A 56,888-nucleotide genomic window follows, 5' to 3' on the forward strand; every position below is an offset into this window, starting at 1 on the left:
CGGCCCAGGCTTTCCTGGCGTCCCAGGACGTCCAAAACCTCGAATATGCCCGGCGACGTCGTCCGTCCGGTCAGCGCCGCCCGCAGCGGCTGGGCAACCGCGCCGAGCTTGAGACTATTTTCCTCGGCAAAGGCGCGCAGCGCGGCTTCCGTGGCGGCCCCGCTCCAATGCTCGACTTTCTCCAGCGCGGAATGAAGCTGGCCGATCAGCTTGCGGTTCTCAGGCGTCAGCAGCGCTGCCGCCTTCGGATCAAGCTCCAGCGGCCGATCGGCGAAGATGAAATAGGCGCTGTCGATCAGCTCGATCAGCGTCTTGGCGCGCTCCTTCAGGGCCGGCATGGCCTTCAGAAGCTGCGCGCGCGTAGTGTCGTTTAACTTGGCCTTAAGCTCGTCGCGGCTGGGCACGACGTGGTCCAGCACGTCATCGAACATCTTCACGAGTGATTGATCGTCGGCATTGCGGATGTAATGGCCGTTGAGGTTTTCCAGCTTGGCGAAGTCGAAGCGCGCTGCTGCGCGGCCGACGCTGGCGAGGTCGAACGCCGCGATCATCTCCTCGGTCGAGAAGATTTCCTGGTCGCCATGGCTCCAGCCGAGTCGGACGAGATAGTTGCGGAGCGCAGCCGGGAGGTATCCCATGGCGCGGTAGGCATCGACGCCGAGCGCGCCGTGCCTCTTGGAGAGCTTCGAACCGTCCGGGCCATGGATCAGGGGGATGTGGGACATGCTCGGCAGCGTCCAGCCCATCGCGTCGTAGATCTGCTTTTGGCGGGCCGCGTTGATCAAATGGTCGTCGCCGCGGATGACATGGGTGACGCCCATGTCGTGGTCGTCGACCACCACTGCGAGCATGTAGGTCGGGTTGCCATCGCCGCGCAGCAGGACGAGATCGTCGAGGTTCTCGTTCTGCCAGACCACGCGGCCCTGGACCTGGTCTTCGATCACGGTCTCGCCGGTTTGCGGCGCGCGCAGCCGGATGGTGGGCTTCACGTCGCTTGGCGCTGTCGCCGGGTCGCGGTCGCGCCACAGGCCGTCATAGAGGCGGGTGCGGCCTTCCGCGCGCGCCTTCTCGCGCATCGCGGTGAGCTCCTCGGCGCTGGCGTAGCAGCGATAGGCCTTGCCCTCGGCGAGCAGCTGCTCGGCGACTTCGCGGTGGCGGGCGGCGCGGCTGAACTGGTAGATGACCTCGCCATCCCAGCCGAGCTCCAGCCATTTCAGGCCGTCGAGGATGGCGCCGATCGCCGCTTCCGTGGAGCGCTCCCGGTCGGTGTCCTCGATCCGGAGCAGCATCTTGCCGCCGTGCTTCTTCGCATAGAGCCAGTTGAACAGCGCCGTGCGCGCGCCCCCGATATGGAGGAAGCCGGTCGGCGAGGGAGCGAAGCGGGTGACGACGGGAGAGGTCATTCTTGGCAAGGCCTATGCATTGGAGGCGGTGGTATATAACAGGACCGGTGCATAACTAAAGCCCGGCAGCGGACGGCTTAAGGCCTTGCTTAAGCTCTTGGCTCAGCGTCCCGAATTTGGCAGAAGGGCCGCTGATTTCCCTACAGGATTTTCGTAATGACAGAACCGGTGGCGAACGAGGTTGGGCGCGATTTCATTCGTGACATCATTCAGGCCGACCTCGATCAGGCCAAATACCAGGAGATCGTGACCCGGTTCCCGCCGGAGCCGAACGGCTATCTCCATATCGGCCACGCCAAGTCGATCGCGCTCAATTTCGGCATCGCCCAGGAGTTTCCGGGCCGCTGCCATCTGCGCTTCGACGACACCAACCCGGTCAAGGAAGAGCAGGAATATATCGATTCCATCCAGGCCGACGTGCGCTGGCTCGGCTTCGACTGGGGCAAGAACCTGTTCTTTGCCTCGGACTATTTCGACCGCCTCTACGAATGGGCGGAGCAGCTGATCCGCGACGGGCTCGCCTATGTCGACGACCAGACCCAGGAAGAGATCCGCGCCTCACGTGGCACGCTGACGGAGCCCGGCAGGAACTCGCCGTTCCGCGATCGCACCGTGGATGAAAACCTCGACCTGTTCCGTCGCATGAAGGCGGGCGAATTCCCGAACGGCGCGCGCGTGCTGCGGGCCAAGATCGACATGGGTGCGGGCAACATCAATCTGCGCGATCCCGTGCTGTACCGCATCCTGCATGCGCACCATCCGCGCACCGGGACCAAGTGGAGCATCTATCCGAGCTACGATTATGCGCACGGCCAGTCGGACGCCATCGAAGGCATCACGCACTCGATCTGCACGCTGGAGTTCGAGGATCACCGGCCGCTCTATGACTGGTTCATCGAGAAGCTGCCGGTGCCGTCGAAGCCGCACCAGTACGAATTCGCGCGGCTGAATTTGACCTACACGCTGCTGTCGAAGCGCGTGCTGACCCAGCTCGTCCGCGAGGGCCATGTCGCTGGCTGGGACGATCCGCGCATGCCGACGATGGCTGGGATGCGCCGCCGCGGCGTGCCGCCGGCCGCCCTTCGCGAGTTCGTCAAGCGCATCGGCGTGGCGAAAGCCAACAGCGTCGTCGACGTCGGCATGCTGGAATTCTGCATCCGTGAGGAATTGAACCGCACGTCGCAGCGGCGCATGGCGGTGCTGAAGCCGCTCAAGGTCGTGATCGAGAACTATCCGGAAGGGCAGACCGAGGAGCTCGAGGCGATCAACCATCCGGACGATCCCTCCGCCGGCACCCGCAAGATCACGTTCGGCCGTGAGCTCTATATCGAGCAGGACGACTTCATGGAGAACCCGCCGAAAAAGTTCTTCCGTCTGTCGCCGGGCAACGAGGTGCGGCTGCGCTACGCCTATTTCGTCAAGTGCACCGGCGTGATCAAGAACGATGCCGGCGAAGTGGTGGAGCTGCGTTGCACCTACGATCCCGCGACCAAGGGCGGCAACGCGCCCGATGGTCGCAAGGTCAAGGCCACCATGCACTGGCTGTCGGCGGCAACATCCGTGCCCGCGGAAATCCGCGTTTACAACCAGCTGTTTGCCAATCCGAGCCCGGACGCCTCGAACTTCGCCGCCGACCTCAATCCGCAGTCGCTGGAGATTCTCGCTGATGCCCGCGTCGAGGCATCGGTCGCGGAAAGCAATTCGACCGAGCCGATGCAGTTCGAGCGCCAGGGCTATTTCGTGCGCGACAAGGACTCGACGCCCGGCAGACCGGTATTTTCCAGGACCATCGGTCTGCGCGACACGTTCGCGAAGGAAGTTGCCAAAGGCTGAGGGACCGCAATGAGCGACGAAGCCGACGCCGTCGTTTCCGCCGTGATCGCGAAGTGGCGCGCCGGCTTCGCCACGCTCGACGCCGCGGCCCTCTCGTCTCTGTATTCGAAGAATGCCTTCTTCTTCGGCTCCAATCCGAAGCTCTACCGCGGCAGAGATGGCGTCGCCGACTATTTCAACGGCCTGCCGCGCTGGCGCCAGCCAGCTGCGGTGTTTTCGGAGGTGAAGGCGGCGCAGGCAGGTCCTGACCTCATCAACATGGGCGCAACCATCTCGTTCGACCTCGCCGGCGAGCGCCCCGATCTCGTGGTCAAGATGAGCTGGGTCATCATTCGCGAGCACGGCGACTGGAAGATCGTCAATCACCATGCTTCGTCGCAGGCGCCGCTGATCTGACCAGAGGGCACACAACTTCGTCATTCTCGTGAGAGAACGAACGTGCTTCCTGCGCGTTGGAGTGGGCCCAACAAGGAACCCACCATGCAGAACATCGCAGAGCATATGGAAGTCATCGGCGCCGACGGCGTCCACATCGGCACCGTCGACAAGGTCGAAGGCAATCGCATCAAGCTGACCAAGAAGGACAGCGGCGAGGGCAGCCACAAGGGTCACCACCACTTCATCGATAAGGGCCTCGTCGCCGAAGTCGAGGGCAACAAGGTTCGGCTGTCGGCCAAGGCCGATGTCGCCGTGACGATGGAAGAGGAAAAGTAGCGGTAGCGCCCTTTCGTTCCTGATCCGTACCGCTATCCGTCCGCCTGCACGTTCCGGTAGCTTCTGACTTCGTTGCGTATCATCGAGTGCAGGGAATGGCGGAGCCGGGCCGGCCGGTACGGTCGCAGGGGATCGCGGGGACGTGGCCCGCGGGCCGCGCCGCGTCCGCGGGCGGCCTCGCGCCTGCAGGCTTCGACTTCTTCTGGACATCGCTGGTTGAGACCTTGCGCGCGTGGCTACGCGCCGAGGCTGGCGCCGGGCGGCTGTTGCCGTGGGTGCCCGTCGCGTTTGGCTGCGGCATCGCGCTTTATTTCTCTGCTGATCACGAGCCGGTGCTGTGGGTCGTTGCAACGACCGCCATTGCGCTCCTGCTTGGCGCGGCTCTGTTGCGGCGGAGCCGGCTGTTCGCCCCGGCCATCATGATCGCGGCGGTCGCGACCGGCTTTGCCGTCGCGACCTGGAAGACGGCGCGCATCGCCCACCCGGTGCTGGCTAAGACGCTCTATTCGGTGTCGTTGTCGGGCTTCGTCGAAGCCCGCGACATCCGCGAGCGCACCGATCGTTTCGTGCTGCGCGTCACCGCGATGGAGGCGCAGCGGAGCGACGTGAGGCTCGAGCGCGTACGCCTGTCGGTCCGCAAGGGCACCGCGCCGGAGGTCGGCAGCTTCGTTCAGCTGAAGGCACGGCTGATGCCGCCGCTCGCGCCGGTACGGCCCGGCAGCTACGACTTTTCGCGAGACATGTTTTTCCAGGGCATTGGCGCCTCCGGCTTCGCGATGGGCGCCATCACGGTGGCGGCGCCGCCTGAGGCCGCCGGCTTGCGGCTGCGTTACGCGGCCTTCATGCAAGGCCTGCGCGATGCGATCGATGCCCGCATCCGGGCGACGCTCGACGGCGACAACCGGGCGATCGCGACCGCGCTGCTCACCGGGCGGCGCGATGCGATCACCACGCCCGTCAACGACGCGATGTTCATCTCAGGCCTCGGCCACGTGCTCTCGATCTCCGGTTATCACATGGCCGTCGTTGCCGGTGTCGTGTTCTTCGCGGTCCGGGCGCTGCTCGCTCTGATCCCGGGATTGGCGGCCGGCTTCGCCATCAAGAAATGGTCGGCCGCCGCCGCGCTGGTCGCCGCTGCGTTCTACCTGCTGCTGTCGGGCGCGGAGGTCGCCACGCAAAGATCGTTCTTCATGACCGCGGTGGTGCTGATCGCAGTGATGGTCGATCGCCGCGCCATCACCTTCCGCACGCTTGCTGTCGCCGCGCTGATCGTGCTGGCGGTCGCGCCGGAAGCGCTGGTGCATCCGAGTTTTCAGATGTCGTTTGCGGCAACGCTGGGGCTGGTGGCGCTGGTGCAGATCGGCATGCCGAATTTGTTTGCCTCGCCGGACCATTCGGCGACCGCGCGCATTGCGATGTGGGGCGGCCGCGAGATCGCGATGCTGTTCATGGCTTCGCTGATTGCGGGACTTGCGACCACGCCCTATGCCGCGTTCCACTTCCACCGTGTCACGCCGTTCGGGGTGCTCGCCAATCTCGGCGCGATGCCGGTGGTCTCGGCACTGGTGATGCCGGCAGGACTGTTGGGGCTGCTTGCGGCGCCGTTCGGGCTCGACAGCGTGTTCTGGTGGCTGATGGGAATCGGCATCGACTGGATGGTCGCGGTCTCGCGATGGGTCGCGGCATTGCCGGGCGCGGTCGGCCGCATCCCGGCGTTCGGGATCGCGCCGCTGATCGCGGCGAGCCTGGGAATCATCGTGCTGGGACTGTTGCGCACGCCGCTGCGCTGGTCGGGCGCACTGGTGCTGCTGGCTGCGATCCTCTGGGGACTGTCGTCGCGGCAGCCCGACATCCTGATTGCCGGGGATGGCGCGAGCGTCGCCGTGCGGGGCAGGGACGGATATCTACACCTGATCAGGACGAACAAGGACAGCTTTCTGCTCAAGGAATGGCTCGCTGCCGACGCCGATCCGCGCGATGCCGGCAGAGCCTCGCTGGCCGATGGCGTGTCCTGTGACGAATCCGGCTGCGTGACGCCACTGGCCGACGGGAGGCTGGTCGCACTGGCACTGCGCGTCGACGCTCTCGCGGACGATTGCAGTCGGGCCGCGCTGGTGGTGACGACACGTCCCGCGCCGCCCGATTGCGCGGCGATGGTGGTCGATCGGCAGCGGCTCGCCAGCCAGAGCGCGCTGGCGCTGACGCAGCGTGGTGACGGTTTTGTGGTTCAGGCGGTGAGGGCGAGAGGCACGAGCCGCCCCTGGTTACCGGCCGGCGCCGGCGAGGGTGATTTCGACGGCAGCCTTGCGCCTAAGACGACCGCGCCCCGCACCAAGGACGCAACGCCGGCGGAGACCGACTTGCAGGCCGACGATTGATCGGATCGGTTACAAGTACCAGGCCAGCACGGCGTCGAGCCTGGAATTGCCGATGACCGGCAGGGCCACCATCCGGCTCAGTCCGGCTGTGCAGGCTTCGAAACCGGCGACCGAGCCGTCATGCGCGAGCTCATTGTTGAGCGCGGGCATGCCGGTCGCCCAGGCCCCGCCGATGCTGCCTTCGCCTCTGGCAATGGATTTTTCCGCATAGAGCGCGGCAAGGTCGGTCTGCGCGCTGCAATCGCCGGCGCGGAACACCAGTGCCGAGTGGGTCTCGTTCGGGATCCAGATTTCGAAGCGTCGCGCAATCGGCGTGGCCTGCGCGGAGAGGAATGTCAGGACCCAGGTCTGGTCCGTGCCGGTCCGATAGGGCACGCCGACGCCGCAATTGATCCCGACCTTGGCTGCGTCCTCCCAGCGCAGAAAACTCCTGGCGTCGTGCAGGTTCTTGATGATCAGCGGCAGCCCCGCCTTCCAGGTGCGGCCAGGCAGGCCAAAGCCGCGAGGAAATTTAGTGTGGCGGGAGTTGAATTCGAACATGTCGGCGGTGCCATAATAGCCATCGACGAGCCCCATCTCGTGGGAAGCATCTGGGTCGTTGTGCCAAAGCTCGATCGCCCCGACATGCGCTTCGTCGTCGCCGCAGAACAGCACCATGACGGCTTGCAGGAATTCACCCGCAAACACCGGCACCGCGACGCCGCAGGTGAGGCCGGCCGCGAGCGCCTGATCGGTCCGTTTGAAATAGGAGTTGGCGAATTTGGTGAGGATCACGGGGTGGCCCGCGGCCCAGGCCTTGCCCGGAAGTCCCTCGTCATACCCGAAGTGCAGCTCTTCGCTGACGGCCTTGAACGCGGACAGCCCTTCGTCGTAGAGGCCGCCGCCAAACTTCAGCCGCATGCGCGTCCGATCGGGCACCCAGAGTTCAACGACGCGAAGGAAGGTTTTCATCGAGCGTGTCCGCCGTCTCAAGCCCTGACAGCATCGGTCATTTGGCTGCGAAGCGGACGTTCAAACTTCAGGCAGGGCGGCTCAAACTTCGTGCGGCGGAGAGGTGCAAGGGCTTGGTCCATCCGATTGGATTTCGCGGACGCAAGCCACACCATCTCGCCGGCCGCGGCCGGCGATGGCAATTCAATCCTGACCCCCGACCTCGTAGCCGGAGGCGGCTGTGTCAGCCGATCGGCAGGTGCGTGACGGTCGGCGGCCGGTCGGCGACGATCTGCGCCTTGTGCTCGCGCTCGGCCACCGACTGAGTTACCGGCAGTTGCAGCACGGTCGCGCGCTGGCCTTCGACGAGCTGCGTCACCAGCACATATTTGCCGTCCGGGAATTCGATCGCATCATGATGGCGGTCGGGAATGTGCGGATCGATCTTGCCGAACTTGCCCACGCGGGAATTGATGGTGCGCGTCCAGATCCAGCGATTGTCGTAACGGACGTCGTCGGCGAAGGCGAGCTCCGTCCCTGGCAGCAGGCAGACGGCAACAGACGGATCGGCTGCGGAGGCGAAGCCGCGCGTCGAGGTGCCGCGGAAGCTTGTCGTGACGATCGTCTCGCCGACTTCGGCGGGGCGCGACGCGACGGCATGCAGGCTGTAGTCACACATCGGGTGCTCCTCATGCTGGGATAGCTACCCGCGTCTCTTATCGAGGCGCAGGCCTCTATCAGAGTGGAAGCACGAACGCTCTGCTTGGTTGTGGGCAAATCTGCGGCTGGCTTCTGCAAGCCGCGATCACATTATCTTTCCCGAATTCAATAGGAACAAAGCCCGTTGCGATGCATTCGGGAGGCGCATGCGCGAACATTGCCGGCTTGTCTGCAACGGTCGAACTTGATCGCTGGCCGGTGTTTCCTCGAACACTCGAGCCGCGAAGCGGTGCTGTTTGAAGCGGTGCCGTTTCCGTGGGCGTCGCGAGGAGCCAGCGCCGGAGGAGGGGCAGGATAGTCTGTGCAGAACCAGAACGACTATCCAGCCGGAGCGGACGATGATCCGCTCCAATCTCTGACCGGCGATGCCGGTGGAAGCGCGCGAGGCGCCAAGCACTTCCGGTATGAAGCACTTCCGGTATCAGTACTTCCGGTAAAGCCCGATCAGCTTGCCCTGAATCTTCACCCGGTTGGGCGGCAGGATGCGGACCTCATAGGCCGCGTTGGCGGGCTCGAGCGCGATCGAGGCACCGCGACGGCGGAAGCGCTTCAGCGTCGCTTCCTCGTCGTCGATCAGCGCCACCACGATGTCGCCGGTATCGGCGCTCTCGTTGCGCTGGATCAGTGCCATGTCGCCGTCAAGAATGCCGGCCTCGACCATGGAATCGCCGCGCACTTCGAGCGCGTAATGCTCGCCCGAGCCGAGCATGTCAGGCGGTACGCTGATGGTATGGCTGCGGGTCTGCAACGCCTCGATCGGCGTGCCGGCCGCGATGCGGCCCATCACCGGCACCGCGACGGGACGCTCGCCCTCGTCAGCCGACAGGCTGGAGCTCGCACGCACCTTGCCGAGATTGCCCTCGATGACGCTCGGCGTGAAGCCGCGCCGGCTGCCTGCGGCTGCCTGGAGCTCCGGCAGCTTAATGACTTCAATCGCACGGGCGCGGTTGGGCAGGCGTCGGATGAAGCCACGCTCCTCGAGCGCCGTGATCAGGCGATGGATGCCTGACTTCGAGCGCAGGTCGAGCGCATCCTTCATCTCGTCGAAGGAGGGCGGCACGCCGCTTTCCTTCAGACGTTCACTGATGAACCGCAGAAGCTCGTATTGTTTGCGCGTTAACATCTCGACCAAAGTCCCCCGGTTGATGTCGTCCGATTCCGAGACGCTGAATTCGGCAATAAGCCGCTACATGCTCGAAACAAATCATGAACGGACACTATATGTTCGATACATGTTCCGCAACTGCTTAATTTACCGTGAACAGAGCAAAGTTCGCGGAACGCGCGTTGCCGAGGCGCTCAGACGGGGAGCCGCAGCACTTCGCAAGCCGTGCCAGCTTCGGCCTTCGGCGCGAACGGAGCGCGCACGAGAAGTACCTGTGCTGCAGCGAGATTCGCAAGCAGCGAAGAGTCCTGATGATTGACGGGAAGAACGACGCGTGTGCCGTCGTCACGCTCCTCCAGATGCGCGCGCAGATAGTCCTCGCGCTGGTCGTTGGCGCCGACGTCGCGGCCGAGCACGGCGCTTTCACGGCGATGGTGAATCACAGAACGGCCAGACAGGGCGCGAATCAGAGGCACCAGGAACAGGAAAGCGCACACGTAGGACGACACGGGATTGCCCGGCAGGCCGATCACACCCATTGTGCCGAGCCGACCGTGCATCATCGGCTTGCCTGGCCGCATCGCGATTTTCCAGAACGCCATCGCGATGCCTTCGTCCCTCAGTGCCTGCTGGACCAGATCGTGGTCGCCGACCGATGCGCCGCCGGTCGTGATCAGGATGTCGGCGCCGCTCTCGCGGGCGCGGCGGATGCCGGTGGTGGTGGCCTCCAGCGTGTCGGCGGCAATACCGAGGTCGATGGTCTCGGCGCCCTCGCTGCGGGCGAGCGCGTGCAGGGCGTAGCCGTTGGAATAGACGATCTGGCCGTGACCGGGCGTGGTGCCCGGCATCACCAGCTCGTCGCCGGTGGCGAGAATCGCGACCTTCGGACGCCTGAAAACGGCAAGGCGCGGATGGTTCATCCCGGCGGCGAGCGCGAGGTCGCGCTCGGTGAGACGGCTTCCCTTGCGCAGGAGCACGTCGCCCTCGCGGAAATCGACGCCGGCGGGACGGATGTGCCGTCCGGCGATCGCGGCTTCCTTGATCGTGATACGCTTGCCGGCGGCGACCGTGTCCTCCTGGATCACGACGGCGTCCGCGCCACCGGGAACGACGCCGCCGGTGAAGATCCGCACGGCCTCGCCGGCGCCGACCGTCCCCGCGAACGGTCGGCCTGCCGCGACTTCGCCGATGACGGTGAGCTCCGAATCGATCGTCGCGGCATCGGCCGCGCGCACCGCGTAGCCGTCCATCGCGGACATCGCCTGCGGCGGCTGCGTGCGTCGCGCCGCGACGTCACGCGCGAGCACGCGATGGTAGGCCTCGTCGAGGGAAATCATTTCTTCGGGCAGCGGCTCTGCACCCGCCAGCACCGCGGCAAGCGCGTCAGAAACCGGCATCAAGGCCACGGCGAAAACTCCTGCTCGGCACGTTCGGGCGAATGTTCCGCAAGTCTTCTAGCCGAGCGCGGGCGCAGAGGCAAAAACGGCTGAGCGAGCGCAGTCATCCCGCCGCTTCACATTGTTCCGGAAGGCAGGATCAAGCGCGTCGCGGCATGATCCGAAGAACCTGACAGATCGGCAGGAGAGTGGTCATGGTAAGACGAGAACGACGTGCGCCCCCCGGCCTGTACCGATCAGCTCCCTGCCTGCCCGGGAGTTACGTCGGGCGCCTTGGGTCCTTGATCCTTGTCGGGTAGCGGATCGGCTTGGGATTTCAGGTCGGCGGCCTTGCTCACAAGCTTGGCGGAAAGGTCCGAATCTGAAGTTGTCCTGGCGAATTCAAGAAGAAGAGAGGCTTGCTTGGTGAGGTAGGTTTTGCCCAGCACGATGATGCATCCGTCCGTAGAAGTCCCAACGGACTCTAAGAGTCCGGAAGGCGGTATTCCGTTCCCGGAACTCTGTACAAAAATGCACAAAGTGATCGGGTTCCTCAATTCCTTCAAAATTGGTCCCGTCGGGCCGTGCCGCCGTGGGTTTCGCGACAAGGGCTCCTCGTCAAATGCCCAATGCCTTCAATGCGTTCCCGACGTCACGCGGCGAAGTCACATGCACGGCCGTCAAGCCGCGCGCCCGCGCTCCCTCGATGTTTTCGGCAAGATCGTCGAAGAACACGATGCGCCCGGCGGGTACGCCGATCGCCGCAATGACGTGGTCGAAGGCCTCCGCATCCGGTTTGCGCAAGCCGATGCTGGACGACAAATAGAGCTCGCGGAAATGGCCGAGGAGGTCGGCATATTCCCTTGAGAAATGGTCCACGTGCGGCCGGTTGGTATTGGAGAAAGCGTAGAGCGGCATCTGCTTCGCTGCCCGCGGCAGCAGCTCGGCGATGTCAGGCATTTCGCCGGCGAAAATCGCGTTCCAGCCTTCCAGGAACTGCGCGTCCGAAATGCCGATTCCGAGCGAGGCTCGCAATGAGGCGAAATAGTCCTCATCGCTGATCTTCCCCATCTCGTGCAAACGATAGGCTTCGCTGTCCCGCACATAGCGCGCGACGAGGGATTCGGGCTTGCAGCCGGCATGTCCCGACCAGCAGGCGATGGCCTTGGAGAAATCGATATCGAGCACCACGCGGCCGAGATCGAACAGAAGCGCATCCGCGCTGCCGGGAGAGAGCGATGTCACCTGCATCCTTTCACTCAGTATCGATATGGCTCGTGATCGAACAGCGGAAACGCGCTGAACACGCTGGGCGCGTTGGTTGCGGTCGCCTGGTGCAGGCAGGATTTGTTGACCTCGGCGAACGAGGTCGCACCCAAGAGGCCGAGGCAGCGCAGCACTTCGTCCTCGAGCAGCTCCAGCATGCGCGCCACGCCGGCTTCACCGGCCGCCGCCAGCGCCCAGCATTGCAGCCGGCCGATGCCGACGAGGTCGGCGCCCGCCGCGATCGCCTTGACGATGTCGGTGCCGCGACAGACACCGCCATCGACCATGATCTTGGCGCGGCCGTTCACGGCGGCGACGATCTCGGGCAGAACATGCATGGCGCCGCGACCGTGATCGAGCTGACGGCCGCCATGGTTGGAGACGTAAATCCATTCGACGCCGTGATCGATCGCGATCAGCGCGTCCTCCGGCGTCGCGATGCCCTTGAGGATCAGCGGGATCTTGAACTTGTCCTTGATCATCTTCACCGTCCGCCACTCCAGACCCTTCTGGTAATCGCCGCCGGTGGCGCGCAGGCGGCTCTCGCGAACGTAGCGCTTGGCGATGTCACGTTCGCGACGGCTGTAATGAGCGGTGTCGACGGTCAGGCAGAAGGCGGCATAGGCATTCTTCTCGGCTCGGCTGACGACGTCGGCGACGAACGCGTCGTCGCCGCGCACGTAGAGCTGGTAGAGGCGCAGCGCGTCGGGCGCAGCTTCGGCGGTCTTTTCGAGGCCGGGCTCGGACACCGAACTGAGCATGTGCGCTGCACCGAAAGTGCCGCAGGCGCGCGCTACGCTCGCCGCACCATCCGGGTCGAAGATCTCAAGCGCGCCGACGGGGGCGAGCACGACCGGCAGGCGCATCTTGCGGCCGAACTGCTCGACCGAACCTGTGACCTTGCGGACATCGCGCAGCACGCGCGGGCGGAAGGCGATCTCGTCCAGCGCCATGCGGTTGCGACGCATCGTGGTCTCGGTCTCGGCCGCGCCGACGATATAATCCCAGGCATTCTGGTTGAGGTTGGAACGCGCTTTCCGGATGAATTCATGCAGATTCTGGAACGGCTCGGTGCTGGCGCCGAGCTCGACGTTCCTTTCCGCTTGGATGCGGGGTGCTTCGTTCATTGTTATCCTCCCGAGAATTTGAAGCCTTACCTCATCGCCTAACCCGTCCGCGTCGCCAAAACCATCCTAAAATGGCATGGCTGCAAGGCGTGGGCCGGCCGGCCGTCCCGCTGCGCTCATACCGGGTCCTCCAACGTTGCCGAAAGTTTAGGTCCGGACGAAGGGATTTTTACGGGGTACCCGCCGGCGTGGCATCCCGGCCTTGAAGAAACCGGAATGGTATTGTGAGAAGCAGGCTGGATCGCCATTTGGATGGCGGCTCCCCAGCCCCACCGAACCGCGAAGCAAAAAGGCCAGCCTATCCATGCGGAAAACCCTGCTGTTTCCACTGGGCGCGCTCACTGGAGCGTGTCTGACCCTTTTGGTAGCCAGTCCGCATGGCGGCGTATGGGCGGCACGGGCGGCAGCGAGGGCGGATGACGCCTATTCCAAACTCAATTTGTTCGGCGAAGTGTTCGAGCGGGTGAAGGCGAGCTATGTCGAGAAGCCCGACAATGCCAAGCTGATCGAAGGCGCGATCACCGGCATGGTGACCTCGCTCGATCCGCACTCGCGCTACATGAACGACAAGGCCTGGACCGAGATGCAGGAGACCACCTCCGGCGAGTTCGGCGGGCTCGGCATCGAGGTCACGATGGAGGAAGGGCTGGTCAAGGTCGTCTCGCCGATCGACGACACGCCGGCGTCCAAGGCCGGCATTATGTCGGGCGACCTCATCAGCAAGATCGATGGCGATGCCGTGCAGGGCATGACGCTCGAGCAGGCCGTCAACAAGATGAAGGGGCCGGTCGAGACCCAGACCAAGCTCACGATCGTGCGCAAGGGGGCCGACGCCCCGCTCGACGTCGCGATCAAGCGCGAGATCATCCATGTGCGCCCCGTGCGCTTCCACGTCGAGAATGGCGATATCGGCTATATCCGCGTCACCTCGTTCAACGAGCAGACCACCGACGGCCTGAAGAAGGCGATCGCATCGATCTCCAAGGACGTTCCGCCGGAGAAGCTGGTGGGCTACGTGATGGACCTGCGCAACAATCCGGGCGGATTGCTCGACCAGGCCGTGTCGGTGTCGAGCGCGTTCCTGCAGCGTGGCGAGGTCGTCTCGACCCGCGGCCGCAATCCGGAAGAGACCCAGCGCTTCACCGCGCATGGTGGCGACCTCACCAAGGGCAAGCCGCTGGTGGTTCTGGTCAATGGCGGCTCGGCCTCGGCCTCGGAGATCGTGGCCGGCGCGCTGCATGACCACAAGCGCGCCACGCTGATCGGCACGCGCTCGTTCGGCAAGGGCTCGGTGCAGACCATCATTCCGCTCGGCACCGGCAACGGCGCGCTGGCGCTGACCACGGCGCGCTACTACACACCCTCGGGCCGCTCGATCCAGGCCCAGGGCATCGCGCCCGACATCGAGATCCTCCAGGACGTGCCGCCCGAGCTGAAGGGCCGGATGGACACCATGGCGGAGTCCCAGATGCGCGGCCATCTCCAGGCGGCCGATGGCACCGAGCAGACCGGATCGCAGTCCTATGTCCCGCCGGAAGCGAAAGACGACAAGGCCCTGCATACGGCCTACGACTTCCTGCATGGCCAAACCGCAAATGCCGTCGCCGCCAAGCCGGCGCTGAAGGCTGCGGTGCCGAACTAGCCTAGGTCCTCGCGACGGTAAGGTATTGATCGCCCGGGAACGGATAGCCGTTCCCGGGCGAACTTGTTTCGGGACGCTGTGTCAGCTCGGGTTCATGGCCGCGAAGGTGGCCTCGTAGCAGCCGTCGCGCTCGGCCCAGCGCCGGGCGCGATCGCGCGCGACCAGCACCTCGCCGCCGGGATGGACCCGCGACTCCAGCAATTGCATGACCTCAGCGATATAGGCGGGAAGCGGCATCGCGCGCGTATCGCTCGCCTGTTGCGAGCCTGTGAGCCCGGTCTGCACATAGGGCGGTGCGAGCTCCAGCACTTCGACGGGGATCTTGCGAAGCTGATGCCGCAGCGACTGGAGCCAGGAGTGCAGGAACGCCTTGCTGGCACAATAGGCCGGGAAGTCGGCGCGCGGCACGAAGGCGAGGTTCGAGCTGGTCGCCATGATCGTCGCGTTCGGTTGCCCTTTCAGGAGCGGCAGGACCGCCGCGGTGACGCGTAGCACGCCCAGAATGTTGGTCGCGACGATGGCTTCCGCGTCCGCGGCATCCCAGCCGTCTGCCGTTATGTCCTCCGGCCGCGAGATGCCGGCGTTGGCAATCAGCACGTTGAGCTCGGGAAAGCTTGCGCGGATCTCGGCCGAGAGGCGCGGCAGGCTTGAGGGATCGGCGAGGTCAAGCGTCAGGCCGATCAGGCCCGGGCGTTCAGCGGTGATCTGATCGAGCAAGGACTGCCGTCGCCCGGTAACGATGACGCGATTGCCGCGGTCGTGGAAAGCCTCGGCCAGTGCGCGGCCGATGCCGCTGGTGGCGCCGGTGATGAGGATCGTGTTGCCGGTCATCTTCATGGTTGCTGCCTTTCGGTGGAGGTGAAGGCCACGGCAATCCAGGAAAACCCCGGCGGCGAGCTATCCGGCGCGACAGCAACATCCAGGCGCGGATAAGCCGTGCCGGAAATGACGTCTTGAACGGGAAAGCGTCCGCAAGCTGGGAGCGTGATGGCATGACCGTGGCGTCTCGTGAATCGAGATCTCCCAGCTGGGATCCTCTCGACAAAGGACGCGTTGGATGACGGTAACGCCTACGGCAGCGCCAGAGGAGCTGCGAGGGCGGGATAGCTTGGCGGGTCACCACGGTCAAGTCCTCACGGGCCGACGGCTCAAGAGCTATGGCCGTTCAAATTAATCAAGCGCTCGGTCTCAACTGTGTGATGGCGACGCCGGAGATCGCGAGCAGCCCGCCGAAAATCAACTTTGAGGTCATGTGTTCGCCAAGGAACATCACGCTGGACGTCAAGGCGAACCCTGGAAGCAGCAAACCGAAGGGTGCGACGCGGCCCATGGAGCAACGCCCGATCAGCCAGAACCATAGGCCAAACCCGACAATTCCCCCGATAAAAATCGTGTAGGCGAGCGCCAGCCAACCACGTCCATCCGCAGTAACGAGGCTCGCGAGTTGTCCATGTTCAAGGAGCAGCGACATCACCATGACTTGCGGCACCGTGAGCAGCGAGGACCACCCCATCAACATCAGGGGATCAAAAGGCCCGTAGCGTTTCGTCAAGACGTTGGATATCGCGAATGCAAAGGCTGCCCCGACCACGAGCAGCAGTGGAAGCGTGTTTGCGGACACGCCGGGCTCCACCGCCAACATGACCACACCGACGAATGCAAGCACTACTCCAGCGGAAGTGGTGAGAGATGGCCTCTCCGCGAGCAGCGGCCAAGCTAACAGGACCGTGAAGGGCGTGGCGAGTTGATAGGCGACGGCCGACATGCTGCCCGAGCCGAGCCCGAGGCCGACATAGAAGAGACCGAAGTTCAGCCCACCGAGGAAAAGCGAAATTGCTGCGATCGGGCCGAGCTGCCGACGCGTGGGCCGTTTGACGAAGGGAGCGAGCAGCAGCGCGATGGCCAAAAAGCGCAGCGCGAGGAAGAAGAGAGGGGGAAACTCCGTAACGCCCACTTTGATGGCCACGAACTGGTAACCCCAGAGCAGGGGGACGGCCACCGCACAGACGATCTGGATGGCCGACATGACATTCTTCCTTTCAAGACCGTTCGGTCTATATTTCGACGCGCCAGCAGCGGAAGCGGCCGAAAACCTGATAAAACGGTTGTCTACCTGATGAAGCGGTCGAGGAGAGCGTCAGCGGTGGCTTGTGACGTGATCCGCGTCGATGCCGCCTTGCCGACGACGCGCAGCCCCTCGACGAAACAGACGAGAATTTTCGCGGCACTTGAATGCTCGACGGCATCGGCCAGCTTGCCCGCCGCCTTCGCACGGGACAGTGCATCAGCCACCCTGGCCTCCATGGCTTTGAAAAAGCTCCCGATGCGGCGGTCAACTTCGGCGTCACGGCCAGCCAGCTCCATGGCTGTGGCCACCAGCAGGCATCCGCGTCGGCCATTGGCGCCGCTCGTTCGGTCAACGTAGCCGGCGAGGTAGGCGCGCAGGCCGTCGACCGGATCTCTGCGGGGGTCGAGTTCGACATCCATGCGTGTCAGGGCATCGGCGATGTAGCGATCAAGCGCACGCAAGAACAGCGAGTGCTTGTCTCCGAAAGCCGCATAAAGGCTGCCGCGCGAGAGCTTCGTCGCACGAAGAAGGTCCGGTAGGGCCGTTGCGTGATAACCGCGCGACCAGAACACGCCCATCGCCCGCTCGACCGCGGCTTCCACGTCGAAACTTCGGGGACGGCCACGGGGCAACTGCACAGGGATTTGGCGACGCATTCCCGATATATAGACCAATTGGTCTATAATTCCAAGTGGGCACCCTTGTCCCGTGAGCTGACGTTCCCGCGTGTGTGGAAGTAGATCCCTAGCTTGCCTCGCGGCGACGGCTTTCGTTGCCGCCGCGCTGGGCGAGACGGCTGCGATGAGCTGCGAACAGCTCAAGCACCTTGTCGGCGGGTTTTGCGGCGCTGAACAGATAGCCCTGCATCTCGGAGCAGCCGAGTGCGCGCAGCAGACGCTGCTGCTCCTCGGTCTCGACACCCTCGGCCGTGGTGGTCATGCGGCGGGCGGCCGCGAGATTGACGACGGCCTGCACGATGCTGGCGGAGCCGTCGGGGCCGGCGATGTCGTTGACGAAGCAGCGGTCGATCTTGATCTTGTCGAACGGGAAGCGATGCAGATAGCTCAGCGAGGAGTAGCCGGTGCCGAAATCGTCCAGCGCGATGCGGACGCCGATGGCGCGGAGTTGATGCAGGACCGCAAGCGCGGTGTCGTCGTCGCGGATCAGCACCGCCTCGGTGATCTCGAGCTCGAGCCGGCTCGCCGGCAGATTGGAGGCGGCAAGCGCTGCCATGATCTTCAGCGCCAGCGTGCCGCTCTTGAACTGCACCGGCGAGACGTTGACGGCGAGGCGGATGTCGTCAGGCCAGTTCGCCGCGTCCCGGCAGGCGGTCGCCAGCACCCATTCGCCGATTTCGTTGATCAGGCCGGTGTCCTCGGCAATCGGAATGAACTCGGCCGGCGAGACCATGCCGCGCTCGGGATGGCGCCAGCGCACCAGCGCCTCGCAGCCGGTGATGCGGTCGTCCTTCAGGCTGAGGCAGGGCTGGTAGTACACCTCGAGGCCGCCTTCGCGCCCGCCTTGGGCGATGGCGTGGCGCAGGTCGATCTCGAGCTGCCGCCGCTCGTGGACCTTGGCGTCCATCTCTGGCTCGAAAAAGCGATAGGTGCGGCGCCCGGCGGCTTTGGCGGCGTACATCGCCATGTCCGCGTTCTTCAGGATCTGGTCCAGCGCCGTTCCATGTTCCGGCGCCAGCGCGATGCCGATGCTGGCGTCGGTGGCAAGATGATGTCCCATGCAGTCGAACGGCGCGCGGATGGCTTCGAACACGCGCGCGACGAGCTCGTTGACCTGATCCAGCGATGTCACCGCGCTCTGGACGATGGCGAATTCGTCGCCGCCGAGCCGCGCCACGAAGTCCGCCGGACCCGCACACCGTTGGAGGCTCTGCGCAACCGACTTCAGAAGCTCGTCACCGACGAGATGCCCGAGCGCGTCGTTGACGCCCTTGAACTCGTCGATGTCGATGTAGTGCACCGCGAGTTGTTCGCCCCCGGCGACGAGATCGAGTTCCTGACGCAGATGCTCGTGGAACATGGTGCGGTTGGGCAGGTCGGTCAGCGCGTCGTAGTGAGCGAGATGGGTGATGCGCTCCTCGATACGCCGGCGCTCCGTGATGTCCTCATGCGTCGCCACCCAGCCGCCGTCCGTGAGCGGTTCGTTGACGATCTGGATCGAGCGGCCGTCGGAGGTGTCGACCACCATGGAATTGCGCAGATGGACGTCGCGCAGGACCCGTGCGACATACTGGTCCAGATCGCCGGTGAACGAGCCGGTGGCTTTGCGGTGCGCAATGATGTCGTGGAAGCTGCAGCCGGGTCTCACGATTTCGGCCGACAGCCCGTACATCTCGATGTAGCGCTGATTGCAGATCACGAGCTGCTGCGCGGCGTCGAACAGCAGCAGACCCTGAGTCATGTTGTTGACGGCGCGGTCGAGACGCTGCATTTCCAGCGTCAACCGTTCCCGCGAAAGACGATGCTGCTCCAGGAGCTTGCGTACGATCGCGATCAGCACGCCCGCGATGGCGAGCGCGGAAGAGGCGGCGACCGAGATCAGGATGCCGATCTGCTCGCGCCAATCCGTCAGTGCCGTCGCGCGCGTCGTGGTGGCCATCATCAGGATCGGGAAGTGAGGCAGGGCGTGTGAGGAAATCAGCCGGTCCTCACCGTCGACGGGGCTGATGAAGCGGCCGGCAAAATGGTCGAGCCCGAAAACCTTTTGATGTGCGAACGGGCCGTTCTTGAAATTGCGCCCCATCAATTCGCTGGAATGGGGATAACGGGCGAGCATGGTGCCGTCCCGGTGCAGCATCGAGATCGTCGCGCTTTCGCCGAGCACGGCGGACTCGAAGAATTTTTCGAAATTTGCCGGCTCGATGCCGCGTCCGACCACACCCATGAATTCGCCGTTCGGTCCAACGACCTTGCGCACGATCAGGATGGTCCAGGCGCCGGAGATGCGACTGTAAAGTGGTTCGATCAGGACGTCGGGAGCGTCGGGATCGTATCGGAAGGTGCGAAAATAGGCGCGATCGGCAACGTTCACGTTCGGGGCGGGCCATGCCGACGACGAATTGATCAAATTGCCTTCGGCATCGATGATATTGACGCCGCCTATGTAGGGCAGTGCCTCGATCTTCGAACGCAGCATCCGGTGGAGGTCCTGGCCGGCGAGGCGTTTGCGATAGTCCGCCGCATTGGTGATGCTGCTCGCGCGGACGTAGTCGACGAAATCCTTCTGGATGACCGCGAAATCCTGCAATTGCTGGTCGAAATGATGGGCCAGCATCAGCACGGTGTTTTCCAGTTCGCGGCCCGCGTTGCGCAGCGCACGTTCGCGGAAATTCTCCGCCATCAGCGTCGCGCCGACGGCGATCGCAGCGATCAGCAGCGTGCCGCCCACCACCAGCCAGCGGATCGGTCCGCTGCGCACGAAGGCCTGGTCAAAAAGGCGACTGCCGAATCCCGTCATCATGATCGATCGTTGCGTGCACACGTCAGGGTCAATCCTTGACCCCTGAAACATCCGTTGGTTTACGGGAACGGAGTGGAGGCGAAGTTAGCAAGCTGGGTTAATGCGCCGTGAACGGGGGCTCGCAAAAGCAATCAATATGCGGGCGCGCCGGCATCGGGCTTGCGATCATCCGTGGTGAACGGCCCGCGCGGCAAGCTCAATGCAAAATTCGGCTCGATCAGCGCGTCGCTGAAGTAGCAGCGGCAATCAGACGCGGTAATGGCCGGATTTGCCGCCGAGCTTCTCGACCAGGTGGATGCCTTCGATGCGCACGCCGCGTTCCACCGCCTTGATCATGTCGTAGATGGTGAGGCAGGCGACCGAGACGGCGGTGAGCGCTTCCATCTCGACGCCGGTCGGGCCCGTGACCTTCACGCTGGCGCGGACGAGGCAGCCAGGCAGCGTTGCGTCGGGCTCGATCTCGACCGTCACCTTCGACAACGCGAGCGGATGGCAGAGCGGGATCAGCTCCGAGGTGCGCTTGGCGGCCATGATGCCGGCGATGCGGGCGGTGCCGAGCACGTCGCCCTTCTTGGCGTTGCCGGACACGATCAGGTCAAGCGTCGCCCTGCTCATGACGACGCGTCCTTCCGCGACCGCGAGCCGCTCGCTCGCGGGCTTGTCCGACACGTCAACCATCCGCGCCTCGCCGGAGGCGCCAATATGGGTGAGGGCAGGGCCGGTCTTGGTCGGTTTGGCCTTTGCGGATTTACGCGCCATCAGTTCGTACCTGTGGCGCGCGCGGTCTCGCGCTCCAGCAGCGTGCGCGTCGCAGCGGTAACGTCGGCTTGCCGCATCAGGCTCTCGCCGACCAGGAAGGTGGACATGCCGACGCGCTCGAGGCGGGCCAGATCGGCGGGCGTAAAGATGCCGCTCTCGCCGACCATCAGCCGGTCGCCGGGGATCAGCGGCGCCAATGTTTCGCTGGTCGCAAGCGTGGTTTCGAAGGTGCGCAGATTGCGATTGTTGACGCCGATCATCGGCGAACGCAGCTTCAGCGCGCGGTCGAGCTCGGCGCGGTCGTGGATCTCGATCAGGACGTCCATGCCATAGGCGATGGCGGCATCCTCGAGCTCTTTGGCCGTGGCATCATCGAGCGCCGCCATGATGATCAGGATGCAGTCGGCGCCGTGCGCGCGGGCCTCCGCTACCTGATAGGTGTCGAACATGAAATCCTTGCGCAGCACCGGCAGTGACGCTGCCGCGCGGGCCGCCACCATGAAGTCGAGATGGCCCTGGAACGAGGGCGTGTCCGTCAGCACCGACAGGCAGGCGGCGCCACCGGCCTCATAGGCACGGGCAAGCAGCGGCGGATCGAAATCGGCGCGGATCAGGCCCTTTGACGGCGAGGCCTTCTTGACCTCCGCGATCAGCGCGTAGTCGCCATTGGCGTGCTTGGCCCTGATCGCGCGAACGAAGCCGCGCGGTGCTGCTTGCGCCCTGGCCTTCGCTTCCACCGCCGACAGCGGCTGCGCGCGCTTGGCCGCCGCGATTTCCTCGCGCTTGTAGGCTTCGATCTTGGTCAAGATGTCCGACATGTCAGGCTCAGCCGTTCGAGACCGCGATCAGATGTTTCAGCCGCGCGCTCGCCGCGCCGCTGTCGAGCGATTTTGCGCCGATCACGACACCTTCCTTGAGATCCCTGGCACGCCCCGCTACGACCAATGCGGCAGCGGCGTTGATCAACGCGACGTCACGGTAGGGGCTCGGCTTGCCGTCGAGCACGCCCTGCAAGGCGATCGCGTTGGCGTCGGCGTCGCCGCCTTTGAGTTCACCGGCGTCGCAGCGCGGCAGGCCCGCGTCCTCCGGCGTCACCTCGAAATTCCGGATCTCGCCATTGTGGAGCGCGGAGACGAAGGTCGGGCCGGTGAGGGTGATTTCGTCGAGGCCGTCGGAACCGTGCACGACCCAGGCGGATTCGGAGCCAAGGTTCTTGAGCACTTGCGCCAGCGGCTGCACCCATTGCCGGGAGAACACGCCGACCATCTGCCGCTTCACGCCGGCCGGATTGGACAACGGACCGAGCAGGTTGAAGATCGTGCGTGTCGCAAGCTCCACCCGGGTCGGGCCGACGTTCTTCATGGCGGGATGATGGGAGGGAGCGAACATGAAGCCGATGCCGCATTCGCGCACGCAGCGGCCGACCTGCTCCGGCCTCAGATCGATCTTCACCCCGAGCGAAGCCAGCACGTCGGCGGCGCCCGAGCGCGACGACAGCGCGCGGTTGCCATGCTTGGCCACCGGCAGACCGGCGCCCGAAACGATGAAGGAGGCGCAGGTCGAGACATTGACCGAGCCGGAGCCGTCGCCGCCAGTGCCGACAATGTCGACCGCATCCGCGGGCGCATCGACCGTGAGCATCTTGGAGCGCATGGCCGAGACCGCGCCGGTGATCTCGTCCACGGTCTCGCCGCGCACCCGCAGCGCCATCAGGAGGCCGCCCATTTGCGATGGCGTAGCCTCGCCGGACATCATGGCGTCGAAGGCGGAGGCCGCTTCGTCACGCGACAGGCTGGCGCCGGTCGCCACTTTTCCAATGATCGATTTCAGGTCGTCCATCGCGTGCTTTCAACTCACTGGTTCGCGCCGGTCACCTGCGCGAAGGCGGCCTGATTGATGCTGGTTCCGATGTCTGTTTCAAGCTTGTTCACGTAGGACGCGACCTGCTCCTCGGTCTGCGCGCGGTCGAGACTGTCCTTCAGCTTCTTGACAGCCTCGGAAGCGGCATCGACCGTGGGATCGATGATCTCGGTGACGCGGAACACGATCACCTCGGTGCCGCCTGTCACTGCCGTCTGCCCGACGCCGTCCTTGGCGACGCGGAAGGCGGCCGACACGACCGTTGCGGGAACGCTGGCGGGCGAGTCGTCGCGCTTGAAGCCGGTGGCGGTCTCGACCTTGGCGCCGATCGCGGCTGCTTCGTCGGCGAGCTTGCCGCCGGATTCGAGCTTCTGCACCATCTCGGTCGCCTTGGCCTTCAGCTTGGTCGCGATCTGGTCCTGGCGCCAGCGCGCCTCGACCTGGTCGCGGACCTCATCGAGATTGCGGTCGCGCGACGGCGTGATGGCAAGCACGTCGTACCAGACATAGCCGCCCTTGAAAGAGATCGAGTCATTGTCGACGCCGACATCGGTGTTGAAGGCCTGCGACACCACGTCGAGGCCCTGCGGAATGCCGGAGACCGGCTGGCCGCTCGGGGCGCGGCCGGAACGGTCGACGGCGTCGATGGTTACGGCGGTGAGCCCGAGCTTCTGCGCCGCGTCGATCACGCTGGCACCCCCGCCGCGTTCGTCTTCCATCTTGTCGCGGAGATCGGCGACCTTGACGCGCGCACGCTCGGTGGCGATCTCGCGCTTGATGTCGGCGGCAACGCTCGCGTAGTTCGCCTCAGTGCCCGGCTCGATCTTGTCGACCTTGACGATCGACGTGCCGAGACGGCCCTGGATCGGCTGGCTGATTTCACCGGCGGGAAGCGCGAAGACGGCGTCTCCAACCGCGGGATCGAGCGAGGATTTGGTCACGAGCCCGAGATCGACGTCGGACGCGCTCAGTCCGCGCTCCTTGCCGAGGTCCTCGAACGACGTCCCGCTGGTGAGCCGCTCGCGTGCGGTCTGCGCCTCGGCGGCGTTGGGGAATACGATCTGCTGGATCTGGCGCTTCTCCGGCGTGCCGAGCCGATCCTTGCGCTGGTCGAACGCTTTCTTGGCGTCCTCGTCCGACACCTCGCTCCACTTGCCGATCTCCTCCGGCGAGACCACGACGAACGCGATCTTGCGATATTCGGGCGCGCGGAACTGGACCTTGTGATCCTCGAAATAGGCGGCGAGCGCCTCGGGCGAGGGCGCGTCGATGGTGCCTGCCTGGGCTGCGTCGAGCCTGACGAATTCAATGGCGCGCTGCTCGTTCTGGAAGCGCGTCAGCACGTCGAGCATCGCCTTCGGCGGCTCGAGGCCGGCACCGATCGTGCCGGTGATCTGCCGACGCAGCGAGACCTTGCGCTGCTCCGAGACGTAGCGCTGCTCGGTATAGCCGAAATTGCGGATCACGGACTGGAAGCGGTTCGAATCGAAGTTGCCGCCGACGCCCTTGAAGTTCGGGTCGTTCATGATGAGCTGGCGGATCTGGTCGTCGGACTGGCCGAGCCCGAGCCGGCGCGCCTCTTCGTCGAGGGCGGCTTCCGCGATCGTCTGCTGGAGCACCTGACGGTCGAGGCCGAAGGCGCGCGCCTGTTCAGGCGACAGCGGCCGGCCGAACTGGCGGCTGATCTGCTGCAGGCGATCGGTGTAAATCTGGCGGAACTCGTTCAGCGAAATTTCGGTGCCGCCGACCTTGGCTACGGTGGATTGCCCAAAGCCCTTGAAGATGTCGGCAATGCCCCAAACGCCGAAACTGATGATCAGCACGCCCATCACAATGGCCATAATGGTCTTGCCGAGCCAGTTTGATGAGGCCTTGCGCATTCCTCGAAGCATTTGGTCCAACTTGTTTGGCAGGAGGGGAACGGGAGCGCGTCTTAATGCAGATTCCGCAAAAGCGCGTCACCAAATTGATCAATCATCATAAAGTGGTGGCTTTCCCCCCGCAACCTCGGGTCCGGCAGGCTTTCGATCCCTGCGGTTAAAAGCCCCTGGTCTCTGGAACTGCCACGGGACCTCTGCTAGCGCATGCACAAACCGAATTTGCTGGAATTTGACATGACCGATGCCATCCGCCCCCTGATCGCCGGCAACTGGAAAATGAACGGCCTGAAGGCCTCGACTGCCGAATTCGACGCCATGCTCAATGGCGCGGCAGAGGTGGCCGGCAAAGCCGACCTGCTGGTTTGCCCGCCGGCGACCCTGATCGCAGCCTTTGCCGAGAAGGCACGCGGCAAGAAGGTCGCGGTGGGGGCCCAGGATTGCCACCCCAAGGCCTCCGGCGCCCATACCGGCGACATCGCCGCTGAAATGCTGGCGGATTCGGGTGCGACCGCGATCATCGTCGGCCATTCCGAGCGCCGTGCCGACCATGGCGAAGGCGATGCCCTGATCCGGCAGAAGGCTGAGGCCGCCTGGCGCGCCGGGGTGACGGCGATCGTCTGCATCGGCGAGACGCAGGGCCAGCGCGACGCCGGCCAGACCCTCGATATCCTGCGCGGCCAGCTCAACGGCTCGCTGCCGGATGGTTCGACCGCCGCCAATCTAGTGGTGGCGTATGAACCGGTCTGGGCAATCGGCACCGGCCTGACCCCGACGTCCCGGGATGTCGAGCAGATTCATGGCTTTATCCGGGAATTCCTGACCTCCAGGTTCAAGGCCGACGGCGCCGGGATGCGGATCCTCTATGGCGGCTCGGTCAAGCCCTCGAACGCGGCCGAGCTGATGGCCGTGAAGAACGTCAATGGCGCGCTAGTCGGCGGGGCCAGCCTGAAGGCGGCCGACTTCCTTGTGATTGCGCAGGGCTGTCCCTAGCTAGCTCCAAACCTTACGACCCGCCCGATCGGGGGTGGCAATGCCCCGGCTGATCGTGTAACACCGCGCAACTTCAGGAAAACCCCGCGAAGCACGATTGGCCGCCGTCTCGGCGCTGTCGGCTTGTGACGGAAGGACACTATGCAGACTGTTGTCATCGTCATTCACCTCATGATCGTCACCGTCATGATCGGCGCCGTCCTGCTCCAGAAGTCGGAAGGCGGGGGCCTCGGCATGGGAGGTGGCGCCGGCTTCATGTCGAGCCGCGGCACCGCGAACCTTCTGACGCGGACCACCGCGATCCTGGCCGTCGGCTTCTTCCTTACCAGCCTGTTCCTGTCCTGGTATGCCGGCTACGACCGCAAGCCGTCGTCGATCATCGGCGCACCGGCTTCGCAGACCCAGCCGGCCGGTGGCGGACCGATCGCGCCGCCGACCTCCGGCGGCATTCTGGATTCGCTGAAGAAGGCCGACGAGCAGCAGCAGGCTCCGGCGCCGAGCGGCCCACAGGTACCGCGTTCGCAATAAAGCAGGGGGGCCATGCAGGGCGGCTTCTACCGTCCTGCATCAACAACCCCCATCAAGGCTCTGTCACCACTCTTAGTTCTGGCTCACCCACAGCCCCGCAAAATGTTTGGGGCGGAATACGAATCGCTTTGGCGAATCGAATTCGAGGGATTAGAGGTTAAGCCCCATGGCGCGGTACATATTCATCACCGGCGGCGTGGTTTCTTCGCTCGGCAAGGGTCTGGCTTCAGCGGCACTCGGTGCCCTGTTGCAAGCCCGGGGCTACAAGGTCCGCCTCCGCAAGCTCGACCCCTATCTCAATCTCGATCCCGGAACGATGTCGCCGTATCAGCACGGCGAAGTGTTCGTGACCGATGACGGCGCGGAGACCGACCTCGATCTCGGTCACTACGAGCGCTTCACCGGGCGGCCTGCGACCAAGGCCGACAACATCACGACCGGGCGCATCTACCAGGACATCATCTCCAAGGAGCGGCGCGGCGATTATCTCGGCGCGACCATCCAGGTCGTTCCGCATGTCACCAACGCCATCAAGGACTTCGTCCTCGACGGCAACGATGATTACGACTTCGTGCTGGTCGAGATCGGCGGCACCGTCGGCGACATCGAGGGGCTGCCGTTCTTCGAGGCGATCCGCCAGCTCAAGAACGAGCTGCCGCGCGATCACGCCATCTACATTCATCTGACGCTGCTGCCTTACATCCCCAGCGCCGGTGAGCTGAAGACAAAACCGACGCAGCACTCCGTCAAGGAGCTGCGCTCGATCGGCATCCAGCCGGACATCCTGCTCTGCCGTACCGATCGCGAGATCCCGAAGGAGGAACGGCGCAAGCTCGGGCTGTTCTGTAACGTGCGCGAGAGCGCCGTCATCGAGGCGCGCGACGCCGACAGCATCTACGCTGTCCCTCAGGCTTACCATGCCGCAGGCCTCGACGACGAAGTGCTTGCCGCCTTCGGCATCGGTTCGCGGATTCCGCCGGAGCTGCGCAGCTGGCAGCAGATCAACGAGCGCATCCGCAATCCCGAAGGCAACGTCACCATCGCCATCGTCGGTAAGTATACCGGCATGAAGGATGCGTATAAGTCGCTGATCGAGGCGCTCTCGCATGGCGGCATCGCCAACAAGGTGAAGGTCAATCTCGACTGGATCGAAAGCGAGATCTTCGAGAAGGAAGATCCCGCGCCGTTCCTCGAACACGTCAACGGCATTCTGGTGCCCGGCGGCTTCGGCCAGCGCGGCGCCGAAGGCAAGATCCGCGCGGCGCAGTTCGCACGCGAGCGCGACGTACCGTATTTCGGCATCTGCTTCGGCATGCAGATGGCGGTGATCGAGGCCGCGCGAAATCTCGTCGGGATCGAGGAGGCCAACTCCACCGAGTTCGGCCCGACCAAGGAGCCCCTGGTCGGCCTGATGACGGAATGGCTGCGCGGCAACGAGCTCGAGAAGCGCACCAACGCCGGCGATCTCGGCGGCACGATGCGCTTGGGTGCCTATCCCGCGGCGCTCAATCGCGGCAGCCGCGTCTCGGAGGTCTATGGCGGCGCGACCGAGATTTCCGAGCGCCACCGCCATCGATACGAGGTCAACACCGCCTACAAGGATCGCCTCGAGCAGCACGGGCTGAAATTCTCGGGCCTGTCGCCCGACGGCGTGCTGCCGGAGATCGTCGAGTACGAGGATCACCCCTGGTTCATCGGCGTCCAGTTCCATCCCGAACTGAAGTCGCGCCCCTTCGAGCCGCATCCGCTGTTCGCGTCGTTCATTCGCGCGGCGATGGTGCAGAGCCGCCTGGTGTAATCGGCTCAGCACGTGGCGGTGCAGTTCACGTGCAAGATGCATCCGCTCCGCCCGGCCGGCATTGACGTAGCAGGCGCAAGCGATCCCGTAACGAGCTTCATCTGCGGCCGACGCGTCAGCTTGTAGACGGCGGCCGGCGGCACGTTCAGCAGGGGGGCAGAGCCATGCGCGGAACGCCACGGGGGGCGGTCGAGCGGGCCTCAAGACACCGTCAGGGCCAGCCGTTATAACCGCCGGACCTGTTCAGGGAGTAAACAAGAATGATCTACGAAATGCGCATCTATCGCTGCGTGCCCGGCCGTTTGCCGGCGCTGCTGAAGCGGTTCGAGACGGCGACGCTGAAGATCTGGGAAAAGCACGGCATTCGCCAAGCCGGTTTCTTCACCACGCTGATCGGCGAATCCAACCAGGAGTTGACCTACTTCCTGGCCTGGGAGTCGCTCGCCGAGCGCGAGAAGAAGTGGGCCGGCTTCATGAGCGATCCAGACTGGATGAAAGCGCGCGCCGAGAGCGAGGCGGACGGCCAGATCGTCGGCAACATCGTCAGCCAGATCATGGCGCCGACCGCCTTCTCGGCGGTGAAGTAGAGGCGGCCGGCGCGAGGGCGTCGCGGGGAGCCTGGCGCAACCCTGATATTCTGGGAGCCCAGGCCGAATGGGGTTGATCCGCCCTTCATCGCGGCTATGGTCGCGCCGAAGCGAGGGATTTGCCTTGAGCTCTTCGACGTCAGCGGCGCCGGTCGTCACTATTGGCAAGGTCAAATTCGGCAACGATCTGCCGATCTCGATCATTGCCGGACCGTGTCAGCTCGAAAGCCGCCAGCATGCGCTGGAGGTCGCCTCGGCGCTGAAGGAGATCGCCGCGCGGCTGCAGATCGGCCTCGTCTACAAGACCTCGTTCGACAAGGCCAATCGCACCAGCGCGTCGGCCGCGCGTGGGCTCGGGCTTGCCCAGTCGCTGCCGATCTTCGCCGAAATCCGATCGTCGCTCGGCCTGCCGGTTCTGACCGACGTGCATGACGCCGCGCAATGCGCCGAGGTGGCGCAGGCGGTGGACATCCTGCAGATCCCCGCCTTCCTGTGTCGCCAGACCGATCTGCTGCTGGCGGCCGCCGCAACCGGCAAGGTCGTCAACGTCAAGAAGGGTCAGTTTCTCGCGCCCTGGGACATGGCCAATGTCGTGTCCAAGATCACGAGCGCGAACAATCCCAATGTGCTCGTGACCGAACGCGGCGCGTCCTTCGGCTACAACACCCTAGTCTCCGACATGCGCGCCTTGCCGATCCTGGCGCGCACCACCGGCGCACCCGTGATCTTCGACGCCACTCACTCGGTGCAGCAGCCGGGCGGGAAGGGGACGTCTTCCGGAGGCGAGCGCGAATTCGTGCCGGTGCTCGCACGCGCAGCCGTCGCTGTCGGTGTTGCCGGTGTCTTCATCGAGACTCATCCCGACCCCGATAGCGCGCCGTCCGACGGACCCAACATGGTGCCGCTGCGCGACTTCGAAGGGCTGATCCGAAGGCTGATGGCGTTCGACGCGCTCGCCAAAGATTCGACCAAAGCCGACCCGCGCTGATGCAGCAAGGCGAGGCGCGGCCGCACGATCACGGCCTGCCGGCCGCGCTCTACGTCATCTCCGGTGCAAGCTTTGCCGCGGCGCTCTCCGCGCGCGCGCTCGATCCGGTGCTGCCGCACGTCGCCGAGGACTTTGGCGTCAGCATCGCGACCGCTGCCGGCTTTGCCGCGGTGTTCGCCTTCACCTTCTCCATCATCCAGCCGATCGTCGGCGCCGCCGCCGATCTGTTCGGCAAGACGCGGCTGATGATCGGCTGCCTCGCGCTGCTCGGCCTTGCCAACATCCTGGGGGCGCTCTCGAGCTCGTTCTCGGTTCTGTTCGCGACCCGTATCCTCGCCGGCATCGGCTCCGGCGGCGTGTTTCCCGTGGCGCTCAGCCTGACCAGCGATCTCGTCGGTCCGGAGAAACGCCAGGTCGCGATCAGCCGCACGCTTGCCGGCGCGATGACGGGCAATCTGCTCGGCGCCTCGGCCTCCGGCCTGATCGGCGATTTCCTCGGCTGGCGCGGCGTGCTGGCAGTGCTCGGCGGGCTCGTGATCGTTGCGTCGATCGCAGTCGCCGCCGGTTTTCGTGGCGCCAAGGTCAAGCATCCGCCGAAGACGAGCCTGTCGGCGCTGAAGGCCGGCTATCGCACCATCTTCACCAACCCGAACGCTTATGTCTGTTATTCGGCGGTGTTCATCGAAGGCTGCTGCGTGCTCGGCCTGTTTCCCTACATCGCATCGTTCCTGTTCGAGCTCGGTCAGACCTCGCTCTCGATCGCCGGTTTCGTCATCGCGGGCTTTGCAGTCGGCGGCTTGTTCTACACGCTGACGGTGTCGCGCCTGCTGCCATGGCTGGGCATGAAGGGAATGATGATCGCGGGCATGACGCTGGTGGCCTCGCAACTCGTTCTCGTCGGCTTCGGCCCGCGCTGGGAAGTGCAGGCGCTCAATCTTGTCGTGATGGGATGGGGCTTCTATATCGCCCATGGCTGCCTGCAGATGTTTGCCAGCGAGCTCTCGGTCGAGGCACGCGCGACCGCGCTATCGCTGCATTCGTTCTTCTTCTTCATGGGGCAGACGGTCGGGCCGCTCGCCTATGGCCTTGGCCTGCAGCATGGCGGCAAGGTGCCGACGCTGCTCGTGAGCGCCGCGATCATGGTGGTATTGGGCTTTGTCTGCGCGCGCCTGCTGAAACAGCGCGCGCCGTCCGACGCGCGCTGAGGCTATTCGGTCCCTGAAGGGGATCGGCCCCACCACGACACCGTCGGTCCCGTATACATGGCACACGAATTGCTTCGATTTTGGGCAAATCGAGGTGTGAGATCGTGGACGCCCAGACCAGCCGCTCGCCCAGCGCAGCCAGCGTGACCCGATCGACGGGATATCCCACCAAGCCCCCGCTCCGGCGCTTCCTGACCGCTTGTTACGAAGAATTCCAGGCCGACAATTCGGGCGAGCTTGCCGACTATATTCCCGAGCTGAAGCGCGCCAACCCCGACCATTTCGGCATCGCGCTCGTCACCATCGACGGCCATATCTACGAGGTCGGCGACAGTGCGGTGCCGTTCACGATCCAATCGGTCTCGAAGGCCTTCGTGTTCGCACTGGCGCTGGAGATGGTCGGCGAAGAGCGGGTCGCAGCCACCATCGGCGTCGAGCCGAGCGGCGAAGCTTTCAATTCGATCCGGCTTACCAACGACAACCGTCCTTTCAACCCGATGGTCAATGCCGGCGCCATCGCCTGTTCGGGCCTGATCTACGAGGTGGACGGGAAGGGCGCCTTCGAGCGCGTCCGCTCGAAGCTCAGCCAGTTCGCCGGCCGCGAGCTCGGTGTCGACGACGCCGTGCATGTCTCTGAGACCGCGACCGGCAACCGCAACCGGGCCATTGCCTGGCTGTTGCGCAATTACGCCGTGCTGCCAGACGACGTCGACGCCGTGCTCGACGTCTATTTCCGTCAATGCGCGATCCTGGTCACTGCGCGCGATCTGGCGGTGATGGCGGCAACGCTCGCCAATCGCGGCATCAATCCGGTGACGGGCGTGCAGGTGATCACGCCGCACATCGTCGCGCGCACGTTGTCGGTGATGACGAGCTCGGGCATGTACGATTATGCTGGCGAGTGGACCTACCGGGTCGGCATCCCCGCCAAGAGCGGCGTCGGCGGCGGTATCGTCGCGGCGCTACCCTCGCAACTCGGGCTCGGCACTTTCTCGCCGCTGCTGGATAACCACTTCAACAGCGCGCGCGGCCTGAAAGTGTGCGAAGCGCTGTCGGCGCGGTTCGACCTGCACATGCTCAACCGCAATGCCGACGTCCGCACCAGCATCATGGCGGATTACGACGTCTACGGCATCTCCTCGCGCCGCAGCCGCCCGCCGCGCGAGCAGCAGATTCTCGACGAGCGCCACAGCGACATCCGCGTGCTCGAGCTGGTCGGCGCCATGAATTTCGGCACCATCGACTATGTCACGCGACGGCTCACCAGCGAGCCGCCGAATGCGCCGCTCCTGATCATCGATTTTCGTCGCGTCCCCGATATCACCGCAGCGGGCGCTGAGCTTCTGGGCGAGACGCTGGCGGCGCTCGGCAATGCCGGCATCATCACGATCCTGTCGGGCTTCGAAGAGACCTCGGCCGTGTGGACGGCGATCTCGGCGCGCACGTCCGAGCCGCGCCGGTTACGGCGTTTTGCACTCCTGGACGATGCGATCGAATGGGCCGAGGATCAGGTGATCTACCGCTTCGGCGGCTTCACCGACGTGAAAGAGAGCGCGCATCTCGGCGAGCAGGCACTGCTGGCCGAGCTCGATGCCGACGAGATCGCCGCCATCGTCAAGCTGTCGACCACGCGGCACTACGCGGCCGGCCAGCGCATCATCGCCGCCGGCGAGCCCGCCAATTCGCTGTTCTTCCTTCAGAGCGGCATGGTCAGTGTAAAGCTGCGCAGCGGCGTGCGGCTGGCTTCACTCGGCCCCGGCATGGCTTTCGGTGAGATGGCGATCCTGGAGGGAAGCCGCAGCGCCGACGTCTTCGCCGACACGCCGGTGGCCTGCCTCGAATTGCCGCTCGGCAGCTTTGCCGATTATCGTCGCGTGCATCCCGAGACCTCGCTCAAAATCATGCGCAATCTCGCTGCCATCTTGGCGCGGCGTCTGGTGCTGGCGAATACGAAGGTCGATCTGCTGAGCGCGTACTAGATGCGAGAGGGTTTTAGTTCGCTCCACCGGCCGCGATCGGCTCCATGCCGCTCGCGATGATCGCGTCGCGGGCTGCCGGGGAGGCAAGGAACTTGATCAAGGCCCGGCCGGCCTCGGGCTCTTTGGAAACGCTTGCGATGCCGGCTGAGAAGATCGTGATCTGCTGCAATTCGTTCGGCAGCGGCCCGACGATATCGATGCCCTTCACGGGCTTCAGCTCGCTGATCTGCTGAAAGCCGAGCTCGGCATCGCCGTGGGCGACGATCTCGCCGACCGGCGTGGCCGGAATCTTGCGGGCCTTGTCCTTCATGACATCGGCAATGCCGAGCTTTCCAAACATTTCGGTCGAGACATAGACGCCGCTGGCGCTGTCGGAATAGGCGATCGTCTTCGCCGCGAGCAACGCGCGCTTGACCGCTTCCACCGAGCTGATGTCCGGCTTCGGCGCGCCCGATTTCACGGCGACCCCGATCGGCGATCTCGTCAGGTCGACCTGGCTGCCGGCAACGACCTTGCCCTTGCTGGCGAGATCGGTGAGGGCGTAGCCCACCATGATCAGGACATCGGCCGCCTCGCCGCGCTCCAGCCGGACCGGGATAGCGTTGGTCGTGGTCCCCATCGAGGGCCCATATTCCGTCAGCACCTTGTTGCCGGTGGCCTTCTCAAACTCCGGCACGAGCACCTTGTAGGCAGCCGTCAGGCCGCCCGAGATCATCACCCGGACTTCGGCAGCCTCGGCCGCGCCGGTCAGCCACAGCATGCCCAGAAGGCCCAATCCAAGATTTCGGAATGTTGCTGCAGTCGATTCCATCGGCGTTCGGTCCAACTAGCCCCGCCCGCGATAGGGTGCGACGCCCTGTTCGGGCACCCACAGGCCCTTCGGCGCGCGGCCGGTCTGCCAGAACACGTCGATCGGGATGCCGCCGCGCGGATACCAGTAGCCGCCGATGCGCAGGAACTTCGGCTTGATCTCGCTCGCGATGCGCTTGCCGATCATCACGGTGCAGTCCTCGTGGAAGGCGCCGTGATTGCGGAAGCTCGCGATGTAGAGTTTGAGCGACTTCGACTCCAGCAGCCATTGGCCGGGGGCGTAGTCGATCATCAGATGCGCGAAATCCGGCTGTCCCGTGACCGGGCAGAGCGAGGTGAATTCCGGCACGGTGAAGCGCACCAGATAATCGGTGCCTCCTTGCGGATTCGGCACGCGGTCGAGCTTTGCTTTCTCGGGCGCATCCGGCCATTCCACCGCGCGGCCAAGCTGCAGGGCAGGTGAATCCGAGCTTGAGTTCTTCGATTTGCTTGGCTTTTTCGACATCAGGCCGCCTCCTTGGCGCCCTCTTAGCCAATCATCGTGCGGCCGTCACCCGGCCTTTTCCGCTTCGATGCATTGCGGTAGAAGCACCCCAACTGACTGCTTAGTCCCCCGAAAAGAGGCCCTCATGACCGCCATCATCGACATCATCGGACGCGAAATCCTGGATAGCCGGGGCAATCCCACCGTCGAGGTCGACGTCGTGCTGGAAGATGGTGCGCTCGGCCGTGCTGCCGTGCCGTCCGGCGCTTCCACCGGCGCCCACGAGGCGGTGGAACTGCGCGACGGTGACAAAGCCCGTTATCTCGGCAAAGGCGTCACCAAGGCGGTCGGCGCCGTCAACGGCGAGATCTTCGAGGCCCTGAGCGGCCTCGATGTCGAGCAGCAGGCCCAGCTCGACCAGATCATGATCGACCTCGACGGCACCGCGAACAAGAGCCGGCTGGGCGCCAACGCCATCCTCGGCGTCTCGCTCGCCTGCGCCAAGGCGGCCGCGAACTCGCTCGACATGCCGCTCTACCGTTACGTCGGCGGCACCTCGGCGCGTCTCTTGCCGGTGCCGATGATGAACATCATCAATGGCGGCATGCATGCCGACAACCCCATCGACTTCCAGGAGTTCATGATCCTGCCCGTCGGTGCGTCGTCGTTCGCCGAGGGCCTGCGCTACGGCGCCGAGGTCTTCCATACCCTGAAGTCGGAGCTGAAGAAGGCCGGCCACAACACCAATGTCGGCGACGAGGGCGGCTTTGCCCCGAACCTGCCATCGGCGGACGCCGCGCTCGAATTCGTCATGAACGCGATCGGCAAGGCCGGCTACAAGGCGGGCTCCGACATCGTGATGGGCCTCGACTGCGCCTCGACCGAGTTCTTCAAGGACGGCAAGTATGTTTACGAAGGCGAGGGCAAGACCCGCTCGATTTCCGAGCAGGCCAAGTACCTTGCTGACCTCGTCGCGCGCTATCCGATCGTGACCATCGAGGACGGCATGTCGGAAGACGACATGGACGGCTGGAAGGAGTTGACCGACCTCGTCGGCAAGAAGTGCCAACTCGTCGGCGACGATCTCTTCGTCACCAACGTCAAGCGGCTCGCCGAAGGCATCAAGGCCGGACGGGCCAACTCGATCCTGATCAAGGTCAACCAGATCGGCACGCTGACCGAGACGCTCGCCGCCGTCGAGATGGCGCACAAGGCCGGCTACACCTCGGTGATGTCGCACCGCTCCGGCGAGACCGAGGATTCCACCATCGCCGACCTCGCGGTCGCCACCAATTGCGGACAGATCAAGACCGGCTCCCTTGCACGCTCCGATCGCACCGCCAAATACAACCAGCTCCTGCGCATCGAGCAGCAGCTCGGCAAGCAGGCGCTCTACGGCGGCAAGGCGGCACTGAAGGCGCTGGCATAAGCCAGCTCTCGGACAAAAACAGGGGAGGATCGACATGAGCGACGGCAAAAACGGCCTGCAATTGCGTTCGCTGATCAAGAAGAGCGGCGAGCTCGAGATCTCGCTGCTCGACGTGCCGACCCCCGAACCCGCCGCGGACGAGGTCGTCGTTCGCGTCGAGGCCGCTCCGATCAATCCGTCCGACCTCGGGCTCCTGATCGGCGCGGCCGATATGAGCACTGCGAAGGCTTCCGGCGACAAGGGCGCTCCCATCATCACCGCGAAGGTGCCGGAAGGCGCGATGCGGGCGATGGCAGGCCGGCTCGACGAGTCCATGCCGGTCGGTAACGAAGGCGCGGGAGTCGTGATCAGGACCGGCTCCTCGGATGCCGCGAAGGCGCTGATGGGCAAGACCGTCGCCATGATTGGCGGCGCGATGTATACGCAGTATCGCACGCTGAAAGTGCGCGAGTGCCTGCCGCTGCCGGAAGGCACCACGCCGGCCGAAGGCGCTTCCTGCTTCGTCAATCCGCTGACTGCGCTCGGCATGACCGAGACCATGCGGCGCGAGGGTCACAAGGCGTTGGTGCACACTGCGGCCGCCTCCAATCTCGGCCAGATGCTGAACAAGATCTGCATCAAGGACGGCATCCCGCTGGTCAACATCGTGCGCAGCAAGGAACAGGCCGACATCCTGCACAAGATCGGCGCCAAATACGTCGTCGATTCCACCGCACCGAGCTTCCTGGGCGATCTCACCAACGCGCTGGTCGAGACCGGCGCCACCATCGCCTTCGACGCCATCGGCGGCGGCAAGCTCGCCGGCGACATCCTCAACTGCATGGAAGTCGCGATCAACAAGACCGCGAAGGAATACAGCCGCTACGGCTCCAACGTGCACAAGCAGGTCTATGTCTATGGCGCGCTTGACGTCCGCCCGATCGAGCTGCCGCGCGGCTTCGGCATGGCCTGGGGCGTCGGTGGCTGGCTGCTGTTTCCGTTCCTGATGAAGATCGGGCAGGCGGACGGGGCCAGGCTGCGCCAGCGCGTGGTCGACGAACTGAAGACCACGTTTGCCAGCCACTACACCAAGGTGGTGTCGCTTTCCGAGGCGCTCGATCCCGCCAATATCGCGGTCTATGCGAAACGCGCCACCGGCGAAAAATTCCTCATCAACCCAAATAAATAATCGTGATGTGCGACGGCACGTCACCCAAAGAAGGTCTTGCCTTCTGAGCGGAGCCGGGGATTATTCCGCCGCCATTTGCACGCGGGAAAACCGCGGGGCGCTCAGAAGGGGACCTCATGACCGATCTTAATCGCCGCCATTTGCTTGCAGGCGCCGCCGCCTTCGGTGCGGCTGCCGTGACCGGCTTTGGGCCGACCGCCGCCAATGCCTCGGTGCCGCAAGCCGGCACACAGGCGCCTGGCTTCTACCGCTACAAGGTCGGCAGCTACGAGTGCACCTCGATCAATGACGGTGCGCGCACGTTCCCGATGCCGGACAAGTTCGTCGTCAACGCGCCGAAGGAGGAAGCGCTGGCCGCGGGCGAGGCGGCCTACATGCCGAAGGGCATGGTCACGGTGCCGTTCAACCCGCAGCTCATCAACACCGGCTCCAAGCTCGTGCTGATCGATACCGGCAACGGTGTCGCCAATCTCGAGCCCAGCAAGGGTGCGGTCGGCCGCACGCTGCAGAACCTCCAGGCCGCCGGCGTCGACCCCAAGAGCATCGACGTCGTGCTGCTCTCGCATCTGCATCCCGACCACACCAACGGCATTCGTCTCGCCGACGGCGCGCTTGCCTTCCCCAATGCGGAGATCATGGTGCCCGGCAAGGACTGGGAGTTCTGGACCAGCGAGGACAACGCCGCCAAGGCCGAGTCGAACGGGATGATGAAGAACTACTTCGCCAACGTGAAGAAGACCTTTGCTGGCCTCGAATCCAAGGTCACGAAGTACGAGTGGGGCAAGGAGGTCGCGCCGGGCATCACGTCGATCGCGACGCCCGGCCACACCCCCGGGCACACCTCGTTCGCGGTCGCCTCTGGCGATGCCAAGGTGCTGATCCAGTCCGACGTCACCAACATCCCGGAGTTCTTCCTGCGCAATCCGGACTGGCATGTGGAGTTCGACACCGATGCTGCGCTGGCGCAGGAGACCCGCCACAAATTCTACGACATGGCGGCGGCCGAGAAGGCGACCGTGATCGGCTTCCACTTCACCTTCCCCTCGGTCGGCCATGTCGAGAAGGACGGCGCCAAATATCGCCTGATCCCGTCGGCATGGAATCCGACGATCTGAGCCGATTTGCAGATTTGTACCAAGGAATCAGGCCGCCACTTGGCGGCCTGATTGTTGGGGCGACCGTTCAGAAACGCAGCGTTTCCAAATCCGACCGGTCCATGCACTTGCATCCATCACTCGGGATCGCTTAAGTGCCGACCCGGCACTCCCGCTGAAGATTTCGAGGACACTCCATGGCCTACAATATCGTCACGATCGCCGGCAGCCTGCGCAAGGACAGCTTTTCGCTGAAGATCGCCAATGCGCTCGCCAAGCTCGCGCCGGCCTCGCTCAAGCTCGAGGTCGTCACGCCGGCCGGCATCTCGTTCTTCAACCAGGACCTCGAGGGCGCGCCGCCGGCCGACTGGTTGTCCTTCCGCGAAAAACTCCAGCAGTCAGACGGCGTCATCTTCGTCACGCCGGAATACAATCGCGCGATCCCGGGCGTGCTGAAGAACGCCATCGACGTCGCCTCGCGGCCCTATGGGAAGAGCTCGTTCAACGGCAAGCCGGTCGGCATCATCGCGAACTCGCCGGGCCCGCTCGGCGGCGTCAGCGCCGCCAAGACGCTGCAGAACATCCTGCCGGGGATTTCCGGCCCGATTATGCAGCAGCCCGAGGCCTATCTGAACGGGGTGGGCGATGCCTTCGATGCCGACGGCAATCTGACCAAGGAGTCCCTGAAGCCCGTACTCCAGGCCTATATCGACGCGTTTGCGGTGCACGTGGCGAAGCATCACGGCTGAGGCTAAATCGCCCGCAGCCGCAGCTTACGGCCCTCATCCTTGAGGAGAACGCGAAGCGTTCGTCTCGAAGGATGGCTCCGGGAAATTGTCGGGCCTTCATGGTTCTCGCGGCGATGCGAAGCATCGTCCGCGGGACGGCGCTTTGCGGCTCCTCACCATGAGGGTCCGCTAGCGTCGCGCGCGGGGGCCCAGCCGCCCGAAATTAGCACGCCCTTAACCAACCTGTCCCATCTTCCCAGGATGGTCTCCCGCGCCCGCCTGAAATCGATCCTGACCGGTCTTGCCCTCTATGCGATGGCGGCCGCCATCGTCGGCTATTTCGGCGTCAACGCCTATACCGGCAAATACGGCCTCAACGCCCGTCAGGAGCTCGACCAGGAGATCGTGGCGCTGACCAGCGAGCTGGCACAGCTCAAGCGCGAGCGCGCCAGGAGCGAGCAGCGCGTTTCGTTGCTGCGCTCCGCGAAGATCGACCCCGACATGCTGGACGAGCGGGCGCGTTTCCAGCTCGACTACGTCAATCCGCGCGATCTCGTCCGGACGATCCCGGCGAACTGACAGTTCTTCCTTGAAGGCCTGGAACCGGACTGCCGTCTTGACGGCAGCGCCGCAACCGGCTCATGGCTTGCAGCGCCATGGCCTGGGTTGACGCAGATCAACCGGGCCGTGCCGCCACGCTCTAAACTGCCACCCGGAGGAAACAGTGATGAATGGGCAATCCCCCCGGCATCACGCGGCTCGTGTCGAGGCCGCCATTACGTCAGGCCAGGCGGCGCGCTCGTCGCTTGTGGCCTCGTGGCGCCGTTCGTCCAGATTGCATCGTCTTGATCCCGCAGGCCGTAGCTCGCCGAACCGGCTGAGCGAAGCCGAGCTGCACCGGGCGCGCGAGCGCGTCGCGCCGCTGCTCGCCGCTGCGCGAGGTGCGATGGACCGGCTTTACCAGGCGGTCGGCGCCAGCGGCTGTTGCGTGCTGCTCGCCGACGGCGAGGGCGTGCCGGTCGATCGCCGCGGTACCCCGGCGGACGACGCGACATTTCAGTCCTGGGGACTCTGGACCGGCGCGCTCTGGAGCGAGGAGCATGAGGGCACCAATGGCATCGGCACCTGCCTCGTCGAGCAACGTCCGCTGACGATCGACCGCGACCAGCATTTCTTCACCCGCAACACGCTTCTGAGCTGCACCGCCGTTCCGATCTACGACCATGAGGCTGCGTTCGCGGGCGTGCTCGACGTCTCCTCCTGCCGCGCCGACCGTACCGACGTGTTTTCCAGTCTGATCGCGCTCGCGGCCGGCGAGGCGGCCAAGCGTATCGAGGCCGATCTGTTTCGCAGGGCCTTCGCCCATGCCCGGATCGTGCTGGCGCAAGGTGCGGACGGCCAGTGCGGCGGCCTCGTTGCGGTCGATGCGGACGATCTCGTGATCGGCGCGACCCGGTCCGCCCGAGCGGGACTCGGGATTGCGCCCGGCCGGGCGTTGCAGCCGATGCCCGCCGCCGATCTCCTTGGCGGCGACACCGCGCGCGACCATCTTGCCGGCGGTCAGCGCGCAGTGTTGCAGCGGGCGCTCCTGCGCGCGGGCGGCAATGTCTCGGCGGCCGCCAAGGCCCTCGGCGTCAGCCGCGCTACGCTGCACAGGAAGCTCAAGCGGTTCGAGCTGAACGCGCATTGAGCTGCTGGTAGATCCTCATGGTGAGGAGACCGCGAAGCGGTCCTCTCGAACCACAAGAGGCCCTGCTGTCATCCCCAGCCATCCTTTCGAGACCCGCGCAAGAGCGCGCTCCTCAGGATGAGGTCAGTATGTGCGGCGGCACGACGTGCAGCCTCGTCACCTGTCGCAGAACTGCGACAGGTCGGCTCAGTGATCGCTCCTATCAGGGCTGACAGAAGTCGCCTCCCGCGACATCGTTGGCGCAAGTCGCGACCACGCGACGAATTGCGCAAACAGCAAACATCGGGAGTGATCAATGAACAAGGTAGAATTCCTCAGCGTCACCAAAATTCCCTTCGCCGAACGCTACGACAATTTCATCGGCGGCAAATTCGTCGCGCCGATCTCCGGCAAGTATTTTGACAACGCCTCGCCGGTGACAGGCCAGATCGTCTGCAAGATCGCGCGCTCCGATGCGCAGGACGTCGAGGCAGCGCTCGACGCAGCGCATGCCGCGAAGGCCGCCTGGGGCCGCACCAGCGTCGCCGAGCGCGCCGCGATGCTGAACCGGATCGCCGACCGCATGGAAGACAATCTCGAGCGTCTCGCCATCGCCGAGACCTGGGACAACGGCAAGCCGATCCGCGAGACCCGGGCAGCGGACATCCCGCTCGCCATCGACCACTTCCGCTATTTTGCCGGCGCCATCCGCGCCCAGGAAGGCTCGATCGGCGAGATCGATCACGACACCGTCGCCTATCATTTCCACGAACCGCTCGGCGTGGTCGGCCAGATCATCCCTTGGAACTTCCCGCTGCTGATGGCCTGCTGGAAGCTCGCGCCCGCGCTCGCCGCCGGCAATTGCGTCGTGCTCAAGCCGGCCGAGCAGACCCCGGCCTCGATCATGGTTTGGGCCGAGATCATCGGCGACATTCTGCCGCCCGGTGTCCTCAACATCGTCAACGGCTTTGGGCTGGAAGCCGGCAAGCCGCTCGCGTCCAGCCCGCGCATTGCCAAGATCGCCTTCACCGGCGAGACCACGACGGGCCGGCTGATCATGCAATATGCCAGCCAGAACCTCATTCCCGTCACGCTCGAGCTCGGCGGCAAGTCGCCCAACATCTTCTTCAGCGACGTCACCGCCGAAGACGACGACTTCTTCGACAAGGCGATTGAAGGTTTCGTCATGTTCGCGCTGAACCAGGGCGAGGTCTGCACCTGTCCGAGCCGGGCGCTGGTCCACGCCGACATCTACGACCGCTTCATGGAGCGGGCGCTGAAGCGCGTCGCCGCGATCAAGCAGGGCGACCCGCGCGCGGCCGACACCATGATCGGTGCGCAGGCCTCGGGCGAGCAGCTCGCAAAAATCCTCTCCTACATCGATATCGGCAGACAGGAGGGAGCAAAGGTGCTGGCCGGCGGCGGACGCGCCGAGCTCGGCGGCGATCTCGCCGGCGGCTTCTACGTCCAGCCGACCGTGTTCGAGGGCCACAACAAGATGCGCGTCTTCCAGGAGGAGATCTTCGGCCCCGTGGTTTCGGTCACGACCTTCAAGAGCGACGAAGAGGCGCTCGAGATCGCCAACGACACGCTCTACGGCTTGGGGGCCGGCGTCTGGAGCCGCGACGCCAACCGCTGCTATCGCTTCGGCCGGGCGATCCAGGCTGGCCGGGTCTGGACCAACTGCTACCATGCCTATCCCGCGCATGCGGCCTTCGGCGGCTACAAGCAGTCGGGTGTCGGGCGCGAGACCCACAAGATGATGCTCGATCACTACCAGCAGACCAAGAATCTGCTGGTGAGCTACAGCCCGAAGAAGCTCGGCTTCTTCTGATCGGGCGGCCGGGCGGAGAGGGCGGCGCTGGTCTGCGCCGCCCGTTCCAAATGTCGGGACTGCGTTGGCTCAACGTTGCTTGATGCGGCCACGAATCTGCGTGTGCGGCGGCCGTGTCGATTTGTTGCCCGATCCGCGTCAAAGATTTTGCAATATTACGACCACGTTGCAGTGCGGCATAATGAAAGTCGTGCCATGCCGCCGCGGTGCTTTCCAAGGGCGTTTGACTTGGGTTAGAGAGGGCTGAAGTTTTCTCTGACCCGGAATTCCCATGGCCGCACCCAAGAAAGCCGCCGCAAGCACTGCACAGGACAAGACCGACGGCGGTTCGCCCCCGGAATTCACCAAGGAGCAGGAGCTCAAGGCGCTCCGCGACATGCTCCTGATCCGGCGGTTCGAGGAGAAGGCCGGCCAGCTCTACGGCATGGGCGCGATCGGCGGCTTCTGTCACCTTTATATCGGCCAGGAGGCCGTGGTGGTCGGGATGCAGATGGCCCTGAAGCCGGGCGATCAGGTCATCACCGGCTATCGCGATCACGGCCATATGCTCGCCACCGGCATGGAGGCCAACGGCGTCATGGCCGAGCTCACGGGCCGTCGTGGCGGCTATTCCAAGGGCAAGGGCGGCTCCATGCACATGTTCAGCAAGGAGAAGCACTTTTACGGCGGCCACGGCATCGTCGGCGCCCAGGTCTCGCTCGGCACCGGGCTCGCTTTCGCCAATCACTATCGCGACAACGACAATGTCAGCGTTACCTATTTCGGCGACGGCGCGGCCAACCAGGGCCAGGTCTATGAGAGCTTCAACATGGCGGAGCTCTGGAAGCTGCCGGTGATCTACGTCATCGAGAACAACCGCTACGCCATGGGCACTTCGGTCTCGCGCGCCTCGGCGCAGCAGGATTTCTCCAAGCGCGGCGCCTCCTTCAACATTCCCGGCCAGCAGGTCGACGGCATGGACGTCCGTGCCGTCAAGGCGGCCGGCGACGAGGCGGCGGCATGGTGTCGCGCCGGCAAGGGCCCCTTCATCCTGGAGATGCAGACCTATCGTTATCGCGGCCACTCGATGTCCGATCCCGCAAAGTACAGAACGCGCGAGGAGGTCGAAAAAGTCCGCCACGACCAGGATCCGATCGAGCAGGTGCGCAACCGCCTGTTGGCCGCCAAGGTCAGCGAGCAGGATCTGAAGGCGATCGACGCCGAGGTGCGCGACATCGTCAACGCGTCCGCCGATTTCGCCCAGCATGATCCCGAGCCGGATGCCGCCGAGCTCTGGACCGATATTTACCGCTGAACGCGCGCAAGCTTTCTTTTGGAGTCGATATGCCAATTCAAGTGCTGATGCCCGCGTTGTCGCCCACGATGGAGAAGGGCAACCTCTCCAAATGGCTGAAAAAAGAGGGTGAGACGATCAAGTCCGGCGACGTCATCGCCGAGATCGAGACCGACAAGGCGACCATGGAGGTCGAGGCGACCGATGAAGGGACGCTTGGCAAGATCCTGATCCCCGAGGGCACCGCCGACGTTGCCGTGAACACGCCGATCGCGACGATTCTGGCCGATGGCGAGAGTGCCGCCGATCTCGCCAAGGCGCCGGCGCCTGCCCAGCAGCAGAAGGCCGCCGAGTCTGCAGCCCCTGCCGCCGCGAAAACCGAGGCTCCAGCTCCCAAGGCTGCGCCGGCGCCGCAGGCCGTCGCAGAGCCCGACCCGGAAGTGCCTGCCGGCACCGAGATGGTGACGCAGACTATCCGCGAAGCCCTGCGCGATGCCATGGCCGAAGAGATGCGCCGCGACGCCGATGTCTTCGTGATGGGCGAAGAGGTCGCCGAATACCAAGGCGCCTACAAGGTGACGCAAGGGCTGCTTCAGGAATTCGGCGCCAAGCGCGTCATCGACACGCCGATCACGGAGCACGGCTTTGCCGGCATCGGGGTCGGCGCCGCGATGAGCGGGTTGAAGCCGATCGTCGAGTTCATGACCTTCAACTTTGCCATGCAGGCAATCGACCAGATCATCAACTCCGCGGCCAAGACGCTTTATATGTCCGGCGGCCAGATGGGCTGCTCGATCGTGTTCCGCGGGCCCAACGGCGCCGCTTCCCGCGTGGCCGCCCAGCACAGCCAGGATTATTCGTCCTGGTATTCGAACGTCCCGGGCCTCAAGGTCGTCGCGCCGTTCTCGGCCGCTGATTACAAAGGCCTGCTCAAGGCTGCGATCCGCGATCCCAATCCGGTGATCTTCCTCGAGAACGAAATGCTCTACGGCCACACTGGCGAGGTGCCGAAGCTCGACGATTTCGTGATTCCGATCGGCAAGGCGCGCATCGTGCGCTCCGGCAGCCATGTCACGATCATTTCGTGGTCGAACGGCATGAGCTACGCGCTGAAGGCCGCCGACGAACTCGCCAAGGACGGCATCGAGGCCGAAGTGATCGACCTGCGCACGCTGCGTCCGATGGACACCGAGACCATCGTCAACTCCGTCAAGAAGACGGGACGTGCCGTCACGGTGGAAGAGGGCTGGGCCCAGAGCGGTGTCGGCGCCGAGATCGCCGCGCGGATCATGGAGAACGCCTTCGACTATCTGGATGCGCCGGTCGCCCGGGTCTCAGGCAAGGACGTGCCGATGCCCTATGCCGCGAACCTGGAAAAGCTCGCGCTGCCTTCGGCGGCAGAAGTGGTCGAGGCCGCCAAAGCCGTCTGCTACAGGTAGACCATGGCGGGTCCGAAGGAGCAGCCATTACCACCCGATGTCCTCGTCCGCGATGATGCGGTCGAGATCCTGCGCGTGTTCGTGCTGGACGGCGGGCTGTCGATGGCGTTCCAGCGGGCTTTCGACGAACCGGACATGTGGGGCCTGCTGCTCGTCGATCTTGCCCGTCACGCCGCACGCGCCTATGCGCGCGAGAGCGAATACACCGAGGAGGACGCGCTGAACCGGATCATCGAGATGTTCCAGGCCGAGATCGAGCGTCCCACCGACACCGGCACCACGACGCCGCGCGGGAAGGGGCACTGACCGTGGCGATCGAATCCTATCATTTCGATTTCATGCTGGAGGCGATCCGTGAGGCGGAAGCCTCGATCGCGCAAGGCGGCCTGCCGATCGGTGCGGTGCTGACGCGCGACAACCAGATCATCGCTCGCGGGCACAACAACCGGGTGCAGGAGAACAACGTGATCCTGCACGGCGAGATGAGCTGCCTGCGCGAGGCTGGCGCGATTACATTCCACGACACCGTCATGTACACCACGCTGTCGCCGTGCTCGATGTGCGCCGGCGCGCTCGCTCTGTTCAAGGTCCAACTGGTGGTCATCGGGGAATCCGTCACCTTCCCGGGCTCCAAGGACATCCTCGACAAGTTCGGCATCCCCTGGATCGATCTTGCGGACGACCGCTCCATCACCATGATGAAGAACTGGCGTTCCAATCCTGCCAATGAGCGCCTGTGGCAGGGCGACATCGGCAACTAAACCTGGTCTGTTCGTCCTCGCTCCCGGGGCCGACGTTTTGAGAAGTTCTTCGTGAGGTCAGCATGCCCATCAACATCCTGATGCCCGCTCTTTCGCCGACGATGGAGAAGGGCAACCTCGCCAAGTGGCTGAAGAAGGAAGGCGACAAGGTCAAATCCGGCGACGTCATCGCCGAGATCGAGACCGACAAGGCGACCATGGAGGTCGAGGCCATCGACGAGGGCACGATTGCCAGGATCCTTGTGCCCGAGGGCACTCAGGACGTCCCGGTCAATGACGTGATCGCGGTGCTGGCCGGCGAGGGCGAGGACGTGAAGGCGGCCAGCGCCGCCAAGCCCAGCGCTTCGGCCGCGCCTCCGAAAGCTGCTGAAGCTCCTGCTGCTGCACCGGCTTCAGCGCCTGCTGCGCCCAAGGCCGCGCCGGCGCCCGCCGTCGCACCAGCGCCGCAAGCTGCCGCAGCACCGGCCGCGCAGAGCAACGGCCATGCCGGCCGCGTGTTCTCCTCGCCGCTGGCGCGACGTCTTGCCAAGGAGTCCGGCATCGATGTGTCGATGGTAACAGGCACCGGCCCACACGGCCGTGTGGTGGCACGCGACATCGAGCAGGCCAAGTCCGGCAAAGGCCTCAAGGCACCCGCAGCGACGCCGTCAGGCGCGCCCTCGACCGCGCCGACCATGTCGGACAAGCAGATCCTGTCGCTGTTCGAGCCGGGCTCTTACGAAGTCGTCCCGCATGACGGCATGCGCCGCACCATTGCCCAACGTTTGACCGCGTCGATCCAGAACGTCCCGCACTTCTACCTCACCATCGACTGCGACATCGGCAAGCTGCTTGCCGCGCGCGAGGAGATCAATACGGCTGCTCCCAAGGACAAGGAGAAGAAGCCGCTCTACAAGATCTCCGTCAACGACTTCGTCATCAAGGCGATGGCGGTGGCGCTGCAGAAGATCCCGAATTGCAATGTGAGCTGGACCGAATCCGGCATGGTCAAGCACCACCATTCCGACGTCGGCGTCGCGGTGGCGATGCCCGGCGGCCTGATCACGCCGATCATCCGCAAGGCCGAGACCAAGACGCTGTCGACCATCTCCAGCGAGATGAAGGATTTTGCGACACGCGCCCGCTCGCGCAAGCTGAAGCCCGAAGAGTACCAGGGCGGCACGACGGCTGTCTCGAACCTTGGCATGTTCGGCATCAGCCACTTCACCGCCGTGATCAATCCGCCGCATGCGACCATCCTCGCGGTCGGCACCAGCGAGGAGCGGCCTGTGGTCCGCGGCGGCAAGATCGAGATCGCCAACATGATGAGCGTGACCCTGTCCTGCGATCACCGCGCCATCGACGGCGCGCTCGGCGCCGAGCTGATCGGTGCCTTCAAGCAGCTGATCGAAAACCCCGTCATGATGATGGTCTGACGCGCGGTAGAGGGGGCAACGTTGTATGTCCGTACCCGTTGGCCATGGATGTCGCTGCTGCTTGGAACAGTCGTCGCGCTCAACCCGATTGGGCTCGATTTTCTTTACTCCGCGTTCTTTGCCGGCGAACAATTGGCACGGAACATCGCCCAGCCGATCGTGCTGATTGCCTTGGCCGTGATGGCTTTGGTGACGACGCTCGAATGGCTGGTGAGGTCTTTTCTGATCAAGCGCCGCGCCCGCGGCGCCTCTTGAGTTGAACGGGAGCCGCCATGGCCGATACATCCTTCGACATCATCATCATCGGCTCCGGTCCCGGTGGCTACGTCACAGCGATCCGCGCCGCCCAGCTCGGCTTCAAGGTCGCGATCGTCGAGAAATCCTATCTCGGCGGCATCTGCCTGAACTGGGGCTGCATCCCGACCAAGGCGCTGCTGCGCTCCGCCGAGATCTACCACTACATGCAGCACGCCAAGGACTATGGCCTGTCGGCGGACAACGTCTCGTTTGATCCGAAGGCGGTGGTGCAGCGCTCGCGCGGCGTCTCGAAGCGGCTCAACGACGGCGTCGGCTTCCTGATGAAGAAGAACAAGGTCAGCGTGATCTGGGGCGCAGCCTCGATCGACGCGCCTGGCAAGGTCACGGTGAAGAAGTCCGACGCCGAAGGGCCCAAGGGTGCGCTCGGCGAGGGCGCTTATCAGGCCAAGCACATCATCGTCGCGACTGGCGCGCGACCGCGGGTGCTGCCGGGCCTCGAACCCGACAAGAAGCTGATCTGGACCTACTTCGAAGCGATGGTCCCGGAACGGATGCCGAAATCGCTGCTGGTGATGGGCTCGGGCGCGATCGGGATCGAGTTCGCATCTTTCTTCAAGACGATGGGCTCCGATGTCACGGTGGTCGAGGTGCTGCCGCAGATCCTGCCGGTCGAGGACGCCGAGATTGCCGGTCTTGCCCGCAAGCGCCTCGAGAAGCAGGGCATCAAGATCCTCACCAACACGGGCGTGACGAAGCTCGAGAAGAAGAGCGACAGCGTGGTCGCGACGCTCGACGACGGCAAGGCGAAGCAGACCGCCGAGTTCGAGCGCGTGATCTCGGCGGTTGGCGTCGTCGGCAACATCGAGAATCTCGGTCTCGAAAAGCTCGGCGTCAAAACCGACCGCGGCTGCATCGTGATCGACGGCTACGGCAAGACCAACATTCCCGGCATCTACGCCATCGGCGACGTCGCGGGTCCCCCGATGCTGGCCCACAAGGCCGAGCATGAGGGCGTGATCTGCGTCGAGGCCATCAAGGGTCTGCATCCGCACCCCATGGACAAGCTGATGATCCCCGGCTGCACCTATTGCAACCCGCAGGTCGCCTCGGTCGGTCTGACCGAAGCCAAGGCCAAGGAGAGCGGCCGCGAGATCCGCGTCGGCCGCTTCCCCTTCGTCGGCAACGGCAAGGCGATCGCGCTCGGCGAGGACCAGGGCATGGTCAAGGTGATCTTCGACAAGAAGACCGGCCAGCTGCTCGGCGCCCACATGGTGGGAGCTGAGGTGACCGAGCTGATCCAGGGCTACGTCGTCGCGATGAACCTGGAGACGACAGAAGAAGAGCTGATGCACACCGTGTTCCCGCATCCGACCCTGTCGGAAATGATGAAGGAAGCCGTGCTGGATGCGTATGGAAGGGTGCTGAATATCTGATTGCCGCCGTCATTGCGAGCGCAGTGAAGCAATCCAGAGTCTTTCCGCAGCGGCAGTCTGGATTGCTTCGCTACGCTCGCAATGACGAGCAGTAGACCTGTAAAACAAGAAGGAAACCACCCCATGCACGACAACGACAACCTCACCATCGAACGCCCGACCTTCGTCACCCATCTCGAATGCGCGATGGAGGGCGATCACTACGCGGCCGATCAGGTCCACAACCTCTCCAAGGCCGGCAAGCCCCTTTTGGTCCGCTACGACCTCGCCGGCGTGAAGAAGGTGCTGACCAAGGATGCGCTCGCCCAACGCCCCGCCGACATGTGGCGTTACCGCGAGCTGCTTCCCGTGCGCAAATGCAAGGACATCGTCTCGCTCGGCGAGGTCACGACGCCGCTGATCCGGCTGCCGAAGCTTGGTGCCAAACTCGGCGGCGGCGAGATCATCGTCAAGGACGAGGGGCGCCTGCCGACCGGCTCGTTCAAGGCGCGTGGCCTCGTGATGGCGGTGTCGATGGGCAAGGCGCTCGGCATCAAGCACATGGCGATGCCGACCAACGGCAATGCCGGCGCGGCGCTCGCGGCCTACGCGACTTCCTGCGGCATCAAGACCACGATCTTCTGCCCGGCCGATACGCCGGAGGTGAACGTCAGCGAGATCGAGCTGCAGGGCGCGACCGTCTACCGCGTCAACGGCTATATCGACGATTGCGGCAAGATCGTCGGCGAGGGCAAGGCGAAAGTCGGCTGGTTCGATACCTCGACCTTGAAGGAGCCGTATCGCATCGAAGGCAAGAAGACGATGGGGCTCGAACTCGCCGAGCAGCTCGGCTGGGACGTGCCCGACGTGATCTTCTATCCGACCGGCGGCGGCACCGGCCTGATCGGGATGTGGAAGGCCTTCGACGAGCTCGAGAAGATCGGCTTCATCGGCAGCAAGCGCCCGCGCATGGTTGCGGTGCAGGCCTCGGGCTGCGCGCCGATGGTGCGTGCGTACGAAGCCGGTACCGAGCATGCGACACGCTGGGAGGACGCCCACACCATCGCGTCAGGCATCCGCGTGCCGCAGGCGATCGGCGACTTCCTCATCCTGCGCGCGGTGCGCGAGAGCAAGGGCTTTGCCATTGCGGTCGACGACGACAAGATCTCTGCCGCGCTGAACGAGGTCGCGCGCGAGGAGGGGCTGCTACTTTGCCCCGAAGGCGCTGCAACCTACGCTGCCTACAAGGACAGCCTCGCCGACGGCCGCGTCAGCAAGTCCGATCGCGTCATGCTGTTCAACTGCGCCACCGGCCTGAAATACCCGTTGCCGAAGGTCGACCGCACGCTCGATCGCCACAAGCCGATCGACTATTCGCAGTTCTAGCGCGTCAATTCGCCTCTTCACGAACGATCCCTCTTCCCGTACGCGGGAAGAGACAAAAACAACAATGACATTGCTGGGGAGAAGACAATGAAAGCCGCCTGGGCTGCGCTGTTTGCTATTCTCACTGTTGCGGGCGCCGCGCGCGCCGACGACTATCCCTCGCGTCCGATCACCATCATCGTGCCCTTTGCCGCCGGCGGGCCGTCGGATGCGATGGCCCGCGTGCTTGCCGAGCGGATGCGCACGGCGCTCGGCCAGCCGCTGGTGATCGAGAACGTCACTGGCGCAGGCGGCTCGATCGGCGTCGGCCGTGCCCTGCATTCGGCCCCCGACGGCTACACGATCTCGTTCGGCCATCTCGGCACCCACGTCGCCAACGGCGCCGTCTACAAGCTCAATTACGACCTGGTCGCGGACCTGGAGCCGGTGGTGCTGCTGCCGAGCAATCCGATGATCGTCGTCAGCAAGAACGCGGTGCCCGCGACCTCGCTGAAGGAGCTGCTGGACTGGCTGAAATCGCGGCCGTCGCCGCCGACCGCCGGCACCGCCGGCGCGGGTTCCGGCAGCCACATCGCCGGGGTCTATTTCGAGAGCGTCAGCGGCATCAAGCTGCAATACGTGCCGTATCGCGGCACCGCGCCCGCCCTGAACGATCTCATCGCCGGCCAGATCGACGTCATCGTCGACCAGACATCGAACTCCATCAACCAGGTCCGCGCCGGTACCATTCGCGCCTACGCCATCACCGATGACAAGCGCCTCGCGTCGGCGCCCGACATCCCAACGGCGGAGGAGGCGGGCCTGAAGGGGTTCAACATGACGCTCTGGTCCGGCATGTGGGTGCCGAAGGGCACGCCGAAGGCGATCGTCGCCAAACTCAATGCCGCGGCCGTGGAAGCACTGAACGATCCCGGCGTGAAGAAGCAGCTGGAAAGCCAGGGGCTGGAGATGACACCCCAGGATCAGCTCACGCCCGAGGCCCTCGGCACCCGACAGAAGGCTGAGATCGCGAAGTGGTGGCCGATGATCAAGGCGGCGAACATCAAGGTGGATTGAGCGCCGTGTCGCAGGGCTCGGCGCCGGCGTATCATGTCTCGGTTTGATCGGAGCCGGACAGGGCCATCCGCAGACATTCAAGCAGAGCGGGCGTGGAGAACGGCTTCGCGAGAAAGCAGATAGCGCCCGCTTTCAGCGCGCGGTCGCGCACGGCATCGTCGGGAAAAGCCGTCATGAAGATGAAGGGCGTGTGGTGACCAAGGCTGCGCATGTGCGTCAAGAGCTCAAGGCCGCCCATCAACGACATCTGCACATCTGCGATCACGCAGGACGTCGTCTTCAGTTCGGCCGATTGAAGAAATTCGTCAGCGGAGCGAAAGATGTTGACCGTGTATCCCCGCGACGTCAGCAGATTATTGGTCGCAAGGCGGACTGATCGATCATCGTCAATGACGGAAATGGCCAACGGGATTGACAAGATGATCGCTCCTGATCGGGGAGCCGCCGATCACGGTGCCGCACTTGGCGAAAGTGACCCCTTGGAGCGAGCTTGAAAAGCATACTTAGGTTTGCACCTTTCCGCCCGGGCGTGAGATTCCGAGCGCCTCCACCATTCTGACGAGATCGGCCAACGACTTGGCGCCCATTTTCCGCATGATCTGCCCACGATAGATCTTGACGGTAATCTCGGCCAATCCAAGCTCGGCAGCGACCTGCTTGTTCATCAGGCCGGATGCCACCAGAGTGAGGATGTCGCGCTGGCGCGCGCTCAAACCCTCGAAGCGGGACCGCACTCCCGCGACCGACTCCTCTGCATTGCGTCGCTTGCGATCCCGTTCGATCGCGGCCCGGACCGCATCCAGCATGTCCTGGTCGCGCACCGGCTTGGTCAGAAAATCGATCGCGCCGCTCTTCATGGCCCTGACGGTCATCGGAATATCACCATGACCGGTGATGAAGATAATGGGCGTGTGAATGTTCGCCTTCGCTAGGTCCGACTGCAGGTCAAAGCCGCTTGAGCCCGGCAGGCGGATGTCGAGCACAAGGCAGCTGGGGGCCGCCGGTGGCTTGGCTTCCATGATCTCCGCCGCGGAGCCGAAAGCCTCGACCTTGAGACCGACGGATTGAAAGAGGTTGGTGAGCGCACGGCGCATCGATGGATCGTCGTCGACGATCAAGACGATCGGATCGTCGGAACTCGTCTGCACCGTCGCCGCCTTGGGAATGTCGGTCACGACGTGTCCTCGATCGCCAAGGGCAGGGCAATCTGGAATGTTGCTCCGCTTCCGTCATTGGGGAGGGCCGAGAGCCGGCCCGCATGAGCCTCGATGATCGATCGGCAGATCGACAGTCCCATCCCCAGGCCGCTCGGCTTTGTCGTGAAGAAAGGTGTGAAGATGCGCTCCGTCGCGCTGTTGCAAAGGCCGCCCCCGCGATCTGTCACGGTCAAGAGCATGCGACCTTCGCCGTGCTCGCTCACCTGGCTGGAGCGGATCGCAAGCTCGCGCGGGCGTTCCGCATTGGCGTGCATGGCTTCAATCCCGTTCATGACCAGGTTGATCAGCACCTGCTGGAGCTGGATCCGGTCGCCGCAAACCCTGGGCAGAGCGGACGCCAGCTCCATTCGCACCGACACGGCATGGGTGGCAAGCTCGCGCCGGACGAGCGCCACGGTCTCCCTGACGAGCTGGTTCATGTCGACCGGAGCCATCTCGATCTCGGTCTTTTTCGCAAGCGCTCTGATCCGGCGGATCACCTCGCTGGCGCGATTGGCGTCCTCGACGATCCATTCCACGGAACGGCGCGCGGCATTCAGGTCGGCCGGTTCGCGATCGAGCCATCCGATGCAGGCATCCGCATTGGAGATCACGGCGGCCAAGGGCTGATTGATCTCGTGGGCGATCGAGGCCGTAAGTTCGCCGAGCATCGTGACGCGCGTAACGTGAGCAAGCTCGGCTTGCGCCTTGCGCAGTGCTTCCTCGGCCTGCTCGGCGCGGATGGCCGCCGTCACGTCGCTGCTGACGCCACGATAGCCGAGAAAGTTGCCGTTCGCGTCGTGCAAGGGCTTGCCGCTGGTGCGCACGTAGATCGGAGATCCGTTGCGATCCTTGCTTCGGTAGACCAGGTCGCGAAACGGAAGGTGGGCATCGAGCGTCGCGCGATGCCGCTCCCACTTCTCTGGCTCGAGCTCGGCGTCGGGCGGAATGTCCCAACGGGCGAGGCCGATCACGCCCGTGGGCACGGGACCGGCCGTGTCGGCATGTTCCGAAATCCGTGTGATACGGTGGTCCGGCCCGCTCTCCCAAAACCAGTCCGAGGCGGTTTCGGCATAGTCGCGAAATCGCTGCTCGGACAGCTTGAGCTCGTCAAAGGCTTTTTGCAGCGCTTGTCTTGCGGCAAACTGCTCAGTGACATCGACGTGGGTGCCGATGATCTCCGTCACATCGCCGTCCCCGCCGACGACGGGATGCCCCTCCGTATGGACGTGTCGTACCGAACCGTCCGGACGCACAATCCGAAAATCAATTTCGAAAGGCTGCTTTTGCCGGATTGCCTGACGTTCCACATCGACGATCCGCTTAAAGTCTTCGGCGAGGATCCGTTGTTGGAAAGCCTGCGCCGACAGATCAATCTGGTCCGGGTTAAATCCGAACAGGCGATAGAGTTCGGCCGATCGGTAAGCGAATTCCTGACGGCGCACGTCCCAGGCCCAGCTGCTCGTGTGGCTGAGGCGCTGGGCTTCGGTCAGATAGGCTTCGCTGCGACGCAGTCGCTGTTCGGTTTCCTTTGCCGTAGTGACGTCAGTGACCGCTCCGACAAACTCGATGTGGCCGGATCCATGTCTCACCGCGCGTGCCACGGAATGGAGATATTTGATCGATCCATCGGGCATCAGCAGGCGATATTCATGGTCGAAATCGCCGACGTCACGGAAGGCCCGATCAAGGGTCTTGCTGACCGCATTGCGATCTTCCGGATGGATGCGCTGGAAAACAAAATCGAGCGTCGGTTTGACCTGCGGGTCACGCTGGAAGATGCGAAAGGTCTCCCTGGACCAGACGGCCTCGCGGGTTGCCAGGCTCAGGCCGAAGCTGCCGGTGCGGCTCAACTCCTGCGCTTGGGCAAGGTAGGCCTCGCTCTGCCGCAGCGCATCCTCCGCCTCCTTGCGTTGGGTGATGTTTTCGCAGGCGACCAGCACGATCGGCGTGCCGTCGCCGCGCCGCATGGCCTTGGCGTTCTCACGGACCCAGAGAACCGAGCCGTCCTTCCGGATCTTGCGAATTTCCCAGGTGTGCGACTGGTCCACGGTTTCCAGGCACAGCCCGACACAGCGACGAACGAAATCGCGGTCCTCTTCGAAAAAGACGTTCAGCACAGATTGGCCGGTCAACTCGGCCGCCGTGTAGCCCAGTTGCGCGGCGCCAAATGTATTCACGTTGAGCACCGTTCCGGCCGGATCGACCATGAAATACATGACCGGATTGTGCTCGAACACTTGTCGCCATTGCTTCACGGCGTCGCGCAGGTCGGCATTGTCCTGCCGCCAGCCTTCTCCAGTCGCGGGCTCGTCTTTCGCCGCATTGCCGAGAGATCGAAGCGCCGCAAGGCCGCCGAGCAGGAATTGCGCGGCCGAATTCCCTAATTTTGCGATCTGGCCAGGCATCATCGCAAGCGTCCCGGCCCGCGTGGGGCAGGGCGAGTAGAGCACTTTGCGACAGCAGGGGCAATTCCCTGATCGAAGCAGGATTCCGCATCGAAAGTTCGCGGGCTCCGTGCAGCTTGCCAGCGTTGCGCCGTCTCGTTGCGAGCGGACGAAACTCCGGTAAATCACCGGACAAACCTATGTATAGGTCGCGCAATCCTAGTCATACGCTGCATTTACCTCCGTACAATTGAGCGGCCCGTCACATGGGGACTAGTCTCACCGGCAATCCAGTGGTGTCGATCGCGACGCATGAACAGTCGAGTAGCGCGGCGTCGTGCACTCAAGAGGCCAGCTTCGCCTCCGCCGGCGCTGACTTGCCGATGATCTGGCTGGTCACGATTGAGAAGCCGCATTTCGTTGACGAACGTGATGATTGTGCATCAGCGCCCGTGGGGATCCTCGACCGCCAGAGGCGCCCATCAGAGGCCAGGAGGAGAGGTCATGTGCGATAAGCCCGAACACTCCGAGCGCCCTTCCGCCGCAAAAAGCTGCGCCGTCTGCAGCGGGAAGTTCGGCCTGATCCGGTATTATTCCTGGCGAGCGCCGCTTTGCTCCCGGAAATGTCTCGATCGCTTCAGGGCGCGCCGCGAACGCGATCGCCGATGGCTGTTTCGGTCCCAGGCGGCGTAAGCACCAGTCACCGGATCCGCTGCGTTCGGCAATTCTGTATCGGGAGGCTGCGCGTTGAACCGTAGTTGCAAGCTCCTCTTGGCGATCACGCTGCCGCTTTCGTTGATAACGGGAGCGGAGGCGGACGAGGCCGGACAGGATGGCGCACATCGTCGTCATCCGCCTCGGGATCTGCTGCTGCACGAGCAGTTCTATTCGAGTTGGCACATGCCGGACAATCCGGTGCTGACTTGCTGCAACAACGCCGACTGCTACCCGACCGAGATACGGCGAGTCGAAGGGAGCATCTACGCGCTGCGCCGGGAAGACGGGAAATACATCCTCATTCCGCCTCAGAAGGTCGAGCGAAACAGGGATAAGCCCGACGGCCGCAACCATCTTTGCGCGCCGCCGCCGTCCGCCTCTCTCGTCGACACAGTCTACTGCTTTGCGCTCGGAGGTGCCACATGAGGTTCATAGTGGTGAACGGCAGGACCCCTTTCCGCAAAACGTTCTGCCTCTGGTGCTGCGAGGAGATCAGCGGCGGCTATCTGCGCGATGCGAAGACGCTGCTGCCCTACTGCGGCTACGAGTGTTACGCGCTTCATGGCGAAGCTGCGCCGCTGATCGAGGGGCGCACACGAGCGGCGTCTTGAGCGGAGAGGAGAGCGAAACGGGCGGTGGATCTGCCGTCCGGGTGAGAGGACATCGCGATGAGATTCATGCTCGTCAATCAGGAAGGGCCTCGCCACGGCGGTACCTGCAGCGCGTGCGCGCAGCCGCTGGGCGCGAGTTACGTCCGCCATGTGCCCGCTGAGCGGCGGTACTGCGACTATGATTGCTACCGTCGATATCAGCAGACAACGGTGGAAATGCTCTGGCCTTACCGCAGTTCGCTCGAAGCGATCACGGTGTCGAGCTGGAACTGGATACTGCAGACGGGCGCGCTCTCGCGCTCGCTGACGGAAGCATTTCTGCGCGCGTACGAACCCTCTGACCACGGAAGGAGGTGACGGCTCGCCAAACGATGCGGACCCGCGCAGAGAGGTCGGTCGCAGTCACTGCATCCAGCTTCACGCCGCGTCCAGCCCCGGCGTCGCGAAGCTAGGGCGCGGCGGCTGCGGCCGATGCCGTCGGCACCGCGCCCACGTTCGGCGTCGTAACGCGCTGCTCGGACTTCGCCGCGACGACGCTGCTGGCCTCAAACCTCGCACGATAGACCAGCACGTTCTCGATCACGCGCTGGACGTAGTTGCGCGTCTCCGACAGCGGGATCCGCTCGACCCAGTCGACCGGATCGACCTTGGGATCCCTGGGGTCGCCGCGCGCCTGCACCCATTCGCGCACGCGGCCCCGGCCGGCATTGTAGCCGGCGAAGGTCATGATCTGGTTGCCGCGGTATTCCGACATCAGTGCGCTGAGCTCCGCCGCGCCCATCTGCGTGTTGTAGACGGGATCGGAGACCATCTTGTCCCAGTCGTAGGTCAGGCCGAAGCGCTTTGCGGTGTCGCGGCCCGCTTCCGGCGTCACCTGCATCAACCCGACTGCGTTGGCGGCCGATTTGTCGCGCTGATCGAACGAGCTTTCGGTGCGCGCCACCGAATAGATCACGCTGGGCTCGATCGCGGGCGCGACCTGCTTATGTTTAGGGATGCCGATGGTCGGGAAGGCGTAGTGATCGAGCGCGAGCCCGCGCGCCAGCGCCGACTTGCCGACCTCCAGCATCACGCGCGCGTCGTTGCGCCGGCCGGCGAGTTCGCCGAGCGCCTCGAGTGCCGCCACGTCGGTACTCTCCTTGGCGAAA

At 64.3% G+C, this 56,888-nt stretch carries 53 protein-coding genes (2 of these 53 cut by a window edge); 31 read left to right on the top strand and 22 right to left on the bottom strand.

Annotated elements, in window-relative coordinates; genetic code table 11:
* Positions 1–1,403 carry the 5' portion of a glutamate--tRNA ligase gene (gltX, locus tag AC0L3P_RS02750; protein WP_473300915.1) on the bottom strand. 25 nt of this gene lie to the left of the window's left edge, so the window shows 1,403 of its 1,428 coding nt (coding positions 1–1,403); the start codon lies at positions 1,401–1,403; its stop codon lies off the left edge, out of view.
* Positions 1,404–1,559: 156 nt separating this feature from the next.
* Here gltX and AC0L3P_RS02755 point away from each other — a divergent pair, with 156 nt between their 5' ends.
* The 4 genes from AC0L3P_RS02755 (at position 1,560) to AC0L3P_RS02770 (ending at position 6,328) form a co-directional block, all read left to right on the top strand.
* Positions 1,560–3,236 (top strand): glutamine--tRNA ligase/YqeY domain fusion protein, encoded by a 1,677-nt coding sequence (locus AC0L3P_RS02755; protein ID WP_473300916.1) that lies wholly within the window; start codon positions 1,560–1,562, stop codon positions 3,234–3,236.
* A gap of 9 nt (positions 3,237–3,245) precedes the next feature.
* Positions 3,246–3,632 carry a nuclear transport factor 2 family protein gene (locus AC0L3P_RS02760; RefSeq protein WP_473300917.1) on the top strand — a complete coding sequence of 129 codons (387 nt, stop codon included), beginning with the start codon at positions 3,246–3,248 and terminating at the stop codon, positions 3,630–3,632.
* Positions 3,633–3,716: 84 nt separating this feature from the next.
* Entirely contained in the window at positions 3,717–3,950 is a 234-nt protein-coding gene (locus AC0L3P_RS02765; protein ID WP_473300918.1) for a DUF2171 domain-containing protein, read from the top strand.
* Between the two features lie 95 nt (positions 3,951–4,045).
* A complete protein-coding gene (locus AC0L3P_RS02770) occupies positions 4,046–6,328 on the top strand; it encodes a ComEC/Rec2 family competence protein (RefSeq protein ID WP_473300919.1) in 2,283 nt (760 codons plus the stop codon).
* A gap of 9 nt (positions 6,329–6,337) precedes the next feature.
* Here AC0L3P_RS02770 and AC0L3P_RS02775 read toward each other — a convergent pair whose 3' ends face one another.
* The 7 genes from AC0L3P_RS02775 to AC0L3P_RS02805 all read right to left on the bottom strand — a co-directional run bounded on the left by AC0L3P_RS02775 (position 6,338) and on the right by AC0L3P_RS02805 (position 12,852).
* Positions 6,338–7,279, bottom strand: a complete 942-nt coding sequence (locus AC0L3P_RS02775) for a GAF domain-containing protein (RefSeq protein ID WP_473300920.1) — start codon at positions 7,277–7,279, stop codon at positions 6,338–6,340.
* Between the two features lie 223 nt (positions 7,280–7,502).
* Positions 7,503–7,937, bottom strand: coding sequence for a hypothetical protein (locus AC0L3P_RS02780; RefSeq protein WP_473300921.1), 435 nt, complete (start codon positions 7,935–7,937; stop codon positions 7,503–7,505).
* Positions 7,938–8,399: 462 nt separating this feature from the next.
* On the bottom strand, positions 8,400–9,101 hold the full coding sequence (gene lexA / locus AC0L3P_RS02785; RefSeq protein WP_027518170.1) for a transcriptional repressor LexA: 702 nt from the start codon (positions 9,099–9,101) through the stop codon (positions 8,400–8,402).
* Between the two features lie 176 nt (positions 9,102–9,277).
* Positions 9,278–10,489, bottom strand: a complete 1,212-nt coding sequence (locus AC0L3P_RS02790; protein ID WP_473300922.1) for a molybdopterin molybdotransferase MoeA — start codon at positions 10,487–10,489, stop codon at positions 9,278–9,280.
* A 227-nt stretch (positions 10,490–10,716) separates the two neighbouring features.
* Positions 10,717–10,908, bottom strand: coding sequence for a hypothetical protein (locus AC0L3P_RS02795; protein WP_275171251.1), 192 nt, complete (start codon positions 10,906–10,908; stop codon positions 10,717–10,719).
* Positions 10,909–11,077: 169 nt separating this feature from the next.
* Positions 11,078–11,710: an HAD family hydrolase gene (locus AC0L3P_RS02800; RefSeq protein ID WP_473300923.1), complete on the bottom strand. Its 633-nt coding sequence runs from the start codon at positions 11,708–11,710 to the stop codon at positions 11,078–11,080.
* An 8-nt stretch (positions 11,711–11,718) separates the two neighbouring features.
* The gene (locus AC0L3P_RS02805; RefSeq protein WP_473300924.1) at positions 11,719–12,852 is read right to left on the bottom strand and encodes an alpha-hydroxy acid oxidase; all 1,134 of its coding nucleotides are present in this window, start codon (positions 12,850–12,852) and stop codon (positions 11,719–11,721) included.
* Positions 12,853–13,156: 304 nt separating this feature from the next.
* Here AC0L3P_RS02805 and AC0L3P_RS02810 point away from each other — a divergent pair, with 304 nt between their 5' ends.
* A complete protein-coding gene (locus AC0L3P_RS02810; protein WP_354059104.1) occupies positions 13,157–14,494 on the top strand; it encodes a S41 family peptidase in 1,338 nt (445 codons plus the stop codon).
* Between the two features lie 81 nt (positions 14,495–14,575).
* Here AC0L3P_RS02810 and AC0L3P_RS02815 read toward each other — a convergent pair whose 3' ends face one another.
* From AC0L3P_RS02815 to AC0L3P_RS02850, 8 genes are all read right to left on the bottom strand, one after another.
* On the bottom strand, positions 14,576–15,331 hold the full coding sequence (locus tag AC0L3P_RS02815; RefSeq protein WP_354059106.1) for an SDR family oxidoreductase: 756 nt from the start codon (positions 15,329–15,331) through the stop codon (positions 14,576–14,578).
* A gap of 337 nt (positions 15,332–15,668) precedes the next feature.
* The gene (locus AC0L3P_RS02820) at positions 15,669–16,520 is read right to left on the bottom strand and encodes a DMT family transporter (RefSeq protein ID WP_473300925.1); all 852 of its coding nucleotides are present in this window, start codon (positions 16,518–16,520) and stop codon (positions 15,669–15,671) included.
* 83 nt (positions 16,521–16,603) lie between these two features.
* Complete coding sequence (locus tag AC0L3P_RS02825; RefSeq protein WP_354209959.1) at positions 16,604–17,218, bottom strand: TetR/AcrR family transcriptional regulator; 615 nt, start codon at positions 17,216–17,218, stop codon at positions 16,604–16,606.
* Positions 17,219–17,306: 88 nt separating this feature from the next.
* Complete coding sequence (locus AC0L3P_RS02830) at positions 17,307–20,039, bottom strand: bifunctional diguanylate cyclase/phosphodiesterase (protein ID WP_473300926.1); 2,733 nt, start codon at positions 20,037–20,039, stop codon at positions 17,307–17,309.
* 246 nt (positions 20,040–20,285) lie between these two features.
* Positions 20,286–20,798, bottom strand: a complete 513-nt coding sequence (gene moaC / locus AC0L3P_RS02835; protein WP_473300927.1) for a cyclic pyranopterin monophosphate synthase MoaC — start codon at positions 20,796–20,798, stop codon at positions 20,286–20,288.
* Positions 20,798–21,616 carry an indole-3-glycerol phosphate synthase TrpC gene (gene trpC, locus AC0L3P_RS02840; RefSeq protein WP_473300928.1) on the bottom strand — a complete coding sequence of 273 codons (819 nt, stop codon included), beginning with the start codon at positions 21,614–21,616 and terminating at the stop codon, positions 20,798–20,800. The genes moaC and trpC overlap by 1 nt, the downstream gene beginning before the upstream one ends.
* Positions 21,617–21,623: 7 nt before the next feature.
* Positions 21,624–22,637, bottom strand: a complete 1,014-nt coding sequence (trpD, locus tag AC0L3P_RS02845) for an anthranilate phosphoribosyltransferase (protein WP_275171242.1) — start codon at positions 22,635–22,637, stop codon at positions 21,624–21,626.
* A 14-nt stretch (positions 22,638–22,651) separates the two neighbouring features.
* Positions 22,652–24,550 (bottom strand): SurA N-terminal domain-containing protein, encoded by a 1,899-nt coding sequence (locus AC0L3P_RS02850; protein ID WP_354209828.1) that lies wholly within the window; start codon positions 24,548–24,550, stop codon positions 22,652–22,654.
* Between the two features lie 222 nt (positions 24,551–24,772).
* Here AC0L3P_RS02850 and tpiA point away from each other — a divergent pair, with 222 nt between their 5' ends.
* The 7 genes from tpiA (at position 24,773) to glsA (ending at position 32,613) form a co-directional block, all read left to right on the top strand.
* Positions 24,773–25,528: a triose-phosphate isomerase gene (gene tpiA / locus AC0L3P_RS02855; RefSeq protein WP_354059115.1), complete on the top strand. Its 756-nt coding sequence runs from the start codon at positions 24,773–24,775 to the stop codon at positions 25,526–25,528.
* A gap of 141 nt (positions 25,529–25,669) precedes the next feature.
* A complete protein-coding gene (gene secG / locus AC0L3P_RS02860; RefSeq protein ID WP_007590603.1) occupies positions 25,670–26,056 on the top strand; it encodes a preprotein translocase subunit SecG in 387 nt (128 codons plus the stop codon).
* A 166-nt stretch (positions 26,057–26,222) separates the two neighbouring features.
* Positions 26,223–27,854 carry a CTP synthase gene (locus AC0L3P_RS02865; protein WP_007590604.1) on the top strand — a complete coding sequence of 544 codons (1,632 nt, stop codon included), beginning with the start codon at positions 26,223–26,225 and terminating at the stop codon, positions 27,852–27,854.
* A gap of 260 nt (positions 27,855–28,114) precedes the next feature.
* The gene (locus tag AC0L3P_RS02870; protein WP_473300929.1) at positions 28,115–28,441 is read left to right on the top strand and encodes an NIPSNAP family protein; all 327 of its coding nucleotides are present in this window, start codon (positions 28,115–28,117) and stop codon (positions 28,439–28,441) included.
* 124 nt (positions 28,442–28,565) lie between these two features.
* On the top strand, positions 28,566–29,429 hold the full coding sequence (gene kdsA, locus AC0L3P_RS02875) for a 3-deoxy-8-phosphooctulonate synthase (protein WP_275171238.1): 864 nt from the start codon (positions 28,566–28,568) through the stop codon (positions 29,427–29,429).
* The gene (locus AC0L3P_RS02880) at positions 29,429–30,634 is read left to right on the top strand and encodes an MFS transporter (RefSeq protein WP_354059120.1); all 1,206 of its coding nucleotides are present in this window, start codon (positions 29,429–29,431) and stop codon (positions 30,632–30,634) included. The genes kdsA and AC0L3P_RS02880 overlap by 1 nt, the downstream gene beginning before the upstream one ends.
* 104 nt (positions 30,635–30,738) lie before the next feature.
* On the top strand, positions 30,739–32,613 hold the full coding sequence (gene glsA / locus AC0L3P_RS02885; RefSeq protein ID WP_473300930.1) for a glutaminase A: 1,875 nt from the start codon (positions 30,739–30,741) through the stop codon (positions 32,611–32,613).
* Between the two features lie 13 nt (positions 32,614–32,626).
* Here the strand turns inward: glsA and AC0L3P_RS02890 are convergent, their stop codons facing one another.
* Positions 32,627–33,424 (bottom strand): substrate-binding domain-containing protein, encoded by a 798-nt coding sequence (locus tag AC0L3P_RS02890; RefSeq protein WP_354059124.1) that lies wholly within the window; start codon positions 33,422–33,424, stop codon positions 32,627–32,629.
* Positions 33,425–33,439: 15 nt separating this feature from the next.
* Entirely contained in the window at positions 33,440–33,928 is a 489-nt protein-coding gene (queF, locus tag AC0L3P_RS02895) for a preQ(1) synthase (RefSeq protein ID WP_275171235.1), read from the bottom strand.
* Positions 33,929–34,052: 124 nt separating this feature from the next.
* On the opposite strand from queF, the gene eno reads away from it, so the two are divergent.
* The 16 genes from eno to AC0L3P_RS02975 all read left to right on the top strand — a co-directional run bounded on the left by eno (position 34,053) and on the right by AC0L3P_RS02975 (position 50,829).
* Positions 34,053–35,336 carry a phosphopyruvate hydratase gene (gene eno / locus AC0L3P_RS02900; RefSeq protein WP_354059128.1) on the top strand — a complete coding sequence of 428 codons (1,284 nt, stop codon included), beginning with the start codon at positions 34,053–34,055 and terminating at the stop codon, positions 35,334–35,336.
* A gap of 34 nt (positions 35,337–35,370) precedes the next feature.
* Positions 35,371–36,504: a zinc-binding dehydrogenase gene (locus AC0L3P_RS02905; RefSeq protein ID WP_354059130.1), complete on the top strand. Its 1,134-nt coding sequence runs from the start codon at positions 35,371–35,373 to the stop codon at positions 36,502–36,504.
* 116 nt (positions 36,505–36,620) lie between these two features.
* Positions 36,621–37,619, top strand: coding sequence for an MBL fold metallo-hydrolase (locus tag AC0L3P_RS02910; RefSeq protein WP_473300931.1), 999 nt, complete (start codon positions 36,621–36,623; stop codon positions 37,617–37,619).
* Between the two features lie 176 nt (positions 37,620–37,795).
* The gene (locus AC0L3P_RS02915; protein ID WP_354209823.1) at positions 37,796–38,347 is read left to right on the top strand and encodes an NADPH-dependent FMN reductase; all 552 of its coding nucleotides are present in this window, start codon (positions 37,796–37,798) and stop codon (positions 38,345–38,347) included.
* A gap of 240 nt (positions 38,348–38,587) precedes the next feature.
* Positions 38,588–38,905, top strand: coding sequence for an FtsB family cell division protein (locus tag AC0L3P_RS02920; protein WP_007590617.1), 318 nt, complete (start codon positions 38,588–38,590; stop codon positions 38,903–38,905).
* A gap of 148 nt (positions 38,906–39,053) precedes the next feature.
* On the top strand, positions 39,054–40,016 hold the full coding sequence (locus AC0L3P_RS02925; protein WP_473300932.1) for a helix-turn-helix domain-containing protein: 963 nt from the start codon (positions 39,054–39,056) through the stop codon (positions 40,014–40,016).
* Between the two features lie 295 nt (positions 40,017–40,311).
* Positions 40,312–41,829 carry an aldehyde dehydrogenase gene (adh, locus tag AC0L3P_RS02930; RefSeq protein ID WP_275171230.1) on the top strand — a complete coding sequence of 506 codons (1,518 nt, stop codon included), beginning with the start codon at positions 40,312–40,314 and terminating at the stop codon, positions 41,827–41,829.
* A 271-nt stretch (positions 41,830–42,100) separates the two neighbouring features.
* Positions 42,101–43,123 carry a pyruvate dehydrogenase (acetyl-transferring) E1 component subunit alpha gene (pdhA, locus tag AC0L3P_RS02935; protein ID WP_473300933.1) on the top strand — a complete coding sequence of 341 codons (1,023 nt, stop codon included), beginning with the start codon at positions 42,101–42,103 and terminating at the stop codon, positions 43,121–43,123.
* Positions 43,124–43,152: 29 nt separating this feature from the next.
* Positions 43,153–44,541 (top strand): pyruvate dehydrogenase complex E1 component subunit beta, encoded by a 1,389-nt coding sequence (locus tag AC0L3P_RS02940; RefSeq protein ID WP_275171228.1) that lies wholly within the window; start codon positions 43,153–43,155, stop codon positions 44,539–44,541.
* A 3-nt stretch (positions 44,542–44,544) separates the two neighbouring features.
* Positions 44,545–44,847: a DUF5076 domain-containing protein gene (locus AC0L3P_RS02945; protein WP_007590623.1), complete on the top strand. Its 303-nt coding sequence runs from the start codon at positions 44,545–44,547 to the stop codon at positions 44,845–44,847.
* A 2-nt stretch (positions 44,848–44,849) separates the two neighbouring features.
* Entirely contained in the window at positions 44,850–45,302 is a 453-nt protein-coding gene (locus AC0L3P_RS02950) for a nucleoside deaminase (protein ID WP_473300934.1), read from the top strand.
* 62 nt (positions 45,303–45,364) lie between these two features.
* Entirely contained in the window at positions 45,365–46,717 is a 1,353-nt protein-coding gene (locus AC0L3P_RS02955; protein ID WP_473300935.1) for a pyruvate dehydrogenase complex dihydrolipoamide acetyltransferase, read from the top strand.
* Between the two features lie 48 nt (positions 46,718–46,765).
* Entirely contained in the window at positions 46,766–46,972 is a 207-nt protein-coding gene (locus AC0L3P_RS02960; protein ID WP_275171225.1) for a hypothetical protein, read from the top strand.
* Between the two features lie 17 nt (positions 46,973–46,989).
* The gene (gene lpdA / locus AC0L3P_RS02965; protein WP_473300936.1) at positions 46,990–48,408 is read left to right on the top strand and encodes a dihydrolipoyl dehydrogenase; all 1,419 of its coding nucleotides are present in this window, start codon (positions 46,990–46,992) and stop codon (positions 48,406–48,408) included.
* 123 nt (positions 48,409–48,531) lie between these two features.
* A complete protein-coding gene (locus AC0L3P_RS02970; protein WP_354209816.1) occupies positions 48,532–49,773 on the top strand; it encodes a threonine synthase in 1,242 nt (413 codons plus the stop codon).
* 87 nt (positions 49,774–49,860) lie between these two features.
* Complete coding sequence (locus AC0L3P_RS02975) at positions 49,861–50,829, top strand: tripartite tricarboxylate transporter substrate binding protein BugD (protein ID WP_473300937.1); 969 nt, start codon at positions 49,861–49,863, stop codon at positions 50,827–50,829.
* Between the two features lie 31 nt (positions 50,830–50,860).
* Here the strand turns inward: AC0L3P_RS02975 and AC0L3P_RS02980 are convergent, their stop codons facing one another.
* The 3 genes from AC0L3P_RS02980 to AC0L3P_RS02990 form a co-directional block, all read right to left on the bottom strand.
* Positions 50,861–51,247: a response regulator transcription factor gene (locus tag AC0L3P_RS02980; RefSeq protein WP_247289676.1), complete on the bottom strand. Its 387-nt coding sequence runs from the start codon at positions 51,245–51,247 to the stop codon at positions 50,861–50,863.
* Positions 51,248–51,332: 85 nt separating this feature from the next.
* On the bottom strand, positions 51,333–52,004 hold the full coding sequence (locus AC0L3P_RS02985) for a response regulator transcription factor (protein WP_473300938.1): 672 nt from the start codon (positions 52,002–52,004) through the stop codon (positions 51,333–51,335).
* Positions 52,001–54,436: a PAS domain S-box protein gene (locus tag AC0L3P_RS02990; protein ID WP_473300939.1), complete on the bottom strand. Its 2,436-nt coding sequence runs from the start codon at positions 54,434–54,436 to the stop codon at positions 52,001–52,003. The genes AC0L3P_RS02985 and AC0L3P_RS02990 overlap by 4 nt, the downstream gene beginning before the upstream one ends.
* A gap of 747 nt (positions 54,437–55,183) precedes the next feature.
* On the opposite strand from AC0L3P_RS02990, the gene AC0L3P_RS02995 reads away from it, so the two are divergent.
* Genes AC0L3P_RS02995 through AC0L3P_RS03005 form a run of 3 tightly spaced genes read left to right on the top strand, consistent with a single transcriptional unit; the run spans position 55,184 to position 56,097 of the window.
* Positions 55,184–55,555, top strand: coding sequence for a hypothetical protein (locus AC0L3P_RS02995; protein WP_473300940.1), 372 nt, complete (start codon positions 55,184–55,186; stop codon positions 55,553–55,555).
* A complete protein-coding gene (locus AC0L3P_RS03000; RefSeq protein WP_473300941.1) occupies positions 55,552–55,740 on the top strand; it encodes a hypothetical protein in 189 nt (62 codons plus the stop codon). The genes AC0L3P_RS02995 and AC0L3P_RS03000 overlap by 4 nt, the downstream gene beginning before the upstream one ends.
* Positions 55,741–55,797: 57 nt before the next feature.
* On the top strand, positions 55,798–56,097 hold the full coding sequence (locus AC0L3P_RS03005; protein WP_007590635.1) for a hypothetical protein: 300 nt from the start codon (positions 55,798–55,800) through the stop codon (positions 56,095–56,097).
* A gap of 91 nt (positions 56,098–56,188) precedes the next feature.
* Here AC0L3P_RS03005 and AC0L3P_RS03010 read toward each other — a convergent pair whose 3' ends face one another.
* Positions 56,189–56,888, bottom strand: the 3' portion of a protein-coding gene (locus AC0L3P_RS03010; RefSeq protein ID WP_473300942.1) for a lytic transglycosylase domain-containing protein. Its footprint extends 1,490 nt past the window's final position; only the last 700 of its 2,190 coding nucleotides appear in the window; its start codon lies off the right edge, out of view; the stop codon is at positions 56,189–56,191.

This window comes from Bradyrhizobium sp. WSM4874, from assembly GCF_055811835.1.

What these genes read in the sequence shown, in the direction of transcription:
- AC0L3P_RS02870 (WP_473300929.1), top strand. Translation starts at nt 28,115, where the DNA reads ATGATCTACGAAATGCGCATCTATCGCTGCGTGCCCGGCCGTTTGCCG.
- AC0L3P_RS02975 (WP_473300937.1), top strand. Translation starts at nt 49,861, where the DNA reads ATGAAAGCCGCCTGGGCTGCGCTGTTTGCTATTCTCACTGTTGCGGGC.
- AC0L3P_RS02765 (WP_473300918.1), top strand. Translation starts at nt 3,717, where the DNA reads ATGCAGAACATCGCAGAGCATATGGAAGTCATCGGCGCCGACGGCGTC.
- AC0L3P_RS02890 (WP_354059124.1), bottom strand. Translation starts at nt 33,424, where the DNA reads ATGGAATCGACTGCAGCAACATTCCGAAATCTTGGATTGGGCCTTCTG.
- AC0L3P_RS02990 (WP_473300939.1), bottom strand. Translation starts at nt 54,436, where the DNA reads ATGATGCCTGGCCAGATCGCAAAATTAGGGAATTCGGCCGCGCAATTC.
- AC0L3P_RS03000 (WP_473300941.1), top strand. Translation starts at nt 55,552, where the DNA reads ATGAGGTTCATAGTGGTGAACGGCAGGACCCCTTTCCGCAAAACGTTC.
- AC0L3P_RS02815 (WP_354059106.1), bottom strand. Translation starts at nt 15,331, where the DNA reads ATGAAGATGACCGGCAACACGATCCTCATCACCGGCGCCACCAGCGGC.
- AC0L3P_RS02830 (WP_473300926.1), bottom strand. Translation starts at nt 20,039, where the DNA reads ATGATGACGGGATTCGGCAGTCGCCTTTTTGACCAGGCCTTCGTGCGC.
- tpiA (WP_354059115.1), top strand. Translation starts at nt 24,773, where the DNA reads ATGACCGATGCCATCCGCCCCCTGATCGCCGGCAACTGGAAAATGAAC.
- AC0L3P_RS02970 (WP_354209816.1), top strand. Translation starts at nt 48,532, where the DNA reads ATGCACGACAACGACAACCTCACCATCGAACGCCCGACCTTCGTCACC.
- moaC (WP_473300927.1), bottom strand. Translation starts at nt 20,798, where the DNA reads ATGGCGCGTAAATCCGCAAAGGCCAAACCGACCAAGACCGGCCCTGCC.
- trpD (WP_275171242.1), bottom strand. Translation starts at nt 22,637, where the DNA reads ATGGACGACCTGAAATCGATCATTGGAAAAGTGGCGACCGGCGCCAGC.
- AC0L3P_RS02865 (WP_007590604.1), top strand. Translation starts at nt 26,223, where the DNA reads ATGGCGCGGTACATATTCATCACCGGCGGCGTGGTTTCTTCGCTCGGC.
- AC0L3P_RS02825 (WP_354209959.1), bottom strand. Translation starts at nt 17,218, where the DNA reads ATGCGTCGCCAAATCCCTGTGCAGTTGCCCCGTGGCCGTCCCCGAAGT.
- AC0L3P_RS02960 (WP_275171225.1), top strand. Translation starts at nt 46,766, where the DNA reads ATGTCGCTGCTGCTTGGAACAGTCGTCGCGCTCAACCCGATTGGGCTC.
- AC0L3P_RS02775 (WP_473300920.1), bottom strand. Translation starts at nt 7,279, where the DNA reads ATGAAAACCTTCCTTCGCGTCGTTGAACTCTGGGTGCCCGATCGGACG.
- AC0L3P_RS02925 (WP_473300932.1), top strand. Translation starts at nt 39,054, where the DNA reads ATGAATGGGCAATCCCCCCGGCATCACGCGGCTCGTGTCGAGGCCGCC.
- AC0L3P_RS02805 (WP_473300924.1), bottom strand. Translation starts at nt 12,852, where the DNA reads ATGAACGAAGCACCCCGCATCCAAGCGGAAAGGAACGTCGAGCTCGGC.
- AC0L3P_RS02920 (WP_007590617.1), top strand. Translation starts at nt 38,588, where the DNA reads ATGGTCTCCCGCGCCCGCCTGAAATCGATCCTGACCGGTCTTGCCCTC.
- AC0L3P_RS02910 (WP_473300931.1), top strand. Translation starts at nt 36,621, where the DNA reads ATGACCGATCTTAATCGCCGCCATTTGCTTGCAGGCGCCGCCGCCTTC.
- secG (WP_007590603.1), top strand. Translation starts at nt 25,670, where the DNA reads ATGCAGACTGTTGTCATCGTCATTCACCTCATGATCGTCACCGTCATG.
- AC0L3P_RS02810 (WP_354059104.1), top strand. Translation starts at nt 13,157, where the DNA reads ATGCGGAAAACCCTGCTGTTTCCACTGGGCGCGCTCACTGGAGCGTGT.
- adh (WP_275171230.1), top strand. Translation starts at nt 40,312, where the DNA reads ATGAACAAGGTAGAATTCCTCAGCGTCACCAAAATTCCCTTCGCCGAA.
- trpC (WP_473300928.1), bottom strand. Translation starts at nt 21,616, where the DNA reads ATGTCGGACATCTTGACCAAGATCGAAGCCTACAAGCGCGAGGAAATC.
- AC0L3P_RS02940 (WP_275171228.1), top strand. Translation starts at nt 43,153, where the DNA reads ATGCCAATTCAAGTGCTGATGCCCGCGTTGTCGCCCACGATGGAGAAG.
- AC0L3P_RS02955 (WP_473300935.1), top strand. Translation starts at nt 45,365, where the DNA reads ATGCCCATCAACATCCTGATGCCCGCTCTTTCGCCGACGATGGAGAAG.
- AC0L3P_RS02880 (WP_354059120.1), top strand. Translation starts at nt 29,429, where the DNA reads ATGCAGCAAGGCGAGGCGCGGCCGCACGATCACGGCCTGCCGGCCGCG.
- AC0L3P_RS02800 (WP_473300923.1), bottom strand. Translation starts at nt 11,710, where the DNA reads ATGCAGGTGACATCGCTCTCTCCCGGCAGCGCGGATGCGCTTCTGTTC.
- AC0L3P_RS02770 (WP_473300919.1), top strand. Translation starts at nt 4,046, where the DNA reads ATGGCGGAGCCGGGCCGGCCGGTACGGTCGCAGGGGATCGCGGGGACG.
- eno (WP_354059128.1), top strand. Translation starts at nt 34,053, where the DNA reads ATGACCGCCATCATCGACATCATCGGACGCGAAATCCTGGATAGCCGG.
- AC0L3P_RS03005 (WP_007590635.1), top strand. Translation starts at nt 55,798, where the DNA reads ATGAGATTCATGCTCGTCAATCAGGAAGGGCCTCGCCACGGCGGTACC.
- lpdA (WP_473300936.1), top strand. Translation starts at nt 46,990, where the DNA reads ATGGCCGATACATCCTTCGACATCATCATCATCGGCTCCGGTCCCGGT.
- AC0L3P_RS02755 (WP_473300916.1), top strand. Translation starts at nt 1,560, where the DNA reads ATGACAGAACCGGTGGCGAACGAGGTTGGGCGCGATTTCATTCGTGAC.
- AC0L3P_RS02905 (WP_354059130.1), top strand. Translation starts at nt 35,371, where the DNA reads ATGAGCGACGGCAAAAACGGCCTGCAATTGCGTTCGCTGATCAAGAAG.
- AC0L3P_RS02820 (WP_473300925.1), bottom strand. Translation starts at nt 16,520, where the DNA reads ATGTCGGCCATCCAGATCGTCTGTGCGGTGGCCGTCCCCCTGCTCTGG.
- AC0L3P_RS02760 (WP_473300917.1), top strand. Translation starts at nt 3,246, where the DNA reads ATGAGCGACGAAGCCGACGCCGTCGTTTCCGCCGTGATCGCGAAGTGG.
- AC0L3P_RS02780 (WP_473300921.1), bottom strand. Translation starts at nt 7,937, where the DNA reads ATGTGTGACTACAGCCTGCATGCCGTCGCGTCGCGCCCCGCCGAAGTC.
- AC0L3P_RS02945 (WP_007590623.1), top strand. Translation starts at nt 44,545, where the DNA reads ATGGCGGGTCCGAAGGAGCAGCCATTACCACCCGATGTCCTCGTCCGC.
- AC0L3P_RS02850 (WP_354209828.1), bottom strand. Translation starts at nt 24,550, where the DNA reads ATGCTTCGAGGAATGCGCAAGGCCTCATCAAACTGGCTCGGCAAGACC.
- AC0L3P_RS02915 (WP_354209823.1), top strand. Translation starts at nt 37,796, where the DNA reads ATGGCCTACAATATCGTCACGATCGCCGGCAGCCTGCGCAAGGACAGC.
- pdhA (WP_473300933.1), top strand. Translation starts at nt 42,101, where the DNA reads ATGGCCGCACCCAAGAAAGCCGCCGCAAGCACTGCACAGGACAAGACC.
- queF (WP_275171235.1), bottom strand. Translation starts at nt 33,928, where the DNA reads ATGTCGAAAAAGCCAAGCAAATCGAAGAACTCAAGCTCGGATTCACCT.
- lexA (WP_027518170.1), bottom strand. Translation starts at nt 9,101, where the DNA reads ATGTTAACGCGCAAACAATACGAGCTTCTGCGGTTCATCAGTGAACGT.